This window comes from Gammaproteobacteria bacterium, assembly GCA_009845905.1.
Taxonomy (GTDB): domain Bacteria; phylum Pseudomonadota; class Gammaproteobacteria; order Steroidobacterales; family Foliamicaceae; genus Foliamicus.
In genome coordinates, this window is the sequence record VXYS01000006.1 from 368,623 (window position 1) to 422,541 (window position 53,919).

The 53,919-nt window shown below is 66.0% G+C and carries 54 protein-coding genes (1 of these 54 only partly in view); 32 read left to right on the forward strand and 22 right to left on the reverse strand.

Annotated features, from left to right (window positions below):
• Positions 1-1,285 carry the 5' portion of an NAD-dependent succinate-semialdehyde dehydrogenase gene (locus F4036_07220; protein ID MYK37526.1) on the reverse strand. It extends 185 nt beyond the left edge of the window, so the window shows 1,285 of its 1,470 coding nt (coding positions 1-1,285); it begins with the start codon at positions 1,283-1,285; its stop codon lies beyond the left edge, outside the window.
• On the opposite strand from F4036_07220, the gene F4036_07225 reads away from it, so the two are divergent.
• Positions 1,284-2,528 carry a sulfite oxidase gene (locus F4036_07225; GenBank protein ID MYK37527.1) on the forward strand — a complete coding sequence of 415 codons (1,245 nt, stop codon included), beginning with the start codon at positions 1,284-1,286 and terminating at the stop codon, positions 2,526-2,528. The two genes, F4036_07220 and F4036_07225, sit on opposite strands and share 2 nt — an antisense overlap.
• A gap of 5 nt (positions 2,529-2,533) precedes the next feature.
• The gene (locus tag F4036_07230; GenBank protein ID MYK37528.1) at positions 2,534-2,896 is read left to right on the forward strand and encodes a hypothetical protein; all 363 of its coding nucleotides are present in this window, start codon (positions 2,534-2,536) and stop codon (positions 2,894-2,896) included.
• Here F4036_07230 and F4036_07235 read toward each other — a convergent pair.
• Complete coding sequence (locus tag F4036_07235) at positions 2,893-4,383, reverse strand: AMP-binding protein (protein ID MYK37529.1); 1,491 nt, start codon at positions 4,381-4,383, stop codon at positions 2,893-2,895. The two genes, F4036_07230 and F4036_07235, sit on opposite strands and share 4 nt — an antisense overlap.
• 103 nt (positions 4,384-4,486) lie before the next feature.
• On the opposite strand from F4036_07235, the gene F4036_07240 reads away from it, so the two are divergent.
• The 3 genes from F4036_07240 (at position 4,487) to F4036_07250 (ending at position 6,245) form a co-directional block, all read left to right on the forward strand.
• Positions 4,487-4,744, forward strand: a complete 258-nt coding sequence (locus F4036_07240) for a hypothetical protein (GenBank protein MYK37530.1) — start codon at positions 4,487-4,489, stop codon at positions 4,742-4,744.
• Positions 4,745-4,812: 68 nt separating this feature from the next.
• The gene (locus F4036_07245; protein MYK37531.1) at positions 4,813-5,337 is read left to right on the forward strand and encodes a cytochrome c; all 525 of its coding nucleotides are present in this window, start codon (positions 4,813-4,815) and stop codon (positions 5,335-5,337) included.
• A 158-nt stretch (positions 5,338-5,495) separates the two neighbouring features.
• Positions 5,496-6,245 carry a cytochrome c gene (locus F4036_07250; GenBank protein MYK37532.1) on the forward strand — a complete coding sequence of 250 codons (750 nt, stop codon included), beginning with the start codon at positions 5,496-5,498 and terminating at the stop codon, positions 6,243-6,245.
• Between the two features lie 32 nt (positions 6,246-6,277).
• On the opposite strand, the gene F4036_07255 is transcribed toward F4036_07250, so the two are convergent.
• From F4036_07255 to F4036_07275, 5 genes are read right to left on the reverse strand one after another with little or no spacing between them, the layout of a single operon-like run.
• Positions 6,278-6,844 (reverse strand): peroxidase-related enzyme, encoded by a 567-nt coding sequence (locus tag F4036_07255; protein MYK37533.1) that lies wholly within the window; start codon positions 6,842-6,844, stop codon positions 6,278-6,280.
• Positions 6,845-6,849: 5 nt separating this feature from the next.
• Complete coding sequence (locus F4036_07260) at positions 6,850-7,191, reverse strand: hypothetical protein (protein ID MYK37534.1); 342 nt, start codon at positions 7,189-7,191, stop codon at positions 6,850-6,852.
• Positions 7,192-7,196: 5 nt separating this feature from the next.
• Positions 7,197-8,291, reverse strand: coding sequence for a class I SAM-dependent methyltransferase (locus F4036_07265; protein MYK37535.1), 1,095 nt, complete (start codon positions 8,289-8,291; stop codon positions 7,197-7,199).
• Between the two features lie 19 nt (positions 8,292-8,310).
• Positions 8,311-9,111 (reverse strand): SDR family oxidoreductase, encoded by an 801-nt coding sequence (locus tag F4036_07270; protein ID MYK37536.1) that lies wholly within the window; start codon positions 9,109-9,111, stop codon positions 8,311-8,313.
• A complete protein-coding gene (locus F4036_07275; protein MYK37537.1) occupies positions 9,099-9,827 on the reverse strand; it encodes an SDR family oxidoreductase in 729 nt (242 codons plus the stop codon). The genes F4036_07270 and F4036_07275 overlap by 13 nt, the downstream gene beginning before the upstream one ends.
• 99 nt (positions 9,828-9,926) lie before the next feature.
• Between F4036_07275 and F4036_07280 the strand changes: the two genes are divergently transcribed.
• The 3 genes from F4036_07280 to F4036_07290 all read left to right on the forward strand — a co-directional run bounded on the left by F4036_07280 (position 9,927) and on the right by F4036_07290 (position 12,914).
• Positions 9,927-11,195: an SUMF1/EgtB/PvdO family nonheme iron enzyme gene (locus F4036_07280; protein ID MYK37538.1), complete on the forward strand. Its 1,269-nt coding sequence runs from the start codon at positions 9,927-9,929 to the stop codon at positions 11,193-11,195.
• Positions 11,196-11,326: 131 nt separating this feature from the next.
• Complete coding sequence (locus F4036_07285; GenBank protein ID MYK37539.1) at positions 11,327-11,800, forward strand: Hsp20/alpha crystallin family protein; 474 nt, start codon at positions 11,327-11,329, stop codon at positions 11,798-11,800.
• Positions 11,801-11,930: 130 nt separating this feature from the next.
• Positions 11,931-12,914, forward strand: coding sequence for a zinc-dependent alcohol dehydrogenase family protein (locus F4036_07290; protein MYK37540.1), 984 nt, complete (start codon positions 11,931-11,933; stop codon positions 12,912-12,914).
• Positions 12,915-12,925: 11 nt separating this feature from the next.
• Here F4036_07290 and F4036_07295 read toward each other — a convergent pair whose 3' ends face one another.
• Genes F4036_07295 through F4036_07305 form a run of 3 tightly spaced genes read right to left on the reverse strand, consistent with a single transcriptional unit; the run spans position 12,926 to position 15,161 of the window.
• Positions 12,926-13,786 carry a polysaccharide deacetylase family protein gene (locus tag F4036_07295; protein MYK37541.1) on the reverse strand — a complete coding sequence of 287 codons (861 nt, stop codon included), beginning with the start codon at positions 13,784-13,786 and terminating at the stop codon, positions 12,926-12,928.
• Positions 13,783-14,571, reverse strand: coding sequence for an enoyl-CoA hydratase/isomerase family protein (locus F4036_07300; GenBank protein MYK37542.1), 789 nt, complete (start codon positions 14,569-14,571; stop codon positions 13,783-13,785). Before F4036_07300 ends, F4036_07295 begins: the two co-directional genes overlap by 4 nt.
• Positions 14,572-14,582: 11 nt before the next feature.
• Positions 14,583-15,161 carry a peptidase S16 gene (locus F4036_07305; protein ID MYK37543.1) on the reverse strand — a complete coding sequence of 193 codons (579 nt, stop codon included), beginning with the start codon at positions 15,159-15,161 and terminating at the stop codon, positions 14,583-14,585.
• Positions 15,162-15,352: 191 nt separating this feature from the next.
• Between F4036_07305 and F4036_07310 the strand changes: the two genes are divergently transcribed.
• From F4036_07310 to mgtE, 6 genes are all read left to right on the forward strand, one after another.
• Positions 15,353-15,907, forward strand: a complete 555-nt coding sequence (locus F4036_07310) for a thioredoxin family protein (protein ID MYK37544.1) — start codon at positions 15,353-15,355, stop codon at positions 15,905-15,907.
• 47 nt (positions 15,908-15,954) lie between these two features.
• Positions 15,955-17,931, forward strand: coding sequence for a transketolase (tkt, locus tag F4036_07315; GenBank protein ID MYK37545.1), 1,977 nt, complete (start codon positions 15,955-15,957; stop codon positions 17,929-17,931).
• A gap of 9 nt (positions 17,932-17,940) precedes the next feature.
• Positions 17,941-18,954: a type I glyceraldehyde-3-phosphate dehydrogenase gene (gap, locus tag F4036_07320; protein MYK37546.1), complete on the forward strand. Its 1,014-nt coding sequence runs from the start codon at positions 17,941-17,943 to the stop codon at positions 18,952-18,954.
• Positions 18,954-20,111 (forward strand): phosphoglycerate kinase, encoded by a 1,158-nt coding sequence (locus F4036_07325; protein MYK37547.1) that lies wholly within the window; start codon positions 18,954-18,956, stop codon positions 20,109-20,111. The genes gap and F4036_07325 overlap by 1 nt, the downstream gene beginning before the upstream one ends.
• A gap of 204 nt (positions 20,112-20,315) precedes the next feature.
• The gene (gene pyk, locus F4036_07330; protein MYK37548.1) at positions 20,316-21,746 is read left to right on the forward strand and encodes a pyruvate kinase; all 1,431 of its coding nucleotides are present in this window, start codon (positions 20,316-20,318) and stop codon (positions 21,744-21,746) included.
• Positions 21,747-21,839: 93 nt separating this feature from the next.
• Positions 21,840-23,189, forward strand: coding sequence for a magnesium transporter (mgtE, locus tag F4036_07335; protein ID MYK37549.1), 1,350 nt, complete (start codon positions 21,840-21,842; stop codon positions 23,187-23,189).
• A 133-nt stretch (positions 23,190-23,322) separates the two neighbouring features.
• Here the strand turns inward: mgtE and raiA are convergent, their stop codons facing one another.
• Complete coding sequence (gene raiA, locus F4036_07340; GenBank protein ID MYK37550.1) at positions 23,323-23,643, reverse strand: ribosome-associated translation inhibitor RaiA; 321 nt, start codon at positions 23,641-23,643, stop codon at positions 23,323-23,325.
• On the opposite strand from raiA, the gene mutT reads away from it, so the two are divergent.
• Positions 23,642-24,109 (forward strand): 8-oxo-dGTP diphosphatase MutT, encoded by a 468-nt coding sequence (mutT, locus tag F4036_07345; GenBank protein ID MYK37551.1) that lies wholly within the window; start codon positions 23,642-23,644, stop codon positions 24,107-24,109. The two genes, raiA and mutT, sit on opposite strands and share 2 nt — an antisense overlap.
• Here the strand turns inward: mutT and zapD are convergent.
• From zapD to F4036_07375, 6 genes are all read right to left on the reverse strand, one after another.
• Positions 24,070-24,906: a cell division protein ZapD gene (gene zapD, locus F4036_07350; protein MYK37552.1), complete on the reverse strand. Its 837-nt coding sequence runs from the start codon at positions 24,904-24,906 to the stop codon at positions 24,070-24,072. The genes mutT and zapD overlap by 40 nt on opposite strands.
• A 21-nt stretch (positions 24,907-24,927) precedes the next feature.
• The gene (locus F4036_07355; protein MYK37553.1) at positions 24,928-25,557 is read right to left on the reverse strand and encodes a dephospho-CoA kinase; all 630 of its coding nucleotides are present in this window, start codon (positions 25,555-25,557) and stop codon (positions 24,928-24,930) included.
• Complete coding sequence (locus tag F4036_07360; GenBank protein MYK37554.1) at positions 25,542-26,282, reverse strand: prepilin peptidase; 741 nt, start codon at positions 26,280-26,282, stop codon at positions 25,542-25,544. Before F4036_07360 ends, F4036_07355 begins: the two co-directional genes overlap by 16 nt.
• Positions 26,283-26,573: 291 nt before the next feature.
• Complete coding sequence (locus F4036_07365) at positions 26,574-27,773, reverse strand: type II secretion system F family protein (GenBank protein MYK37555.1); 1,200 nt, start codon at positions 27,771-27,773, stop codon at positions 26,574-26,576.
• Position 27,774: 1 nt separating this feature from the next.
• Positions 27,775-29,496, reverse strand: a complete 1,722-nt coding sequence (locus tag F4036_07370) for a type IV-A pilus assembly ATPase PilB (GenBank protein MYK37556.1) — start codon at positions 29,494-29,496, stop codon at positions 27,775-27,777.
• 15 nt (positions 29,497-29,511) lie between these two features.
• Positions 29,512-29,994 (reverse strand): pilin, encoded by a 483-nt coding sequence (locus F4036_07375; GenBank protein MYK37557.1) that lies wholly within the window; start codon positions 29,992-29,994, stop codon positions 29,512-29,514.
• Positions 29,995-30,144: 150 nt separating this feature from the next.
• On the opposite strand from F4036_07375, the gene sucC reads away from it, so the two are divergent.
• From sucC to F4036_07390, 3 genes are read left to right on the forward strand one after another with little or no spacing between them, the layout of a single operon-like run.
• A complete protein-coding gene (gene sucC / locus F4036_07380) occupies positions 30,145-31,305 on the forward strand; it encodes an ADP-forming succinate--CoA ligase subunit beta (GenBank protein MYK37558.1) in 1,161 nt (386 codons plus the stop codon).
• Positions 31,302-32,171 (forward strand): succinate--CoA ligase subunit alpha, encoded by an 870-nt coding sequence (gene sucD / locus F4036_07385; protein ID MYK37559.1) that lies wholly within the window; start codon positions 31,302-31,304, stop codon positions 32,169-32,171. Before sucC ends, sucD begins: the two co-directional genes overlap by 4 nt.
• Positions 32,172-32,187: 16 nt before the next feature.
• Complete coding sequence (locus F4036_07390) at positions 32,188-33,816, forward strand: NAD+ synthase (protein ID MYK37560.1); 1,629 nt, start codon at positions 32,188-32,190, stop codon at positions 33,814-33,816.
• Positions 33,817-33,835: 19 nt separating this feature from the next.
• Here F4036_07390 and maf read toward each other — a convergent pair whose 3' ends face one another.
• Positions 33,836-34,399, reverse strand: a complete 564-nt coding sequence (maf, locus tag F4036_07395) for a septum formation protein Maf (protein ID MYK37561.1) — start codon at positions 34,397-34,399, stop codon at positions 33,836-33,838.
• 108 nt (positions 34,400-34,507) lie between these two features.
• On the opposite strand from maf, the gene F4036_07400 reads away from it, so the two are divergent.
• The 6 genes from F4036_07400 to F4036_07425 all read left to right on the forward strand — a co-directional run bounded on the left by F4036_07400 (position 34,508) and on the right by F4036_07425 (position 38,744).
• Positions 34,508-35,023 carry a hypothetical protein gene (locus F4036_07400; GenBank protein MYK37562.1) on the forward strand — a complete coding sequence of 172 codons (516 nt, stop codon included), beginning with the start codon at positions 34,508-34,510 and terminating at the stop codon, positions 35,021-35,023.
• Between the two features lie 39 nt (positions 35,024-35,062).
• Positions 35,063-35,266, forward strand: coding sequence for a 50S ribosomal protein L32 (rpmF, locus tag F4036_07405; GenBank protein MYK37563.1), 204 nt, complete (start codon positions 35,063-35,065; stop codon positions 35,264-35,266).
• Positions 35,267-35,347: 81 nt separating this feature from the next.
• Positions 35,348-36,355, forward strand: coding sequence for a phosphate acyltransferase PlsX (gene plsX, locus F4036_07410; GenBank protein MYK37564.1), 1,008 nt, complete (start codon positions 35,348-35,350; stop codon positions 36,353-36,355).
• 17 nt (positions 36,356-36,372) lie between these two features.
• Positions 36,373-37,341: a ketoacyl-ACP synthase III gene (locus F4036_07415; protein MYK37565.1), complete on the forward strand. Its 969-nt coding sequence runs from the start codon at positions 36,373-36,375 to the stop codon at positions 37,339-37,341.
• Positions 37,341-38,282, forward strand: a complete 942-nt coding sequence (locus F4036_07420; protein ID MYK37566.1) for a L,D-transpeptidase family protein — start codon at positions 37,341-37,343, stop codon at positions 38,280-38,282. Before F4036_07415 ends, F4036_07420 begins: the two co-directional genes overlap by 1 nt.
• Positions 38,283-38,426: 144 nt before the next feature.
• Positions 38,427-38,744, forward strand: a complete 318-nt coding sequence (locus F4036_07425) for a hypothetical protein (GenBank protein MYK37567.1) — start codon at positions 38,427-38,429, stop codon at positions 38,742-38,744.
• A 244-nt stretch (positions 38,745-38,988) separates the two neighbouring features.
• Here F4036_07425 and gspF read toward each other — a convergent pair whose 3' ends face one another.
• The 4 genes from gspF to F4036_07445 are packed head-to-tail and all read right to left on the reverse strand — an operon-like array spanning position 38,989 to position 44,457.
• Complete coding sequence (gspF, locus tag F4036_07430) at positions 38,989-40,197, reverse strand: type II secretion system protein GspF (protein ID MYK37568.1); 1,209 nt, start codon at positions 40,195-40,197, stop codon at positions 38,989-38,991.
• A 12-nt stretch (positions 40,198-40,209) separates the two neighbouring features.
• Entirely contained in the window at positions 40,210-41,676 is a 1,467-nt protein-coding gene (gene gspE / locus F4036_07435) for a type II secretion system protein GspE (GenBank protein MYK37569.1), read from the reverse strand.
• A complete protein-coding gene (locus F4036_07440) occupies positions 41,673-43,622 on the reverse strand; it encodes a type II secretion system protein GspD (GenBank protein ID MYK37570.1) in 1,950 nt (649 codons plus the stop codon). Before F4036_07440 ends, gspE begins: the two co-directional genes overlap by 4 nt.
• A gap of 4 nt (positions 43,623-43,626) precedes the next feature.
• The gene (locus tag F4036_07445) at positions 43,627-44,457 is read right to left on the reverse strand and encodes a hypothetical protein (GenBank protein MYK37571.1); all 831 of its coding nucleotides are present in this window, start codon (positions 44,455-44,457) and stop codon (positions 43,627-43,629) included.
• A gap of 122 nt (positions 44,458-44,579) precedes the next feature.
• Here F4036_07445 and clpS point away from each other — a divergent pair, with 122 nt between their 5' ends.
• The 8 genes from clpS to F4036_07485 all read left to right on the forward strand — a co-directional run bounded on the left by clpS (position 44,580) and on the right by F4036_07485 (position 53,752).
• Positions 44,580-44,912: an ATP-dependent Clp protease adapter ClpS gene (gene clpS / locus F4036_07450; GenBank protein ID MYK37572.1), complete on the forward strand. Its 333-nt coding sequence runs from the start codon at positions 44,580-44,582 to the stop codon at positions 44,910-44,912.
• Positions 44,913-44,940: 28 nt separating this feature from the next.
• Positions 44,941-47,199: an ATP-dependent Clp protease ATP-binding subunit ClpA gene (gene clpA, locus F4036_07455; GenBank protein ID MYK37573.1), complete on the forward strand. Its 2,259-nt coding sequence runs from the start codon at positions 44,941-44,943 to the stop codon at positions 47,197-47,199.
• A gap of 42 nt (positions 47,200-47,241) precedes the next feature.
• Entirely contained in the window at positions 47,242-47,460 is a 219-nt protein-coding gene (gene infA / locus F4036_07460; protein MYK37574.1) for a translation initiation factor IF-1, read from the forward strand.
• Positions 47,457-49,235 carry a DUF885 domain-containing protein gene (locus F4036_07465; protein ID MYK37575.1) on the forward strand — a complete coding sequence of 593 codons (1,779 nt, stop codon included), beginning with the start codon at positions 47,457-47,459 and terminating at the stop codon, positions 49,233-49,235. Before infA ends, F4036_07465 begins: the two co-directional genes overlap by 4 nt.
• 173 nt (positions 49,236-49,408) lie before the next feature.
• Complete coding sequence (gene gcvT, locus F4036_07470; protein MYK37576.1) at positions 49,409-50,527, forward strand: glycine cleavage system aminomethyltransferase GcvT; 1,119 nt, start codon at positions 49,409-49,411, stop codon at positions 50,525-50,527.
• Positions 50,528-50,543: 16 nt separating this feature from the next.
• On the forward strand, positions 50,544-50,930 hold the full coding sequence (gcvH, locus tag F4036_07475; protein ID MYK37577.1) for a glycine cleavage system protein GcvH: 387 nt from the start codon (positions 50,544-50,546) through the stop codon (positions 50,928-50,930).
• A gap of 6 nt (positions 50,931-50,936) precedes the next feature.
• Entirely contained in the window at positions 50,937-52,289 is a 1,353-nt protein-coding gene (locus F4036_07480) for an aminomethyl-transferring glycine dehydrogenase subunit GcvPA (protein MYK37578.1), read from the forward strand.
• Positions 52,286-53,752: a glycine dehydrogenase subunit 2 gene (locus tag F4036_07485; protein MYK37579.1), complete on the forward strand. Its 1,467-nt coding sequence runs from the start codon at positions 52,286-52,288 to the stop codon at positions 53,750-53,752. Before F4036_07480 ends, F4036_07485 begins: the two co-directional genes overlap by 4 nt.
• The last annotated feature ends 167 nt before the right edge of the window (positions 53,753-53,919 follow it).

The following is a 53,919-nucleotide window of genomic DNA, read 5'->3' on the forward strand; positions in this document are numbered from 1 at the left end:
GCCCGATGTCGCGGCTGTATACGTAGGCGCACAAGCCGGCATCGGTGTCGTTGGCCAGCGCGATGGCTTCGGCTTCGTCCTTGAAGCGGGTCAATGCCGCGACCGGGCCGAAGATCTCGTTGCGGAACACCGGCATTTCCGGCGTCACGTCACGAAGGACCGTGTGCGGATAGAAGCACTCGCCGAGATCGGCGCGGTTGCCGCCCATCACGCAGTCCGCGCCCGCCTCGATGGACGCATCGACCAATCCGGTGACTTTCTCGATCGCCGCAGTGTTGATCAGCGGCCCCTGCGTCACGCCTTCGTCCGCCCCGTTGCCCAGCACCAGCTCGCCGGTGGCGGCCACCAGGCGCTCGCTGAACTCGTCGTAGATGCTGTCCTGGACCAGGAAGCGGTTGGCGCATACGCAGGTCTGGCCGCTGTTGCGGTATTTCGATAGCAGGGCGCCGGCAATGGCGTCGTCCAGATCGGCGTCGTCGAACACGATGAAGGGCGCGTTGCCGCCCAGTTCCATGGTCGTGCGCTTGAGCGTGGGAGCACATTGTTCCTCCAGCAGCTTGCCCACCTCGGTGCTGCCGGTGAAGCTGAGCTTGCGCACCAGCGGGTTGCCGGTCAGTTCCGCTCCGATTTCCACTGGGTCGCCCACCACCACGTTGAAGCAACCCGCCGGAAAGCCCGCGCGCTCGGCCAGTTCAGCCATCGCCAGTGCCGACAGCGGCGTGTCTTCGGCCGGCTTGACCACGACGGTGCAGCCGGCGGCCAGCGCCGGCGCGACCTTGCGCGCGATCATCGCGTTGGGAAAGTTCCAGGGCGTGATGGCCGCGACCACGCCTACCGGCTGGCGTATGCAGACGGCGCGTGTATGCGGCGTTGCACCTGAGAACACGTCGCCGTCGGCGCGCTTGGCCTGTTCGGCGAACCACTCGATGAACGAGGCGCCGTACTGGATTTCGCCGCGGGACTCGAACAGCGCCTTGCCCTGCTCGGCGGTCATCAACACCGCGAGGTCCTCGGCCGCCTCGATCGTCAGTTCGTACCAGCGCCGCAGAATGCTTGCGCGTTCCTTGACCGTGGTTCGGCGCCATTCCCCGAAGGCGCGGTAGGCGGCCTCAATGGCGCGCCTCGTGTCGGACGCATTGGCCGTTCGGACATTCGCGATCGTCGCGCCGGTCGCGGGATTGCTTACGGTCAAGACCTCACGTGCTTCGCCGGACTCCCAGGCGCCGTCCACGTAGGACGTGGTTCTGAGCAGGAGCTGATCCTGGAGTGCGGGAACCTGTTGCATGAGCGACCGTATTCTAAAATACGGGGCCACGATGGACTTCACGAAGCGCCGCCAGTTTCTGAAAGGGGCCGGGATGGCCGCCGCCGGCGCGATGGCGGGCAGCGCCCTCCCGCTTGACCGCTGGTCGCGTTACGGCTTCATTTCCACGGCCTCCGCCCAAGGACTGCCATTGGAGGGCAAGGAAGGTCTGACGGTGCTGGGCGACCGCCCCCTGACTGCCGAGACTCCTGCACACCTGCTTGATGATGAGGTCACGCCGGTGGCGCGGCATTTCATCCGCAACAACGGCATCGTGCCGACGGACATGGACCCCGATGCCTGGACGCTCAGGATCGACGGTCTGGTGGAGCGTCCGATGACGCTCGGCATTGAAGAGTTGCGCCAACGGTTCGAGGTCGTGAGCTACCGGCTGGTCATCGAATGCGGCGGCAACGGCCGGGCGGGATTCGAACCGCCCGCGAGGGGCAACCAGTGGACCCATGGCGCGGTGGGGTGCTCCGAATGGACCGGTGTGCGCCTGGCCGATGTCCTGAAGGCCGCGGGCTTGAAGGAAACGGCAATCTACACGGCCCACGAGGGCGCCGACCTGCACCTGTCCGGAACGCCGGGCAAACTGCCGATTTCGCGCGGCGTGCCGCTGAAAAAGGCCATGGATCCCTACAACCTGATCGCGTTCGAAATGAACGGCGGCCCGCTGCATCCGATGAACGGGGCGCCGCTACGCCTCGTGATTCCAGGCTGGCCGGGCTCCTGTTCGCAGAAGTGGCTGACGCGGATCTGGCTGCGCGACGTGGTGCACGACGGGCCCAAGATGACAGGCTCCTCCTACCGTGTTCCGCCCTATCCGGTCGCGCCGGGCGAGTTTGTTCCGGAAGAGGACATGCGGATCATCCACGCGATGCCGGTCAAGTCGCTGATCACGAGACCGCAGAGCGGCCTGTCAATCGATACGCGCGAGCTTGAGGTGGCGGGCCACGCCTGGGCCGGCGACACCGAGGTGGCCCGGGTGGACGTGTCCACCGACTACGGCGCCACCTGGCAGGCGGCCGAACTGGCGCCGCCGCACAATCCGCACGCCTGGCAGCGGTTTTCCGTAAACGTTCGATTTTCGGAGCCGGGTTATTACCAGGTCTGGGCGCGCGCCACCGACGGCAACGGCGTGAGCCAGCCGTTCACGCCGCCCTGGAACCCCAAGGGCTATCTGAACAACTCATTGCACCAGGTTTCGGTGCGCGTCGCCTGACTGCAATGGCGGCGCGTAGTCCGGCGCGGGCCGCGCTCCCGATTGCCGTCATTGCCGCGCACCTGGGGATGATGGCCTGGGCGGACGGCGACTCGGAGACCGACCCGGAAAGCGAACAGGAACAGGCCCTGTTCCGCGGCATGCCGGATGATGACGGCCGGCTGCAGGTATTCGGCTTTTGCGGGTCCTGTCATACCATCGACCTGGTGCTGCAGCAGGGCCTGTCGCGCCCCGTGTGGGAACAGGTGCTGGTGGAAATGGTTCGGGACCACGAAATGGTCCCGCTGCAACCGGACGTCCGCGTGAAGGTGCTCGATTACCTCGAGGAGTACTACGGACCGGACCGCAAGGCCCAGGGCGGGGGTTAGAGGAGGTCGCGCAGGGCGGTCTTGACGACCTTGCCCATTGCGTTTCGAGGCAGGTCCCGCATGACCTTCAGGCGCCTGGGCACCTTGTATCCGGATATCCTCCCGGCGCACCATTCCTTCAGGCCGGCAAGATCAAGGCTTGCTCCATCCTTCAGCGTTACGGCGGCGGCCACGATCTCGCCCCAGGTAGCGTCGGGCAGGCCGATCACTGCGGCCTCCCCAATCGCCTCGTGGTCCAGCAGAACGCCTTCGATCTCCAGCGCCGACAGCTTGTAGCCTCCGGACTTGATGATGTCGATCGACGAGCGCCCCAGGATCCGATAGTAGCCGTCTTCGACGACGGCGACATCGCCGGTTCGGAACCAGCCGTCGTGAAAGCTGGCCCTATTGGCCCGTTCGTCGTCCCAGTAGCCCTGAAAGACGCCGTCGCTCCGGATGCGGATTTCTCCAGGCGTGGCGTCGTTCCGAACGGGCCGATGGTTATCGTCGAAAAGCTGCGCCGTGACCCCCGGGAGCACTTGGCCCACGAATCCGGCGCGCCGCTCGCCGTCGTAGGGATTGGAAATGGTCATACCGGTTTCCGTGGCGCCGTAACGTTCCAAAAGCGCCTGGCCGGTCAGCTGTTTCCATCGTTCAAAAACCCCGACCGGGCAAGCGGCCGAACCGGACACATTCAGCCGCATCCGGCCGAATCCGCGGCACACAGCCTTGCGCTGCAGCGTGGCAAGCGATTCGATGTGTTCGATCAGTTTCACATAAACCGTTGGCACCGCCATGAACACGGAAAAGGCCCCGCTGCCGGCCTGTTCACACAACCGGGCCACATCCAGCTTTGGGGAGGCATGCACGGTGGCGCCGCACCACAGTGCGCAACTCAAGACGTTGATGATGCCGTGCAGGTGATGCAGCGGCAGAAAAAGCGGAATGCTGTCTTCGCGCGTCCATCGCCAGGCATTTATCAGCGTGGTGACCTGCGTGTGAATCGCCTTGTGTGTAATCACCGCGCCTTTTGGCTTGCTGGTAGTGCCGCTGGTGAAAACGATCATCGCGGGCCTTGACCGTTCAACAGCCGGGAGCGGCTGCTGTTGCCGGCCTGGGCCCAACAAGTCATTCACTTCCAGCACTTCGATACCGAGCCGCCTGCATAGGGGGTCGGTGACAATCAGCTGCTGCCGACTCGCAATGACGCGCGTTACGCCTGCCTTTCTGAAGTGATACTCAATCTCCGGCGCCGTCGCGCCGACGTTTAGCGGCACTGCAATCCCCCCGGCTCTCCAGATACCGTGCAGCGCCGTGACATAGTTCCGGCCCGCCGGCATCAGAACTGCAACCCGCTCCCGATCAAGATCGTCCTTCTCACCCAGCAGGCCCCGCGCCAGCGCCTCAATACGCGAGTCGAGCGCCGCGTAGGAATACCGCGCAACTCCCTCGACCAGGGCGATCCCCATATTCCTCTTGTGCAGTGCAGGGAAAGCGGAGCTACTCATTTATCTTTCCTGGAATGCCCGATTTGGAGGGAATCTCGCAATACGCCCCGATACGCGGGAATATTTTTCTGTGCGAAAGTTTCCATTTCGCTATTATTCCCCCATGGCCACCGCCGCCTTCGACACCCTGCAGGCCGCCCGCGACATTGAAGCTTCCGGCCTGGATCGCGTCCAGGCCGAAGCGATCGCCCAGGCGATTCGCCGCCGCGGCGAAGACTTGGCGACAAGAGCGGATCTGGCCGCGCTCGAAGCGCGGCTCGCGGGGAAGTTCATGACAGAGATCGTGAAGGCCAAGAATTCGGTGCTGCTGGCCATTCTCGCTGCTGTCGGGATTCTCGCAGGCATCGGACTGATTGCCTAGCAATCCCGATCCTCCCCCCGGCTGGCCTACAATGTGCGCCTGATGCTGTCCACATTAGGGGAAATGATATGAAGCGGATGTTGTCGTTGGCTGTGGCTCTGGCGCTGTCGGCGGGCGGGTTTGCCTTGGGCGGGGCCCATGCCGACGAGCACCTCACGGGCGTTGCCAAGGAGCGCCATGATCTGATGGAGGGACTGGCCGGTGCGATCGGGCCGATGGCCGACATGGTCCGCGGCGTCCAGCCGTACGACGCCGACAGGATGCGCGAGCTGGCTGCAACGATCGCCAATTCGGGAGGCGATACGCTGACTTCCCTGTTCCCCGAGGGCAGCTACGATCCCGCCGGCGAAGCCCTGCCGGCGATCTGGAAGGACTGGGACCGATTCGTGACGCTGGCCGGCAACCTCGTCGACGCGGCCAACGCGATGGCGGCGGCCGCCGACAATCCTCCGGGGCCTCCGAGCGCCGGGCCGCCCGATCCCGCGGCCGGGGGTGGCGAACCCCAGGCCATGGATGCCGGCATGGCCCTGGTCCAGCTCGGCATGAGTTGCGGCGCCTGCCACGACGACTTCCGCAAGGAGGACGATAGCTGAGCGCGTGTCCGCGCTTTCTCCCGGCTAGGCGCCTGGCCCTGGGCGCCCTGGCCGTTCTCGCCGGCGGCATCGTTGCCGCGCAGGAGTCGGGTGAAGCGGTTTCCCGTGACTATTCGGGGCTGAGCGGCGACGCGAATCGCGGTTTCTACGTCGCACGGGTGGCCGGCTGCGTCACCTGTCACCGGGCCACCGACGAAAGCGGGTCGCTGTTTTCCGGAGGCCTGCAGATCGAGTCCAGGGCGGGCACCTACGTCGTTCCCAACATCACGCCGCACCCCGAGGACGGCATCGGCAGCTGGACTTTCGAGGATTTCGCGCGCTCGCTGACCGAAGGCCTGGATCCCGAAGGCAGGCATTATTTTCCGGTCTATCCCTACCCGTTCTACACGCACATGACGAGCCAGGACATCATGGACCTCTGGGAAGCGGTGAAGTCCGTTCCGCCTGTGGCGGGCCGCGCTCCCGGACACAGGCTCAGGCTGTTCTATCGAATGCGCGGCGCGGTCGGCGCCTGGAAGAACCGGTTTTTCGAGCGCGGTGAACTGGTCCCGGTTGAAGGCAAGTCGGAACAGTGGAGCCGCGGCCGTTACCTGGCCGCGGGCCCGGCGCACTGCGGCGCCTGCCACACGCCGCGCGGGGCCATGGGTGGGCGCGACCTGTCCCGCCGTTACCAGGGGGGCGTGGAGAAGGTCGGCTCAAACGGGCCGGACATCACGACCGCCACGCTCGAGGCGAACGGCTGGAACGAAGGCGACCTGGCATGGTCGCTGCGCAGTGGGATCATGCCGGACGGCGATGCCTTCGGCAGCTCCATGTCGGAACTGGTGCAACACGGAACGCGCTATATGAGCAACGCCGATCTCGCGGCGATCGCAAACTACTTCTTCGACCAGCCGCCGCCCGAGTAATTTCCCTGGGTGGGACGCCCTCTCTCCCAGGGTCAGTCGACAGCGCCGATCGTGCGTGCGAACAGCGTGTAGGGCCGCGGCTCGTCGCGCATGGCGGCGTGCCGCTCCTTCTGAGTGTCGCGGATGGACGGGTTGGACTCGACTCCGCAACCCTCGACGATGCGGTTCATGAAATTGAAGATCGCGCAGACCGAGATCGCGTGATACAGCGCCTCTTCGCTCCAGCCGGCGTCGAGGACCCGTTGCGCGTCGGCGTCGGTCAGCCGCGCAGGGGCCTCGGTGAGCTTGCGGACGTAATCGAGCACCGGCAGCATCTTCGGCTCCACTCCGGCGTCGGAAGGGTCGGCAAGCACGTTCTCGAGCAAGTCCGCGTCGATGCCGTGCAGCTCCGCGATGATGCTGTGGGCGCCATGGCAGTAGCTGCAAGCGTTGACCCCGGACACGTAGGCAGCGATGAATTCGCGCTCGCCCACGGTGAACGGCGACGGTCCGCGCAGCAGGTCGTCGGTGTATTCGCAAAGCGACTTCACGCCCAGCGGGAAGCGGCGGAATACATCGGCAAGGTCGGCCTTTTCGGGCAGCGAGGGCAGGCGAGCCACGGTTCCTACTCCGTGCCCGGTCCCGCCGGAGCGGACGCCGCCCCTTCCGTAAGCGACTTGAGGTCGCGCAGGATGTCGTGGGTGAAGCGCTCGCGCCGCGCCCTAAGGGCCTTCGCCCGCTCCGCGTCGGGCCGGTACCCATCCAGGGCGGCAGCGGTCACTATGCCCTGGCGGGCGAGCAGGTCCTCCAGCGCATACATGCGGTCCATGCTCATCCAGAGCTGGGCGCTCAGTTCCAGGATCATGTTCATCATCGCATCCTGCACCGGGTCGTTGAAATAGACCGGGTAGTCGCCGACCAGCGGCGCACCGCCTTCCGGCGTCTGCCCTGAGGGGCCTTTGCTCACCGGACCTAGCCGGGCAGGGTCGCGTACCAGACCTGGGTCGTGCCCAGGTGCTTGCCGGGCGCCGCCTCGGCGAAGCCGAATTCCTTCAGCAGTCCGTCGAAATCCGTATAGCAGAAGTCGTCGCCGTACGCTTCGCCGTTGTGACGCGAGTCGAAATGGCGGTGGTAAAGCTGGGCCGGCGTCATGCCGCTGGCCATCATGAAGTCGTAGACCGCGAACATCCCGCCCGGACGCAGCACCCGGTTCACTTCGGCCAGGGTCTCGCGAATGATCCGCATAGGAATCTCGTGGAACAGGATGAAGGAGAAGACCATGTCGAAGCTGTCGTCGTCATAGCCGGTGTTCTCGACCAGCCGCTGGGCAAAGCACACGTCGATGCCCAGCTCCACGGCGCGGTGGTGGGCGCAGCGCAGCATCGGCTCGGAGTGGTCGATGCCGGTTACGTCCGCCTGCGGAAATCTCTGCTTCAAGGCGGTGGTGCTTTGCCCGACCGAGCAGGCCAGGTCGAGAATCCGCTCGACGCGGCCGTCCGCCGGCAGCGGCAGATGATTGTTCACCAGCGAGGCGTGCAACTGGTCCTTGTCGTTGTCGCCGACGAAGAATACTTTTGTCCCGTAGTGGTAGCGGAATCCCGCCAGCGGATCCTTGTGGTATCCGTCGGGCTGCAGGTGAAAGTGCACGTTGGCATATTCCGGCTGCTCGAAGTCCGGATTCAGCTCCAGTTGGGCCGGTCCGCGGCCCTCGGCGGCCTCAAGCCGGTCGAGGTGAATGTCGCGGCGCGCATCCAGCGAGCTTACGATGCGCCGCCACTTCATTTCCTGCTGCGAGCGCATCAGGCGGTCGCGCACCCGGGCGACCGGCATGTCGCCGGCGATCTCACGCACTTTTTCGAGGCGTTCTTCGGGCGGTTCGGAGGTGTCCTCAAGGTGCCCCGTGCGGGTCGCGAGTTGCTGGTCGAATTGCATGCCGTCCAGCACGAAGGACCGCAGGCTTTCCACGAAATCCAGGTAACTTTCGTCCTCGCGGCTGGCAAGTTCCGGCAGGATGGTAGCGTTTTGCCGCTTCAGCGCCTGGCTTGTATCTACTTGCATCAAAGGCATGGTTCCTCTCCCCGGGGCGCTATTGAGCCGCCATTCCCCCGTCTATGGACAGCTCGGCTCCCGTAATGTGGCGGGAATCGTCGCTGGACAGGTAGCAGACCAGATCGCCGACATCGCGCGGATGCCCGATCTTGTGCATCGGCACGGTGGCTTCCATCTTGGGACGCAACTCCTCCACGCGTCCCTTCAGCACGCGTTCCACGCTTTCCGTCCAGACGAGACCCGGATGCACCGAGTTTACCCGTATCCCGGTGCCCAGGGCGGCAGCCTCGGCGGCAACGACCTTGGTCAGGGCGGTCAGCGCGCCCTTGGCCGAAGTGTAGGCGGTGCCGTGCGGGAAGCCGCGCAGTCCCGCCCGCGACGACATGACGATGATGCTTCCCCCAGGCGCCATCAGCGGCAGGCCGTCGCGCAGGCCGATGAACTGGCCTTCCACGTTGACCTTGTAAAGAAAATCCAGGTCCTCGGGCGTAACGTCCTCCAGCGGCCCCAGCTTTGCGTCGCCGGCATTGCTGAACAGCACGTCCATTGCGCCCCAGACCTCGCGCACCCGGTCATACAGTCGCGTCCAGTCCGCTTCCAGAGTCACGTCCTGTCGTATGAATTCGATCTCGGCTTCGGGCGCCACCTCCCGGACCATGCGCAGGGTCTCGGCCGCTCCCTCCTCGTTGCGGCCGGTAAAGATCAGACGCGCGCCTTCCTCGGCCATGTGCATGGCGCAGCCGCGCCCGATTCCGGAAGTGGCGCCGGTAATCAGCACCCGCTTGCCGGCCAGCCGGCCGGGTTCGCCGTGCCCGGCCGTGTCGTTCAGGAAATCCATAGGCCTCCGTCCAGCATGACGGCCGAGCCGTGCGTATAGGTGGCGCCGTCGCCCGCCAGCTGCACGACCAGGGCCGCGACTTCCCCGACGCTGATCCCGCCGTCAAGCAACGGGTTTCCGCCGTTCGGCAGGTCCGGGCCGCCTTCGTAGTGCCCGGTCAACACGGTGTGTATGTGAATGCCGTCGCCCGCCTCGGCGCAGGCCAGCGCCGCGGACTTGCTGAGCGACCGGATGCCGCCGGCGCTGGCGGCATAGGCGGCGGTGCCCGCCAGCGCGCGGTCCGCGAAGACCGAACTCATGTTGATGATCGCGCCCTTGCGTCCCGCCGCCCGCAAGCGCACCACGGCCGTCTGCGTTCCGAAAAAGGCGGCGGTCAGGTTGCTTTGCAGCGCCTGACTGAACTGCTCGAGCGAAGTCTCGGCCAGGGCGCCGGCATGGTGCGCGTAACAACCGTTCACCAAAACGTCGGGCAGCCGCGACTCCGATTCCAGGCGGTCGTAAAGTTCCGGCCAGGCGCGCGGGTCGGCGCGATTGTGCGCCACCAGGTGCGCCCCGGTTCCCGCCAGTGCCGATTCGGCGGCGTCCCTTGAGCCGGGATCGTGGGCGACCAGAACGGCCTCGGCGCCACAATCCATTGCACGGCGCGCCACGGCGGAAGACACTACCGGCCCCGCGCCGCTGACGAGCATGATCTTGTTGGCGAGCCGCTCGGACATTGCCGGCCGATTCTACAGGACGCCCGTTCCCCACTCCTCCGCGTGCGACGCCGGCTAAAAGGTGAAATAATCGGGTTCCCCGGTATCCGAACAGCATCCATGAAACAGTCGGCAGGATTTGTCACATTCGTGTTCCTGGCCGTGCTCTGCCTGGCGCCGTGCGCACCGGGTCAGGAACAGGAGGAGGTGCTGACCAACGCGGACATCATCGCGCTCACCGAAGCTGGAGTTCCTGCCGAGGTGATCCTGATCAAGATCGAATCCACCCGCTCGGACTTCGATACCACCGTGGAGCAACTCATCATGCTCTCCAGGGCCGGAGTGGATGCAAGCGTCGTGGCGGCCATGACAAGAAAGAGCACAACTGAAGCGCCGACGGCGGCTGCGGAGCCGAAACCGGCGTCGCAACCGCAGCCGGTAACGGAGCCATCCGCTTCAGCGGAAGCGGCAGGGCAGCCATCGACCGATCCGCCTCCGGCGCCCGGGCCCGCAACCCCGGTCGCGGCGGAACCGCGGCCGCAGCGCACAGCTTCGGCGCAGCCGCGGGGCGAAGCGCGTCCGTCCGTATTGCCCTCCGTCTCGGCGGCGCCTTTCCAGCCGGGAAGCACGTTCGCCGACGTGCTGACTTCGGGGGATTCGGGGCCGGAGATGGTAGTCATACCGGCCGGGCGCTTCCGCATGGGTTGCGTTACCCGCAGCGGCTGTTTCCCGGATGAACGCCCGGTGCACCGGGTCTTCTTTGACGACCCCATTGCCGTTTCGCGCTACGCGGTCACGTTTGAGGATTATGACCGTTTCTCCGGTTCGAACCGTCCGGCAGACGAAGGCTGGGGACGGGAGCGCCGACCGGTAATCAACGTAAGCTGGGATGACGCGGTTCGGTACGCGCAATGGCTGTCGCGGGAAACCGGCGAAAACTATCGGCTCCTGAGCGAGGCGGAATGGGAATATGCCGCACGCGCCGGCTCGGAAGGGAAATACCATTTCGGCAACGACAGCACCCAGTTGTGCCGGTACGCGAATCACGCGGACGCGGAAACGGACTACGAATGGCGCAACAGCTTCTGTTCCGACGGCGTAGGCAGGAAAACAGCCGTCGTGGGGAGCTATTTGCCCAACGGGTTCGGCCTTTATGACATGCACGGCAACGTCTGGGAATGGGTTCAGGATTGCTGGAACGATCACTATCGGCGCGCACCCAGGGACGGCGCCGCCCGGCTGGAGGGCGACTGCTCGATGCGCGTGCTGCGGGGCGGCGCATTCGCCTATGAACCCGAGTCCCTTCGCGCTGCTTTTCGGACGCCCTTGTCCAGCCGGGGGCGCAGCAACGACATCGGATTTCGCGTTGCCCGCACGCTGACGCCCTGACGCGCCGCGGCCGGTCCGCAAGGACCGCGAAACGGGCTTGAAATCCCGGCCTGAAATCCCCATTTCCAGAGCAGAAGAGGCTCCCGCAATGAAGGGAGCGAACAAGTAAGAGCCAAAAGAGGAGCAGAGCAATGAGAAGCCTTGTTGTAAGAACCCGTCCGCGGACTTTTGTCACGCCGTGGACCCTCGATTCCATGCACCGGCAACTGGAGAACTGGATGGACCGGGCATTCAGCGTTTCGAACGGCGAAAGCCTGGAGCGGGGCCTGACGCTCACGCCGAGAATGGACATCGCGGAAACAGAAAAGGGCTACGAACTGAGCGCGGACCTGCCCGGACTGCGGGACAAGGACGTGGACATTTCCGTATCCAACGATGTCCTGACGATCACCGGCGAGCGCAGTTACGAGCAGGAGAGTGACGGGCGCAGCGTTTACCTGAGCGAACGCGGTTTCGGCGCCTTCAAGCGTTCCTTCAGCCTGCCGGACGACGTGGACCAGGACCAGATCCAGGCCCGCCTGAAGAACGGAGTGCTGGCGATCTTGCTGCCGAAAACCGAAGAGGTCGAGCCGCCGTCACGCCAGATCAAGGTCAATACGAGCTGACCCTACCCCCAAACCCTGCCGGCCCGCCTGAGCCCTCCCAGCAAGGCGGTCGGCAGGTACTCAAACCCTGCCGGCCCGCCTGAGCCCTCCCGGCAAGGCGGTCGGCAGGTTCTCATGCCACAATCGCGCCATGCGCGCGATGATTCTCAGCAGTCCGCGCGGCGGCCTGCGTTCCGAAACACTGGACCTGCCGGCGCCTGCCGCAGGCGAGGTACGGGGCCGCGTTCTGGCCTGCGGCGTTTGCCGCACCGACCTGCACCTCGTCGACGGCGAACTGCCCGACACAAGCTTCCCGATCGTCCCGGGACACGAGGCGGTGGCGATAGCCGAAGAAGTGGGAAGCAGTGTCGAACGTGTCCGGCCCGGGCAGCGTTTCGGCGTGCCGTGGTTGGGCTGGACATGCGGTGAGTGCCGCTATTGCCGCGAAGGCCGGGAAAACCTTTGCGGGAGCGCGCAGTTCACCGGTTTTCACCGCCACGGCGGCTATGCGGAGGGCATCCTCGCCGATGCACGCTACTGCGTACCGATCCCGGAGAGTTACTCCGACGAACATGCCGCTCCGTTGCTGTGCGCCGGCCTGATCGGCTATCGCAGCTGGAAGCTGGCCGGGACGGCCGACCGCCTCGGAATTTACGGGTTCGGTGCGGCGGCCCACATCGTCGCGCAGGTGGCGCTGGCGCGGAACCAGGAAGTCTATGCCTTTGTCCGTCCCGGAGACCGGCAGGGCGAAGCGTTCGCCCGCGAACTCGGCGCGGTGTGGGCCGGACCTTCGGACCGGCATCCGCCCCGGAAACTCGACGCGGCGCTGATCTTCGCGCCGGTGGGCGGCCTGGTTCCCGCGGCCCTCTCGGCGGTTCGCAAGGGCGGAACCGTAGTGTGCGGCGGAATCCACATGAGCGAGATTCCGGCATTTCCCTACGAACTGCTGTGGGGCGAGCGCGTGTTGCGTTCGGTAGCCAACCTGACCCGCGCCGACGCCGACGAGTTCATGTCGCTGGCCGCGGCGATGCCGATCAGCACGAGCGTGAGGAACTATCCCCTCGCGGAAGCCAACGCGGCCCTGGCGGACCTTCGCGGCGGCCGCCTGAACGGCGCCGCGGTCCTCATCCCCTAGTGCAGTAACGCTCAGCCGGGCGGCGGGTGGGCGTCCCTCCAGGCCTCGGCGATCTGCAATCGGGTGGCAGCCCATACGCCGGGCCGCGTGACGGCCCGCGCAAGGAAGGAATCGAAGGCCGCGGCCCGTCCGGGGCGCCCGGCAATGCGAGCATGGATCCCCACCGACATCATCCTGGGTTCGCTGCGGCTCTCCTTCAGAAGCAGGTCGAGGCTGTCGTTCAGGTAATCGAGCCAGGCCCGCGCCGTGTAGGCAGGCGCATTCCACATCTTCATGTCGTTGGTGTCCAGCGCATAGGGCAACACAAGCAATGGCTGTGGTCCGTCAACGTCCCACCAGGGCAGGTCGTCGCTGAAATCGTCCATGTGATAGCCGTAGCCCTCCTCGGCGAGAAGCCGCCGCGTGTTTTCCGTAAACAGGTAGCGCGACAGCCAGCCCTGCGGACGGCGACCGACGGAGGACTCGATGCTGTCGGCGGCCTTGCGGATGAATTCGCGCTCCTCGGCTTCCTCCATGCGGTGCTGGAAGGCCCAGCGAAACCCGTGCGCGCAGACCTCGTGATGGCTTTGCGCCAGTTTCTCTGCGAGCCGCGGTGCGCGCTCGAGCGCCAGCGCCGCGGCCGCCACCGTGCATGGGACGCCGTAGCGGTCCATGATGTCGAGCAGGCGGGGCGCTCCCGCCCGCACGCCGTAGCGGTAGTTGCTCTCGTTGGGCAGATTGCGGCTTGAGCCGCGCAGTGCAATGCCGAGCTCATCCACTGGGTCCGGGCGCGGATCGCCGTCCCTGGGGCTGGCCTCGGCGCCCTCCTCGATGTTGAGCACGACCGAAAGTGCAAGGCCGGCGCCGCCCGGCCAGCGAAAGCCCGTATTCATGTCCTGCGCGACTCCTTCTTGCCGGAGAAACTCCGCCGCACGGCTTCCCAGTGCGCGGGATCGGTCCAGGCGTTGGCCATGTGCTGCTCTTCGGCCTCGGACAGAGCCTCCTGCATGCTTCTGCGCATCACGACCGCCAGTGCTTTCTGTCCGCGCAGCACCGCGCGGCTGCGCTCCGTCATCGCGGCGCTCCAGGCCTGCCCCAATTCGTCCACGCCCTGTCCTTCGTCGCACACTTCGTCCAGGAGACCCGCCTGAAGCGCTTCGCCGGCGCCCAGCCGCTTCGCCTTGAGCAACAGCATCATGCCTCTCGCGCTGCCGCAGCGTGCCAGGACGTCCGCGGCCCCGCCCCATGCGGTCATGAGGTTGAGCCGCGCCTGCAGAAAGCCCAGTCGCGCATGCCTGGCGGCCAGACACCAGTCGCAGGCCAGAGCCAGTTCGGCGCCGCCTCCCAGCGCGTCACCGTTCAGCGCCGCGGCCACCGGCACCGGAAAATAGCGCACCGCATCCAGCGCCCGGCGCCCGATACGGGAGATTTCGCGGGCGTCCTCCAGCGACCGCATCGAGTCGAGTTCGTGCAGATCGCCCCCGGCGCAAAACGACTTGTCGCCGGCGCCGGTCACGATTACGCACTTGAGCGTCGCGTCCCGTGCGTAGCTTTCGAGCGTTTCTCGTAATTGCTCCAGCAGCGCGAAGCTCAGTGCGTTGTGCTGCCGCGGGCGATTGAGCGTCAGGCGCAGCAGGCCACCCTCGCATTCTTGCACCAGAAGCATTTCGGTTGACACGATTCGGTGTGCTAGCGGCTCAGTCGCACCAGGGGGCGGAGATACCGCAGGCGCTCCAGCGGGTCCTCAAGCTCCAGGCAATGCTGCTTGTGCTCCAGGCCGATGGGCAGAATCTCGGCAAGCCGCAGACTGACCCAGCTGGCGTCGTCGAATCGGGTTTCGATGCCCTGGTACAGGCGGTCCAGCTTCTGAATCAGGTGCTGCAGCGCGGAACTCATGGAAACGAACTCCGGCGGCAGGGGAACCCGGGGTTCCGGCGGGAGTTCCTCGATGTCGCCGACCCGCAATCCATCTGGCTGCCGGGCCGTCGCGTGGAGCTGGAACCTGAGCGAGCCGATGGCCAGTATACCCAGCAGGCCGCCGTCGCTCTGGAACCAGTCGGCAATGATTGCAAGCGTTCCTATCCTGCAAAGCTGCGTCTCCGAAGACGACTTGCCGTTTTCCTCGATCCGGATTACGCCAAACGGTTCGTCGTCGCGCATACACCTTCCGACCATGTCCACGTAACGGGGCTCGAACACCCGCAAGGGCAGCGGGCCTTCCGGAAAAAGGACCGTGGGCAGGGGAAACAGCGGGGTGCCGGTGCGCATGCGCCAATAATATGCCGACCGGCTCCGGAAACACCCGTTCGGCGTTTATCGGAAACGGCCTGCGTGATAAACTTCCGGCCTTTCGTGGAAGCTTCCGGCGGCCAGTTCAAACCGCCTTGACTCAGGTCCTGATCCGTCACCGCTTTGCCATCCAGCTTTTCCCTCTCCCGGCCGCTACGAAGGAGCATTTCATGCTGATGGGTCCGCCTCCCTGCGATTTCGGCGTCCCCGCGCCGCGTTTTAACCTGCCGGACCCGTCCGGGCGCGAGTTCAGTCTCGAGGACTGCGCCGGCGAGAACGGCACGCTGGTGATGTTCATCTGCAATCATTGCCCGTACGTGCAGGCCATCCTCGGCAAACTGTCGCGCGACACCGCCGAGTTGCGCGAGCATGGCATCGGCAGCGTCGCGATCATGCCCAATGACGTGGTTCGCTATCCGGCGGATTCTCCGCCGCGAATGGCCGCCCTTGCCGAGCAGGCCGGCTTCGATTTTCCGTATCTCTATGACGAATCGCAGGAAGTGGCGAGCAGCTACGGTGCGGTATGCACGCCGGACTTCTTCGGCTACAACGCCGATCTTGAACTGCAGTACCGCGGGCGGCTGGATTCCAGCACGTCGCGCGCCGGTCCCCCGGACGCGCCGCGCGAACTGTTCGATGCCATGGTCCAAATCGCAAGGACGGGACAGGGCCCGCGCAGCCAGAATTCCAGCCAGGGCTGCTCCATCAAGTGGCGCGGCCAGTGACACCCGGCGCGCGCCGGGAGCGCGCAAACGCCCTGCGCGCACTGGCCATGGACGCCGTGCAGCGCGCCAACTCCGGCCATCCCGGCATGCCCATGGGCATGGCGGACATTGCGGAGTTGCTGTACTCGGACTACCTGAAGGTGGCGCCGAGGCAGCCTCACTGGGTGGACCGCGACCGGCTGGTACTGTCCAACGGGCACGGTTCCATGCTTTTGTACGGCGCCGCGCACCTGGCCGGCTACGCCCTGGACATCGACCAGCTCAAGGCCTTCCGACAGCTTGGCTCGCACACGGCCGGCCACCCGGAACTCAACGTCGAGATCGGCATCGAGACCACGACGGGGCCACTGGGTCAGGGTCTGGCCAACGCGGTGGGAATGGCGCTTGCCGAACGGTTGCTGGCATCCGAATTCAACCGCCCGGAGCATGAAATCGTCGACCACAGGACCTGGGTTCTGCTGGGCGACGGCTGCCTGATGGAAGGCATCTCGCACGAGGCCTGTTCGCTGGCGGGCGTGCTGGGCCTGGGCAAGCTGATCTGCATATACGACGACAACGGCATTTCGATCGACGGGGAAGTGAACGGGTGGTTCCGCGACGATACGCCCGGCAGGTTCGAGGCCTACGGCTGGCACGTGGTTCGCGATGTCGACGGCCATGATCCGGAGGCACTGCGCGGGGCGCTGGACCAAGCGTGTGCGGACGCGAACCGGCCCAGCCTGGTGTGCGCCCGGACCGTTATCGGTTTCGGGGCGCCCAACAAGCAGGGCACGGCGGATACGCATGGCGCACCTCTGGGGGAGGCCGAGATCGAGGCCGCGCGCAAGGAGCTGAACTGGCCGCATGCGCCGTTCGAGGTGCCGGAAGACATCCGCCGCGGCTGGAACATTAGCGATCGCGGCGAGCGGCGGGTGGTTGGCTGGAACGAGAAATTTGCCGCCTATCGCGCGGCTTTTCCGGCGGAGGCCGCGGAGTTCGAGCGGCGCATGGACGGCCGCCTGCCGGACGACTGGCAGGCGTCGGCGGCACGGGCGATCGGGAACATCGCGGCGGAGCACAAGACCCAGGCCACGCGCAAGGCGTCGCTGGGGGCCCTGGAGGCGTTCGCGCCGATGCTGCCGGAAATGGTGGGCGGTTCGGCGGACCTGACCGGGTCCAACTGCACGCGCCATTCCGGGTCCGTGGACATCACGGCCGAAGGCGGCGGCAACTACGTCTACTTCGGCGTTCGCGAGTTCGCGATGGGCGCCATGCTCAACGGCCTGGCGCTGCACGGAGGCTTCATACCGTACGGCGGCACCTTTCTTACGTTTTCCGATTACCAGCGCAACGCCATCCGCATGGCCGCGCTGATGCGCCAGCCCTGCATATTCGTTTTCACGCACGATTCGATCGGCCTGGGCGAAGACGGTCCTACGCACCAGCCGATCGAGCACCTGGAATCGCTGCGCATCATTCCCAACATGCGCGTATGGCGGCCGTGCGACTCGGTAGAGACGGCGGTGGCCTGGCGCGCGGCGATCGAGCGCCGCGACGGCCCAACGAGCCTGGTGCTTACGCGCCAGGGGCTGCCGGCCCAGAAGCGCAGCGACGAGCAGCTGGCCCAGGTGGCCCGCGGCGGTTACGTGCTGCAGCGGGAAGCGGCGGCCGCGCCCGACGTGCTGCTGGTCGCGACCGGCTCGGAAGTGCAGCTGGCGATGGCCGCGGCAGCCGAACTTCAGGGCGAGGGCATTGCCGCTCGGGTGGTTTCCATGCCTTGCGTCTACGTGTTCATGCAGCAGGACCCCGGCTACCGCGAGTCGGTGCTGCCGGAAGCCGTGAGGGCGCGGGTGGCGGTCGAAGCGGGCGTTCCCCGAGGCTGGCCCGGCATTACCGGCCCCAACGGACGCGTGCTGGGAATTAGCCGCTACGGCGCATCGGCGCCGGGCGGCGAGTTGTTCGAACATTATGGATTCACCGCGGAAGCGGTGGCGGCATTGGCCCGCGAGTCCGTCGCCGAAGTGCGCGGACTTGCTTCAAGATGAGGTAGGGAAGTGGCGGCAAGAATTGCAATCAACGGGTATGGACGAATCGGGCGCTGCATCCTCCGCGCGCTTTACGAAGAAGGGAAGCGAGGCGCGATGCAGGTCGTCGCCATCAATGACCTGGGCGATACCCATACCAATGCGCACCTGACGCGCTACGACACCGCTCACGGGCGTTTCGGCCCGGGGGTCGCGATGGAGGGCGACGACATGCTGGTGGACGGAGATCGCATCCGGGTGCTGGCGGAGCGCGATCCGGCGCAGTTGCCCTGGGCGGAGCTCGGCGTGGACGTGGTGCTGGAATGCACCGGACTGTTCCGCTCGCGAGACAAGGCCGGAATGCATCTGAGCGCCGGGGCCGGACGGGTGGTGATTTCCGCTCCCGCGGGCAGGGATGTGGACGCCACGGTGGTTTACGGCGTCAACCACCAGGTGCTGCGCTCGAGCCACACGATCGTTTCCAACGCTTCCTGCACCACCAACTGCCTTGCGCCCATGGCCAAGGTGCTGCACGCGGCGGTGGGCATCGAGCAGGGCATCATGAACACCATTCACAGCTACACCAACGACCAGGTCCTGACCGACGTCTATCACAAGGACCTGCGGCGCGCCCGGTCGGCCACCCAGTCGATGATTCCGACCAAGACCGGGGCCGCGGCCGCCGTGGGGCTGGTGCTGCCGGAACTGGACGGCCGGCTGGACGGCTTTTCGGTACGCGTTCCCACGATCAACGTGTCCCTGGTCGATCTCACGTTCCGCGCCTCGCGGGCAACCACGGTGGACGAAATCGACGCCGCCATGAAGGCCGCCGCCGACGGCGAGTTGAGCGGCGTGCTGGCCTTCAGCGACGAGCCCCTGGTTTCCACCGATTTCAACCACTGCCCCTATTCGTCGGTCTACGACGCCGGCATGACCAAGGTGCTGGGCGATGACCTGGTCAAGGTGTGCTCCTGGTACGACAACGAATGGGGATTCGCCAACCGCATGCTGGACACCACGCTGGCCCTGCTCGAAGCACCCTGATGACCGTTCCCGCGCTGAGTTCCGCCGTCGTCACCGGACGGCGGGTCATGATTCGCGCGGATCTGAACGTCCCGATCGAAAAGGGCCGGGTTGCCAACGATCAGCGCATCCGGGCGGCGCTGCCGGCAATTCGCCATTGCCTGGATCGCGGCGCGGCGGTAATCGTGCTATCGCACCTGGGACGCCCGCCGCAAGGGACGTTCGATGCCCGGTATTCGCTGGCCCCCGTCGCTGAGGCGCTGAGCCGGGCCCTGGGCGTGCCCGTGCCGCTCCAGCACGACTGGCTGGACGGCGTGGACGTTTCCGGCGGACAGGCGGTCCTGTGCGAGAACGTGCGCTTCAACGCCGGGGAGAAGGACAACTCCGCGGAACTCGGAAAGCGCATGGCGGCGCTGTGCGACCTGTTCGTGATGGATGCCTTCGGCAGCGCCCACAGGGCCCAGGCCAGCGTTCATGCGGTCGCGCGGGCAGCGCCGGAAGCCTGCGCGGGGCCGCTTCTGCTGGCCGAACTGAAGGCCTTGCAGGCGGCGTTTTCGGATCCTCCCCGGCCGCTGACGGCAATCGCCGGCGGCGCCAAGATCTCCGGCAAGCTCGGTGTGCTGCGGTCGCTTGCCTCGCAGGCCGACGTGCTGATCCCGGGCGGCGGAATCGCCAATACCCTGCTGGGCGCGACCGGCGTGGAGCTGGGGGCGTCGCTTGCCGAGCCGGAAATGTTTGCCGAGGCGCGGCAGGTGCTGTCGGGCCGCGCCGAGGTGCTGTTGCCGGTGGACGCCGTGCTGGCGCTTTCGCCGGAATCGCCCCGGCGCGCCCGCATCGCACCGGTCGAAGATGTAAGGCCGGGCGAAATGATCCTGGACATCGGGCCGCGAACGGCGGAGATTTTTGCAAAGGCGATTGCCGGCGCCGGCGCCATCGTCTGGAACGGCCCGCTGGGGCTGTTCGAGGTCGAGGCGTTTGCCGGCGGCACCCGCACGGTGGCGGAAGCGGTGGCCGCCAGTCCCGCTTTCCGCGTTGCCGGGGGAGGCGACACCTTGCGCGCCCTGGACGAGTTCGGGTTGGCTTCGGAACTCGATCATCTGTGCACGGGCGGCGGCGCGATGCTGGCCTGGCTCGAGGGGCGCGAACTGCCCGGCGTATCCGTTCTCGAAACGCGCTAACGCCCTTTCTTCGCGCTCCTCGTTCGTTCTTCCTCGCCCTTCGGTCGTCCCCCTCCTCGTTGGAGACGCCATCCTGGCTCGATTCTCGCTGTCCCTGCTCCAACGCTCCCACGAGGAGGGGGACGACCGAAGGGCTTTAGCTGGCGCGGTAAGGGGGCGAAGAACGGGTGATGAAGCATGTCACGCCTGTATGATGCTGCGTTGATGCGGCGCACGAAAATCATCGCGACCCTGGGTCCCGCGACCGACCGCCCGGAAGTCCTTCGCGGCGTTCTGGAAAACGGCGCCGACGCCCTGCGGCTCAATTTTTCGCACGGCGACTGGGATGTCCGCTACCGGCGCATTGCCGAGGCGCGCGCGGCCGCCGAGGAACTGGGCCGTTGCGTGGCCCTGCTGGGCGACCTTCAGGGCCCGAAGATCCGCATCGCCAGATTCGCAGACGGTCCGGTGCGACTGGAAGACGGCGCCGAGTTCTTTTTCGATCCGGCGCTGGATCCCGACGCAGGCGACGTACATGGCGTCGGGCTGAATTTCACCACGCTCGGCGAGGACGTCGTCCCCGGTGACACGCTGTTGCTGGACGACGGCAATGTGGAACTCAGGGTCGAGGAGACCCGCGGATCCAGAGTGCACTGCAGCGTGGTCCACGGCGGCGTGGTTTCGGATCACAAGGGCGTGAACAAGCGGGGCGGGGGGCTGCTGGCGGTGCCCGCGCTCACCGAGGAAGACCGGCGGGACCTGAAGCTTGCGGCCGAAGCCGAACTCGACTGGATCGCCGTTTCCTTCGTCCGCGACGGTGCCGATATCGAGACCGCGCGCCGGCTGATCAGGGAAGCGGGAGGTTCCGCCCACATCGTCGCCAAGATCGAGCGGTCGGAGGCTCTGGACAACCTCGACGAAATCGTGGATGCCGCCGACGCCGTGATGGTGGCGCGCGGTGACCTGGGGATAGAGACCGGTTACGAGGGCCTGATCGGCCAGCAGAAGTCGATTATCCGCCGCGCGCGGCACCGCCACCGGGTCGTGATAACCGCCACGCAGATGATGGAGTCGATGATCGACCGGCCGATGCCGACCCGGGCGGAAGTTTCCGACGTTTCCAATGCGGTCATGGACGGCACCGACGCCGTGATGCTGTCGGCGGAAAGCGCGGTGGGCGAGTACGCGGCCGAGGCCGTTGCCGCCATGGCCTCCATCTGCGAGGGCGCCGAAGCCTGGATGCCGGGCCGCATGGAAACCAGCCCGGTCACCGAAGGCGCATTCGAACGAGTGGACGAGGGTATAGCCAAGGCCGCGATGTACGCCGCCAACCACATGGACGTTCGGGCGATTGCGGCGCTGACCGAATCCGGCGCGACGGCGCTGTGGATGTCGCGCATCCGCTCCGATATCCCCATTTTCGCGTTGACCCGCCATTCCGGCACGCAGCGAAGGGTCACGCTCTATCGCGGAGTGGTCCCGGTGGCCTTCGACGTGACCGAGACCCAGCCGGACAAGCTCTTTCGCGCCGTATTCGAGCGGCTGCGGGAAGCGGGCGGGCTTGAGGCCCGCGACCTGGTGATCATCACGAAGGGCGCGATTACCGGCGTCTCCGGCCACACCGATTCGATGACCGTGCTTCCCATAGAAGACTGATTTTCCTGCCGCGTTGCGTCGATTTGCCGCCGAACGCCGCATCGGGAAGTCCGGTAGAATGTCGCCCGTCATGAACGAGACAGGCGATCAGAGATGCTTGAGCATGCGCGCGACTCCTCTCCGCGCGAAGCCTTGCGCGCCCTGCTGGCGGCGGACACCGAGCCGCGCCTGCGCCGTCTCGTACACGCGCTGAGTCCGCGCGAAGCCGCAATACTCATCGAGTCGCTGCCCCCGGGTCGGCGCGAACTCGCCTGGGAACTGGTCGACGAGGAGGACGAGGGTGAAATCCTGGTCGAGCTTAACGACGAGGTGCGCGCCCAGATCATGGAAGGCATGGAGTCCGCCGCGCTGGTGGATGCCGCCGAGGGATTGCCGCTGGACGATCTTGCGGACCTCGTCGCCGACCTTCCCGACGACATCACCGAGCGCATCATCCGGTCGCTTGACGAAGACGAGCGGGAACTTCTGCAATCGGTCCTTGTTTTCCCGCCGGATTCGGCCGGCGGCCTCATGGCGCCGGAAGTCGTCTCGGTTCGCCCGGACATGACCCTGGAAGGAGTGCTGGGCTACCTTCGCTCGCACCCCGAACTTCCCGAAGACCTGTATTGCGTGTATGTGGTTGACCGAAGGAACCGCTACCGGGGCGTATTGCAGGTGCGCGACCTTCTCGGTGGCGCGGCGGATGCCAGGGTCAGCCAGTTCATGGATACCGAGGCGCGTCCCATCCATTGCAATACCAGCGCGTCGGACGTCATTCAGCAGTTCCAGAACATCGACAGTTCAGTGGCCGCGGTCGTGGGCGACGACGGCAGGCTGGTGGGACAGATCACCGCCGATGACGTCGTGGACGCCCTGCAGGAACAGACCGATCACGAGATCCTGGGTTCCGTCGGCCTGGACGAGGACGACGACATGTTTGCTCCGGTGGCGGTCAGCACCGGCCGCCGCACGCTCTGGCTCGGTCTCAACCTGGTGACCGCCCTGGTCGCGGCCGGCGTGGTGGCCTGGTTCAAGCCGGCCGTGGAGCGCGTGGCGTTGCTCGCGGTCCTGCTGCCGGTCGTTGCCAGCATGGGCGGCATCGCCGGGAGCCAGACGCTCACGCTCATGGTGCGCGGCCTGTCGCAGGGGCGGGTTCAGAATTCCAACCTGCGCTGGCTGCTCTGGAAGGAGATCGCGGTCGGTTTGCTGAACGGTCTGGGCTGGGCGCTGGTGGTTGCGCTGGTCACCCTGGGTGTGTTCAGCAACCTGGAGGTGGCGCTCATCGCCGGCGCGGCGATCGCGATCAACCTGCTGGCGGCGGCGGCGTCTGGCGTGCTGGTGCCGCTGATTCTGCGGCGCATCAACATCGACCCGGCGCTGGCGGGCGGGGTCGTGCTGACGACGATTACCGACGTGGTCGGGTTCGCCGCCTTCCTCGGCCTCGCGACCATGCTCCTCCTCTAGCGCCTGGTGCGCTGGCTGAAGCCCTTCCGTCGTCTCCCTCCTCGTGGGAGCGTTGGAGCAGGGACAGCGAGAATCGAGCCAGGATGGCGTCTCGCACGAGGAGGGAGACGACGGAAGGGCGAGGAATCGACGGTCAGTTCAGGCCGTGGTGCGGCGCTTCCCGGGCGCGATGGTCGGCGAGTTTCTCCTTGTGGCGCCGAACCTGCCGGTCCAGCTTGTCGACCAGTTCATCCAGGGCCGCCCTGAGGTCGTGGCGGACCGCGTCGGCGTGCAAGCGGCCCTGGCTGAGATGGACGGTCGCTTCGGCCTTGTAGTGCGATTTCTCCGCCGACAATACGCAGTGAATCTGCGTGACCCGGCTGAAATGCCGCTTGATGCGTTTGAACTTGTTGCTGGCGTACTTTCTGGTGCGCGGTGTGATCTCCAGATGATGGCCACTCAAGTTAAGCTGCATGCCGTTTCTCCATGTACTCGTAGCGGAATGTGTTCCTTCCATTATGCACACTAGGATCACGGTAGCCGCCGGCGTCCTTCGGCGGGAAGACGGCCGCGTGCTCGTTGCGCGCCGCCCGCGGGGCAAGCACATGGCGGGCGCCTGGGAATTTCCCGGCGGCAAGGTCAGGCAGGGTGAAACGCCGCGCCGGACGCTGGACCGCGAACTCCGCGAGGAACTCGGGATTTCCGTTCGCCGCTCGACCGAGCTCATGAACTACGAACAGCAGTATCCGGACCGCCTGGTCGAGCTTCATTTCTTCGCGGTGGAGGACTACGACGGCAGTCCCGGCGGCCGGGAAGGGCAGGAAATCTGCTGGGAATTTCCCGAAAACCTCGGTGGCATGGGATTCCTGCCGGCGGACCGCCCGCTGGTCGAATTGCTGATTCAGCAGACCGCCAGCCTGAAGGGAAAATCCGCCCGGTAAGGCTCCGAAGCATCCTTGCCGGAGGGTGTCTTGAAGAATCGGACGTGAATCTTGCTGCTTTCGGAAGCGCCGCTGACCTGCGGAAAGCAGGGTGCTTCGGCCGGCATCGCCACTCGAACCATCCACAGTTCATGGCCGCGGGTAATGGAAGCCGTGAACCCGCCGCGGCTGGCCGAGCAATCGCGGTACTCGCCGCGCTGGCGCAGCAGCGCCAGGAACCTGCGGTTTGCGTCCATCAGCGGCTGAAAGGCTTCGGTCCAGCGTTGGATGTCCTCCTGCCGCCGGTCCGGTCCTGAGCTCAGCCACCACTGGTACATCGGCAGGTCCACGGCCATTGCCGCATCCGTCACGGAGTCGCGTTGGCGCAACGCGCTGATCAGGGGATCGAATCGCAGCGTCCTGACTTCATTGGCTTTCAGTTGCGTCAGCTCGTTGCGGAACTCTTCCAGTTCCGCGAGAGTCGCCTGCAATCCTTCCTGATGAATGTCTTCGTGGGCGCGCAGGATTTCGTAGTTGCGTTGCAGGTAGTAGATTTGCTGCAGGAGTTGGGCGCGCAAGTCTTCGCGAAAAACCAGATCCAGCGCACTCAATACGGCATGCGCCGCGAACCGGTTCCGTTCCCGGCCGCGATAGCCGCGAGCTTGCTTCAGTTGCTGGTCGAGGACCTCCAGGCGCAGCAGCAGCCGGGTGGCGTCGCGCAAGGGGAACTCGTACAGGATGCCCGTAGAGGAGTGCGGACCGAAGGAGTCGTTCATTCGAGGTGCGGCAGCGCCATCGTCGGCAATGTTATCGCGCAAACGCTTTCCGGCGCCACGGCGCTAGTGTTCGCTCAAGACCTTCGCCTGCCGGACATAAACGGCGTGGACTTCGTCAACTTTCCCGATAAGCCGGCGGCGCGATCCGTCGTTGAGTATGACGTCGTCGGCCATGGCGCGGCGCTGCCGCCGGCTTACCTGCGAGGCAAGAATGGCCATCGCCTGGCCTCGGGTGACGCCGTCCCGCTCCCGCAGCCGTCCGATTTGCAGTTTCCTCGGCGCGTCGATAACCAGCACCCGGTCGATTCCGTCGGTGAAGCCGGTTTCGACGAGCAGCGGAACGACCATCACGAGGTAGCTTCCCGCGGTCCTGCCGGCGCGCTCCCAGGCGGCCTTGCGGATGCGCGGGTGCAGGATGGCCTCGAGACGTTTTCGCGCTTCAGGGTTGGAAAAGACATGCTCTCGAAGCCTGGCGCGATCCAGCGTTCCGTCGCCGCGGATCAGGCCCGCGCCGAATTGACGGCCGATTTCCGCAAGGGCAGGCATGCCGGCTTCGGTCTGTTCGCGTGAAATGACGTCGGTATCGACGACCGCCGCCCCCAGCGAGGCCAGCCGATCCGCGACCAGGCCCTTGCCGCTGGCGATTCCGCCCGTGAGCCCCACGGTAAATCGCGTGTTCATGGTCCGGTCCATCCCGGCAGCAGGGCCACGTTGGGTCCCAGGAACAGCGCGAACACGCCGCCGGCCGCCAGGAACGGGCCGAAGGGAATAGGTTGAGACAGGGAAGCACGTCCCAGGGCAATCAGGAGAAGCCCGCTCAATGCGCCGGCAACGGCCGCCGGCACCATCACCAGCGGCAGACCGTTGAATCCAAGCCACGCCCCCATTGCGGCGAGCAGTTTACAGTCGCCGAGGCCCAGCCCGTCCCTCTTCCGCAGTATTCGCCAGGCGCGATTGAAGAGCCAGAGGAACGCGTAGCCTGCGATGGCGCCTGCGATCGCCTGCCCGGGGCCGGGAAAGGGCAGCAGGGCCGGCACAGACCCGCCGCCCGATTTCGGCGCCAGGCTGTAGGCGAGTCCAACCCACAGAAGGCCCAGAGTCAGGCGGTCCGGCAGCAGGCCGTGCTCGAAATCGATGAGCGCCAGCGCCACCAGCGCCGCACAGAACACGAGTGCCGCGATCGCCTCCGGGGAGGCTCCGAACGCATACCATGCGGTCAGGGCGAGCAGTGCGCAAAGCAGTTCGCTGAGCGGATACCGCCAGTGGATACGCTTGCCGCAATTCGCGCAGCGGCCGCGTTGCAGGAGAAACCCGACCAGCGGAATGTTGCTCCGCCAGCCTATGTGGGTCCGGCATCCAGGACAGAAGGATCCCGGTTTGTCCAGCGCCAGGCCGCGTGGCAGCCGGTAAACCAGCATGCCTGCGAAACTGCCCAGGGCCAGCCCAAGCAAGACTGCCACGAGCGCCGTCCATGCCGGGGCCGTTAGCCCAAGCTGAAAATTCCAGTACAAATTCCCGTTCCGATCTTCCGGCGATCACGCCCGCCTCGAATTATCGCCCCAGCGCTAACTGAAGGCCGCATCCGCATCCTTCCTTCCGGAACCTTGCGAGGCCAGGACGGCCGAGCAGAGCCCACAGGGATGTGCTTGCCGGCGTGTTCCGGAAGGAAGGGTGCGGATGCGGCCGCGGGGCTATCGTTCCCGGCGCGTTCAAATGACCGAGCCCATCCGGAAAATCGGCAAATACATGGCCAGCACAAGCCCCCCGATCAGTATGCCGAGTATCGCCATGAGCAGCGGTTCCAGCAGCGCGCCCAGGCGGTCGGCGGACGACTGCAGTTCCTCCTCGTAGCGCTCCGCCAGGTGCAGGCACATTTCGCTCAGTCGCCCGGTTTCCTCCCCCACGCCCAGCATCCGGACAAGCGCGGGCGGCAGCGCGTGGACATAGGCCATTGAGCGCGTGAGGCTCTGCCCCGTCTCCACGTCGTCCCGGGCCTGCCGAATGGCCGATTCGTATACCCGGCTCCCGCAGGCGCCCGCGGCTCCGTCCAGCGCCTCGATCGCCGGCAGGCCCGCGTCGAGAAGGGTCGCCAGCGTGCGCATGAATCGCGCCAGGGCCGCGCGGGCAAAAAGTCCGCCCAGCATCGGCAGGCGCAGCTTGAGTCGGTCCTCCAGCATGCGCAGCCCGGGCAGGCGCTTGCGCAGCCATGCTTGCAACAGGACGGCCGAGACTGCCGTGACCAGCCAGGCGAGCCCGTCTTCGCGCAGGCGTTCGGACAGGGTGACGACGAGACGGGTGAGCGGCGGAAGTCCGGCTCCATATCCGGCGAACATGCGCTCGAATTCCGGTACGACGTAGATCAGCATCAGTCCGACCACGACAACGGCGATTCCCAACACGGCCGCGGGATAGCTCAGCGCGGAAGACATCTTCTTGCGTATCCGCTCGCGCCTCTCCAGCCAGGTGGCCAGGTTGGCCAGCAGATCCGGGAGGCGTCCCGAGCGCTCGCCCGCCGCCACCAGGCTGACGTGGAGCCCGCCGAAGTGCTTCGGGTGGCGCCTCAGGGCGTCGCTAAGCGGGTTGCCCGCCGCGACCTCTCGCGAGAGCGTCTCCAGCAATTCCTGGATGCGGACCTGGTGCTGGCTCTCGGCGGTGATATCGAGCGCCTCGACAACCGGGAGGCCGGCCCTGAGGACGGTGGCGAGTTCGCGCACCATGAACGCGATATCCGCCGGCTTGATTGCGCGGCGCTGACTGCGGCTTGGCCGCATGGCGCTTACCCTGATGGGCGTAACGCCGTCACGTTGCAGTTCCGCGCGAACGTTCGCCGCGCTGATGTCGCGCCGCGAACCCTTGAGCAACCGCCCGTCGCGCGCCCGCCCTTGCCAGGAATAGCTGCTTTTGGACATTTCAATCCAGGCCTGTTGCGGATGTGGTCACGCGGTTGATTTCCTCCAGGCTGGTAATGCCGTCACGGACCTTCCGCAGTCCGGAATCGCGCAGCGTGGAGACGTTCTCGCTGCGGGCCTGGGATTCGATCGCGGCAATCGGAGCGCCGTCCAGTATCAGGCGCCGCAGCGCCGGCGAAATAGGCATGACCTGGAACACCCCCACGCGGCCACGGTAACCGTCGGCGCAGTGACGGCAGGCGCCGTGGCCGGCGGCGCGATAGAGACGTGTACCGGCGGGCAGGATGTCCTCGCCGACCCCCAGCCCGCGGAGTGCTTCTTCGTCCGGCGAATCGTGCTGGCGGCATTCGGGGCACAGCCGCCGGGCGAGGCGCTGCGCGACGATCAGGTGGACCGAGGCGGCCGCGTAGGGCGGAACCTCAAGGTCGCGCAGGCGGGTCAGCGAGGCGGGAGCGTCCTCCGTGTGTAGCGTGGAAAGCACGAGATGGCCGGTCTGGGCGGCGCGCACGGCGATTGCGGAGGTTTCCGCGTCGCGTATCTCGCCCACCATGATCACGTCCGGGTCCTGCCGCAAAAATGCCCGCAGCGCACTGGCGAAGGTCAGCCCGGCGGCGCGGTTCACATTGACCTGGTTGACGCCGGCAAGCTGGATTTCGCAGGGATCCTCGACCGCGCTGATGTTGCGTTCCTGTACGTTGAGGCGCTCCAGGGCCGCGTACAGCGTCACGGTTTTGCCGCTGCCGGTGGGTCCGGTGACCAGGATCATTCCCTGGGGGCGATCCAGCGCTGCAAGGAAGTGAGCCTGCTGGCGCGGGGTCATGCCCAGTTCATCCAACGCCGGGAGCGACGCGCCCGAATCCAGGATCCGCACCACGGCCTTTTCTCCGTAGAGGGTGGGCAGGGTATTCATGCGCAGGTCGACCTTGCGCCGGTTCGGCAGGCGTAGCCGGATTCTTCCGTCCTGCGGTGCGCGCCTTTCGGCGATGTCCAGTCGGGCCAGGACCTTGAGCCGCGCGCAGACCTTGGCCGCCAGCCCGGCCGGCGGCCGGGCCGCGATCCTGAGCAGGCCGTCGATGCGCAGGCGTACGCGGTATTCGTCCTCGTACGGCTCGAAGTGGATGTCCGATGCGCCCTGGCGTATGGCGTTCAGCAGGATGCCGTTGACGAAGCGCACGACCGGCGCTTCGTCGACGGAGGCCACGATGGCCGGGTCTTCCTCATGCGGCGTTTCGGCCTCGAACTCCATGGGCGGCAATTCGTCCGTCAACAAATCGCCCTCCGCCGGACCCGCGTCCGCCGACCGCAACCGCGCCGCCAGTTTTCGATGCTCCACGACGACGGCGCAGGGCTTGAGGCCCGTGCGCCGGCGCACTTCATCGAGCACCGTGATCTGCGCGGGATCCGCCAGGCCGAGGACCAGCCTGTCCCCATCCGCCGCCAGGGCGGCCAGACCATGCGAGGCCAGGAAATCGTGATCGATTTCGCCGGCCGGCGCCGTCATCCCGGCCAGGCGGTCGAGGTCGAGCACGGGCAGGCCGAACTCGCGCGCGATCGCTCCGGTCAGCCGCGCCGCATCGACTTCGTCGCGTTCGGCCAGCCAGGCAACGAGGCCCGCGTCCGAGACGCTCAGCTCGCGTTCCGCCAAGGCCAGCGTGTCGCGCCCCACTATGCCCAACGCCATCAGGCGCTTGCCGAGCGGGCTCGTGAGCGCGCCGTGTTCCATCACGGTACTCAGGGATCAGGAGCGGCAGGTTTGAGGCAGGTAGGAGTTCTCCAGGTCGGTAGCGGCTTCCTCCGCCCCGAGCGCTTCCCCTTCGGGCGCGGGGGCGTTGCCGCACCTCCACAGCAGCGTGGCGCCATCGTCCGCCACATACGGCGTCAGGTAGAGCACCTTGTCCCTGATGATGCGATTGGCTTCATTGCCGAAGGTGACGACCACTTCGCTGTCGACGATGTCCACGGAGGCGACATAACGTCCCTGCGTATCCGCCGCATCCGCGCTCAAACCGGCTTCTTCCCGGTTTTCCGGCCCGCTGCCGCTCCCCACATAGGTCTCGGTGACGGCATTGCGAGTCTGCACGGACAGCGCCAGGCCTTCCTGGACCTGAGCGCGTATCGTGTAGTCCTGGTAGGCGGGAATCGCCAGGGCCGCCAGAATGCCGATGATGGCGATGACGATCAGCAACTCCACCAGGGTAAATCCTTGTGACCTGTGTTGCATGGCATCCAATCCTTATGCGCGAAAGGCCGCCAGAATAAGGCAGGCCCAGGGGGCGCGCAAGCGCGAATTCGCCCGCGTTTGAGCGCAATTTCCGGCGCCGATCCGGCGCTTCGCTTGCGCGACTTTGCGCTATTGATTCAGAATGCCCGCGTGAATCTGCACGAATACCAGGCAAAGGCTCTGCTGAGCCGCTACGGCGTGCCGGTCGCCTCCGGGAGGGCGGTGTCCTCCGGGGAGGATGCCGCGGCGGCGGCAGGCGATCTCGGCGGCGAAAGGTGGGTCGTCAAGGCCCAGGTGCACGCCGGAGGGCGGGGCAAGGGCGGCGGCGTCAAACTCTGCGATTCACCGGAGGCCGTGCGCGAATCCGCGGAACGGTTGCTCGGCAGGCGGCTTGTGACCCCGCAAACCGGCCCGGAGGGGCTTCCGGTTGAGAAGGTCTATGTTGAGCAGGCCAGTTCGATCGACCGCGAGCTCTACCTGAGCCTGCTGATCGACCGGGCCGATGAATGCGCCTGTTTTGTGGGGTCCGCCGCCGGGGGCATGGACATAGAAGAAGTCGCCCGCGTGACGCCGGAGAAAATCGCACGGGTAAAGGTGCGGGCGGCCACTGGAATCATGCCCTACGCGGGCCGGCGCCTGGCCAGGGTGTTTGGACTTGAGGACGCGGCAGCCCGGGAGATGCATGATCTGGCCGGCGCCCTGTATCGCCTGTTCGACGAATGCGACGCAAGCCTCATTGAGATCAATCCCCTGGTGGTTACCGGGGAGGGGAGGCTGCTGGCCCTGGATGCCAAGATCGCGGTGGAGGGCAACGCGCTGTTCCGGCAGCCGAACCTGGCCGGCCTGAGGGATCCGGGACAGGAAGACGAGTTGGAGCGGCGCGCTCAGGAAGTGGGCCTGAGCTATGTTTCCCTGGACGGTTCGATCGCCTGCATGGTCAACGGCGCGGGGCTGGCGATGGCGACAATGGACCTGATCAAGCTGCAGGGGGGCGAGCCGGCCAATTTCCTGGATGTGGGAGGAGCCGCCGATTCGGCCCGGGTTGCGGCCGGCTTCCGGTTGATTCTCTCGAATCCCAGGGTCCGCGCCATCCTTGTGAACATCTTCGGCGGCATCGTGCGCTGCGACGTAATCGCGGAGGGTATTCTGCAGGCCGTGCGCGAGGCCAGCGTGGACGTTCCGGTTATCGCCCGCCTGGAGGGTACGAATGCCGAGCGCGCGCGCGCCATGCTTGACGAGAGCGAACTGACGGTAACGGCTGCGTCGGATCTGGCGGATGCGGCCCGCATCGCCGTCGAGATGGCGGCGTGAGCATCCTGGTCGATTCATCCACCCGGGCGATCTGCCAGGGTCTGACCGGCCGCCAGGGCCGCTTCCACGCCGAGCAATGCCTGGAATACGGCACGCGCATCCTGGCCGGCGTGACCCCGGGGCGGGGCGGCCAGGAATGTCTGGGACTGCCGGTTTTCGACACGGCCGAGGAGGCCGTGCAGGCGACCGGCGCCGACACCAGCCTGGTGTTCGTCCCCGCGCCTGCCGCCGCCGACGCGATCATGGCCGCCGCCGACGCCGGCATCCGCCTGATCGTCTGCATTACCGAGGGGGTTCCGGTCCTCGACATGGTGCGCGTCAAGGCGGCGCTGAAGTCCTTTGATTGCCGCCTGCTCGGGCCCAACTGTCCGGGCGTGATCACGCCGGGACAATGCAAGCTGGGCATCATGCCCGGCTTTATCCACGAGCCGGGCCGCATCGGCATCATTTCGCGCTCGGGAACGCTCACCTACGAAGTGGTGCATCAGACCACCGCGCACGGTCTGGGGCAGACGAGTTGCGTCGGCATCGGCGGCGACCCCGTGCGCGGATTGAATTTCATTGACTGCCTGGAGATGTTCGAGCGGGACCCGGAGACGGAGGGCATCGTCATGGTGGGCGAGATCGGCGGTACCGACGAGGAAAAGGCCGCCGAATACATCTCAAGCGAGGTGTCCAAACCGGTCGTGGCCTATATCGCCGGCGTGACCGCGCCTCCCGGGAAACGGATGGGCCATGCGGGTGCGATCGTCGCCGGGGGGCAGGGCACGGCGGAAGCCAAGTACGACGCGCTTCAGGCCGCGGGCGTCGCCGTGACCCGTTCCCCCGCGGAGATCGGCGCAACCATGGCGAAGGCGCTTTCCTAGCCGCACCGTCCGCGCCATGAAGATCGCCCTGGCGCAACTCAATCTCCTGGTGGGAGACGTGCCCGGAAACGTGGCGCGCATTCTGGACGCGATCGACGAGGCGCGGTCGGCCGGAGCCGGACTGGTTGCGTTTTCGGAACTGGCCCTGTGCGGCTATCCGCCGGAAGACCTGCTGTTTCATGCGGGCCTGCGCGAGGATCTCGCCGCCGGCATCCGCCAGGTACGGGACGCTTCGCGCGGCATAGCGGTCGTGATCGGCTACCCGCACCGTGAGGACGGCCGGTGGTTCAACGCCGCCGCTCTCTTCGCCGAAGGCCGCCGGCTTCACCTGCACCGTAAGAACGTGCTGCCCAACTATCGCGTATTCGACGAGCGGCGCTACTTTGCGCCGGGCACTGAAGCCGACTGCGTGAATCTGGACGGGCTGCGGCTGGGTCTTGCGGTTTGCGAAGACGTATGGGAACCCGAAGTGCCCCGGCGCCTGGCGGACGGCGGCGCCCAGTTGATCGTCGTGACGAACGGCTCCCCGTACGAGCTGGGCAAGCAGCCTGAGCGCGAGAAGCTGCTGGCGCGGCGCGCCTCGGAGACCGGCTTGCCCTTCGCCTATGTCAACCAGGTGGGGGGGCAGGATGAGCTGGTTTTCGACGGCGCCTCCTGCGTGATCGACGGCTCGGGCCGGACCTGCGTTCGCGCCGAAGCCTTTACGGAAGGCTTGTGGTACTGCCGGCTGGACGTGCCCGACGGCGAACCCGCGCGGCCCCGTCGCGGAGACCTGGCCGCGTTCATGCCGGAAGACGAGGAGGTCTACCGCGCCCTCGTTGCCGGGATTCGCGACTACGTGCGAAAGAGCGGCTTCGAGAACGTCGTCCTGGGACTTTCGGGCGGGATCGACTCGGCGCTCACGCTTGCCCTGGCCGTGGACGCCCTTGGCGCGGACCGCGTGCTTGCGGTGATGATGCCGTATCGCTATACGCAACCATTGAGCCTCGAGGAGGCTGAAAGTCAGGCGAGAGCCCTTGGCGCGCAATACGAGGTGCTGCCCATTTCGGGAATGGTCGAGGCGATGCGCGGCACGCTCGCGGAATTGTTTGCGGGTCTTCCCGAAGACGTGACCGAGGAAAACATCCAGTCGCGCTGCCGCGGCATGCTGCTGATGGCCATATCGAACAAGCAGGGCCGCCTGGTGCTGGCCACCGGCAACAAGAGCGAGTACGCGGTCGGTTACGCGACGCTGTACGGCGACATGGCGGGCGGTTTCGCTCCGCTGAAGGACTGTACCAAGACCCGCGTATATCGCCTGGCGCGCTACCGGAACACGCTGTCGCCGGCGATACCGCAGCGCGTCATCGACCGCCCGCCCACCGCGGAACTTCGCCCGGGGCAGCTCGACAGCGACTCGCTTCCCCCGTACGAGGTGCTGGACGAAGTGCTGGACGCGCTGATGCTGGAAGACCTTTCGGTGAAGCACATCGCCGAGCGGGGGTTCGAGCCGGGCGTCGTGCGCCAGGTACTCGACCGCGTGCGCCTAAGCGAATACAAGCGCCGGCAGGCGCCGCCGGGCGTGCGCGTGACCCGGCGCGCCTTCGGCCGCGACTGGCGCTATCCGATCGTTTCCGGCTACCGCCCCTCCCGGGCCGACGATTAGCGCGTAGTGCCGACACGCCCTAGTCGAGGGGCAGGACCGAGGCCAGCCAGATCAGGGGCAGGCCGACGATGGCGGTGGGGTCCGTCGTCTCGAGCGCCTCGAGCAGCAGCGGTCCCGCGCCCTCGGCGCGAAACGCCGCCGTGCAGTCGTAGGGTTCATCCAGGGCCAGATAGCGCTCAACCAGCGCCTGGTCCAGCGGCCGGAACCGCGCCACCGTCAGGTCGGTATGGGCGTGAGCGTTGCCCGCTGGGTCCAGGACGCAAACGGCGGTGTGGAAACTGAGCGCCCCGCGGGAGAGTGACATCAGCATCGCTCGCGCCTGCTCCGCAGTGGGCTGTTTTCCCACGGCGCGGCCGTCCAACTCGGCCAGCTGGTCCGCGCCGATGATCCACGCGCCGGCATGGCGCGGCGCGACCTCGCGGGCCTTTGCCTCGGCCAGCCGCGCCGCCTGGTCGGGCGGGTTTTCGCCGGCGAGCGGACTTTCGTCGATGCCGGAGGGATCGGTCACGAAATCGCCGACCAGCCGTGAAAGCAACTGGCGCTTGTACGGTGATTGCGTCGCCAGTACCAGCTTTGAAGACATGGAATCAGGGCTAACCCGCTGAATTGACAGCGTAAAGACAGCTTCCTATGATAGCGGTGTCCGCTTCCTTCGTCATTTCCGGAAGTTCCGGGACACGACACTTGGGGCATCAGCGTGATTCAGCGTAACGTCATTGCATTTCGAAAGTTGCGTGAGTGGGCCGGCCGCCGCCATAGTGTGGAAACCACGTTTGCCGTAGGAGACTCCGCGCGTCTGGCCGACCTGTGCCCGGGCAGCGGGCTGGCGGAGCGGCTGCACGCGAGCTGGTCTTTCGAATCGGGACTCGAGGGCTTTCCGCAGGTGCGCGTGCGAGCCGCCGGCGCCCTGGAGCTCAAATGCCAGCGCTGTCTGGCGCCGGTTCGGCTGCCCGTCGAGGTGGACTGCAAGCTCACCATCGTGGCCGGCGAAAACGAGATTCGGGAGGTCGCTTCGCCCTACGACACCGTGGTGGCCGGCCCGGGAGGGCTGGCGCTGGGTACAATATTGGAGGATGAGATATTGACCAGCTTGCCCCTGGCGCCCGTACACGATGGTTGCACGGTCTCGGGGGTGGCGGAAACCCACTCATCGCCGGATGCAAGCCGGCCGCTGGCCGGCCTGGGAGCCCTGCTTCGGCAAGAGTAGATTTAACCGCACTTTGGGCCTGTTCCAAGGGGTATGACAATGGCAGTTCAACAAAACCGCAAATCGCGCTCACGCCGGGACATGCGCCGGTCGCATCACGCGCTGGGCCGCCCGACGCTTTCCATGGATCCCGAGACCGGCGAGTTGCACCGCCGCCATCACATTGCGCCCGACGGCTTCTACCGGGGGCGCGAGATCATTCCGCCGCCGCCGGAGGCGGACGAGGAGGAGATGGAAGGCTGACCCCGGGCGTCCGCGCCGGGCTGCGGCGATCGTGATTCACAAGGCAGCGGTCGTTCGACCTGCGCCTGCCGGACGTTTGCCATGAGCAAGCTCGTAACGATAGCGGTGGACGCCATGAGCGGCGACCTGGGTCCGGCCGTGGCGGTGCGGGGCAGCCTGGAAATGCTCCGCAACCGCGAGGAACTGCGTTTGATTCTGGTGGGCGATGCGGATACCGTGCGGCGAAACCTGGGCCGGCTGGGCAAGGAGTCGCGGCGCGTGGAGATACATCATGCCGAGCAGGTGGTGTCGATGGAAGACACGCCTTCCGAGGCCCTGCGGCGCAAGAAACGTTCCTCGATGCGCGTGGCCCTGGAACTGGCCCGTTCCGGCGAGGCGCAGGCCTGTGTGAGCGCCGGCAATACCGGGGCCCTGATGGCGATCGGACGGCTGATCCTCAGGATGCTTCCCGGGATCGACCGGCCGGCCATCCTGGCCGCCCTGCCGACCCTCAAGGGCGCCTGCTACATGCTGGATCTCGGCGCCAACCCCGTGTGCACGCCTACCCACCTGCTGCAGTTCGCGGTGATGGGCTCGGTGATCGCCTCGATCAACAATGTCGAGAACCCCGCGATCCGATTGCTGAACAATGGCGAAGAAGACATCAAGGGCATAGAGACGGTGCAGGCCGCCGGCGCCCTGCTCGGAGACAGCCACCTCAACTATCACGGTTTCGTGGAACCGAACGACGTATTCAGGCACCGTGCCGACGTGGTGGTGTGTGACGGCTTTACCGGAAATATCGCGCTCAAGACCATGGAGGGTTCGGCGCAGTTCGTATACGCGCAGATGAAGTCGTATTTCCAGACCGGATGGCTCAGCCGCGCCTACGGGCTGGCGTGCTGGCCCTTTCTCTACACCATCCAGAAAAGGCTGGATCCGAACCGGCACAACGGGGCCGCCCTGGTAGGGCTGAACGGTATCGTGATCAAGAGCCATGGCGCCAGCAACGAGGTCGGCTGGCAGCAGGCCATACAACTGGCCATGCGCGAGGTGGCGAAAGGTTTGAATGAGCGGATCCAGGGCGTATGGAGCAACCTGGCGGCATAGCGGGCCCGGTTGCCGGCCTGAGACATTCTCGAATCGCGGGTACCGGAATGTACCTGCCGGAACGGGTGCTCACCAATCAGGACCTTGAGCGGATGGTCGATACGACCGACGAATGGATACGCACGCGCACCGGAATGGAACGGCGGCACATGGCCGCCGACGAACAGGCCAGTTCAGATCTCGCCGTGCCGGCGGCCCGGGCCGCGCTCGAAGCCGCCGATTGCTCCCCGGACGAGATCGACCTGGTGGTGGTGGGCACGACCACGCCGGACCTGGTTTTTCCCAACGTCGGCTGCCTGGTGCAGAAGGCCCTGGATATCCCGCCCTGCGCCGCTTTCAGTTGCGAGGCGGCCTGCACCGGCTGGCTTTACGGCATGAGCGTCGCGGACGGCATGATTCGCCTGGGTCGGGCCAACAAGGCCCTGGTCGTGGGTGTGGAAGTGCTTTCCCGCATTACCGACTGGAGCGACCGCTCGACCTGCGTTCTTTTCGGTGACGGGGCGGGCGCCGTGGTGCTGGAGCCGTCCGAAGAACCGGGAATGATGAGCTTCATTCTGGGCGCGGACGGCAACTACGTGGATATTCTGCGCAGCCGGGCCGGCGTTTCCCGCAATCCTGCGGAACTGGGCGACGGTGGCCTTGCGGTGCGCATGAAGGGCAACGAGGTATTCAAGATCGCCGTGCGCACGATGGGGCGCACCGTGGATCAACTGCTGGAGCAGCACGGCCTGGATCGCGACGGAATCGACTGGCTGATCCCCCATCAGGCCAACCTGCGCATCATCCAGGCTATCGGCAAACGCCTGGGCCTGCCGGATGAGCGCGTGGTTCTGACGGTTCAGGACCACGGCAATACCGGTGCGGCCTCCATCCCGCTGGCTCTGGATGTGGCGGTAAGGGATGGACGAATCAGGCGCGGGCAGCGCATAATGATGGTGTCGTTCGGTGGAGGATTGACCTGGGCCGCAGGCCTGATGCAGTTCTGATGCGAATCACGTCTTTCGGGCTCACTGTCCTGCTTGCCGGGACTTTCGCCGTCCTTCCCGTCGGGGCGGAGACTTTTCTGCTGCCGTCGCCGACCGCGACCGTCGTGGGCGAATCGCACTGGATCACCGCCGACCGTCGCGAGTCGCTGCTGGATGCGGCACGGCGCAACGGCCTGGGTTTCTTCGACATGAAGCAGGCCAACCCCGACGTGGATATGTGGGTGCCCAGGGACGGTGCGCGGGTGCTGCTGCCGACTTCCTTCATTCTGCCGAATGCGCGGCGCCGCGGCGTGGTCGTTAACATCGCCGAGTACCGCCTGTATTTCTACCATGAGCGTGACGGGCAGGACATGGTGGCGACCTTCCCGATCAGTATCGGGCGCATGGACTGGCAGACCCCGCTGGGGGACTGGAGAGTCACGCGCAAGCGGACCCGCCCCACCTGGCGTCCGCCCAAGTCCATAATCGCCGAGTACGCCGCCGATGGCGAAGTTCTGCCGCCGGTCGTTCCACCCGGGCCGGACAATCCCCTCGGCGACTACGCGATCAATCTTTCCGCGCCGGGTTACCTGATCCACGGGACCAACAAGCCGCGCGGGGTCGGCATGCAGGTGACGCACGGCTGCCTGCGGATGCTCCCCGAAGACATCGAGTGGCTGTTTCCGCAGGTTCCCACCGGACTGCCGGTGACCATCGTCAATCAACCGGTCAAGATTGGCTGGCGTGACGGCCGGCTGTACCTCGAGGCGCATCCCGCGCTGGAGGACCGCGGGGCGGAAGAGATCGACAGTCTGATCGAGCGGATCAGCGCTTCTGCGCAAGCGGCGCGGGTCGCTCTGGACGTCCAGTCGATGCGCCGGGTACTGATCGAGCGCCGCGGCGTTCCAACGCCGATATCGCTTTCCCGGGAGCAGGTTCAGGCCGCAGCCGTCGGGCGCTGATAACGGCTTTCACCCGGGCGTCCCGACCGGGGCTTTTCAGCCTCGGAAACGCCCCGATCTCTTGCAATTTCCGGCGGGCTGGGCGAATATACGCGGGTGCGCTGGTACAGGCGCGCTTTACATGCCGAGAACCCGAGGACCTTCATGAAAAAGACCAGACTTGTTGTTGCTCTGCTCGGAGCACCGGCGGTCGCGGTAGCCATGTCCGGCTGCTGCACCGCGGGCATGGACGAAATGGCCGCCAAGATCGATTCCAGCGCTGCTGCTATGGGCAGCAGACTGTCTGCCCTTGAGGGCAGGATCGGCGATCTGGAAGCGGCCCAGCGTCAGACTGCTGCCGAAGTGGAGCGGGCGAGCGTGACTGCCGAACGTGCGGCTGAGGCGGCTGCGGAGGCGAGTGCCTCGGCGGACGCGACCAGCGAACGCATGGACCGCATGTTCGAGCAAAGCCAGCAGAAATAATCTTACCGACGTAAGGCGGCCGCGATAGCAGATCACGGCCGCCTTACTCTTTTCGGCGCCGGTTGAACAGCCCGTCCGGGCCTTCCGGGACCTTCAGTTAATCCGCGCATTTCACAATCCGCGGTCAGTAACTCCTCTCTTCCAACTCCACGAGCGAGGGCATGTCCCTCGCAGCGTCGCGCCTTCGCCGGAGGACGGGGCGTCCTCTCTCCCAGGACAGGCATGGGACGTCCTTCCGCCCAGGCTACTGGCCGATGAGGCGGTTCATTTCGAAGATCGGCATCAGTATGGACAGCACGATCAGCAGCACGAATCCCCCCACCAGCATGATCAGTACCGGTTGCAGCAGCGAGGTCAGGGTGTTGATGCGCGCCGACAGTTCCCGTTCCTGGGTTTCCGCCGCGCGGCCAAGCAGTTGATGCAATTCGCCGCTGGCCTCGCCGCTGGCGATAAGCTGGATGCAAAGCGGCGGAAACAGCCCGTTGCGGTCCAGCGCCTCGGCGGCCGATTTGCCTTCGCTGACTTCCCGGGCCGCGTCCATCGCGGCCCGGCGCATGGGCAGATTGGTCAGCATGCGCGCAGCCACCCGCAAGGACTCCCAGACGGAGACGCCGGCATCGGTTAGCGTGGAAAGCGACTGCATCAGGCGGGCCGAATTCAGTTCGCGGGAAAGTGCGCCGAACAGCGGAGTGCGCAGGAGCAGCCGGTGCAACTTCAGGCGCGCCGCGGGAAGGCGCAGCGCGCGGGCGAGAAGACCGCAGCCCGCGGCGGCCGCCAACAGCGCCAGCCAGCCCCAGGCGCGGGCAAAATCGCTTACTGTGATCAGTACGCGCGTCAGACGCGGCAGTTCCACGCCGCTGTCGACGAATACCGGGGTAACCTGCGGCACGACATAGACCAGCATCAGGCTCACGATCGCCAGGCTGAAGACGGTGAGCACCATCGGGTAGGCCAGGGCCGCCCGTACCTGCTGGCGCAGCGCCTGGCGTTTCTCGAAGTGCTCGGCCAGCCGCTCCAGCACTTCCTCCAGGCGGCCGATCCGTTCGCCGGCGCCGACCGTGGCGACGAGCAATTCCGGGAACGCGCGACGCGATGCGTCAAGGGCCTCGGCGAAGCTGTAGCCTTCCTGCACGCGGGCCCGCACGCCCACGAGGACTTCGCTGTGACGAGAGCGCTGGGCGGCCAGCGCGTTGAGGGCCGCGTCCAGCGGCAGTCCGCCGCGCAGCAGCGTGGCAAGCTGGCGGGTCAGCTGCGCCAGGGCCTCGCTGCCGAGTGCGCGCCGTTTACCGAGCCGGAAGCGACTGGCGATACCGGGCCTCGCCGGCCGCACCTGGAGCGGCCGCAAGCCCTGCTCGCGCAACAGGCCGCGCACATGGCGCGGGTTGTCTCCTTCGACGGTGCCGCGCCTGCGTCGGCCGGCCTCGTCCAGCGCGGCGAAACTCCATTGGGCCACCGGGGACCCGCCCTAATCCTCGCTGGTAACGCGCATTACCTCTTCCAGCGAGGTAATGCCCTTGCGCACCTTGTCCAGTCCATTCGATCGAAGCGCCGGCGTGCTCCTCCGGACTTCCTCCTCCAGTTGCTGTTCCGGCGCTCCGTCGTGTATGAGTTTGCGCAAACGGTCGTCGACGCGGACCAGCTCATAAATTCCGGTGCGGCCCCGGTACCCGCCGCCATCCGCTGAGGCGACCGTCCCGGGGCGGTAGAGCGTCGGCGCCTCGCGAGAACTCGTTCCCAGCAGCCCGCACTCGTATTCTCCCGGCGAATACGCCTCGTACGTTTCCGGATCGAGCCGGCGCACCAGTCGCTGCGCCAGGATGCCCTGCAGGCTGGAGGAAATCAGAAAGGGCTCCAGCCCCATGTCGCGCAGCCGGGTCACCGCTCCCACCGCAGTGTTGGTGTGCAGGGTGGAGAAAACCAGGTGCCCCGTAAGGCTGGCGCGTACGGCGATTTCCGCCGTCTCCAGGTCACGGATCTCGCCCACCATGACGACGTCGGGATCCTGGCGCAGGATCGCGCGCAGACCGCGGGCGAAGGTCAGGCCCACACGGGTATTGACCTGAGTCTGGCCGACGCCGTCCAGGTAGTACTCGACCGGGTCTTCCACCGTCATGATGTTGCGCGTGCTGTCGTTGATCCGGTCCAGCGCCGCGTACAGCGTCGTGGTTTTGCCCGACCCCGTGGGGCCGGTGACCAGCACGATTCCGTGCGGGCGCTGAATGATCTGCTCCATGTGCTCCAGAGTCCCCGCATCCATGCCCAGCGATTCAAGGTCCAGTCTGCCGGATTGCTTGTCCAGCAGCCGCAGCACCACGCGCTCGCCGTGTATCCCCGGCAGCGTGGAAACCCGCACGTCCACTGCGCGGCCTGCGATTCGCAGGGAAATGCGGCCGTCCTGCGGCAGGCGTTTCTCGGCGATGTCCAGGTCCGCCATGACCTTTGCGCGGGAGATCACCAGCGGGCTCAGACCCCGGCGGAGCTTGAGCGTTTCGCGGAGGACGCCGTCAATGCGGAAGCGCACGTTCAGGTTGAATTCCCCCGGTTCCAGGTGCACGTCGGAGGCGCTGGTCCGGATCGCGGACGCCAGCACCGCGTTCAGCAGCCGGATGATCGGGGCGTCGTTCTCGCTGTCGAGCAGGTCGGAAGGAGCCGGAAGCTCCCGCGCCAGCGCGCCCAGTTCGGTGTCCTCGTCGAGGTCCTCGGCAATCGACAGCGCGCTGTCGGCGCCGCTTTCGTAACGCGCCCTCAGGCGGCGGTCGAATTCTTCCGCGTCAATCAGTTTCGGCCGCAACGGCCGGCGCACGACGCGGCCGGCCTCGGCCAGCCCGGCCAGTCCCGCACCGGCCCGGACCAGCGCGATCAGTTCACCATCCGGTCCCGGCGCAAGCAGCACCCCATGGCGCTGCGCGAAGCTGAAGGGCAGGGCGTTCAATCGGAATCGGTGCTTTCGGCCTCTTTGGTGCCGGCCTTGTCTTCGTCCTCGTCGCCGATATTGAAGGCATTCTCAAGCTCGGGCATTGGCGTACTCCCGCCCGAGAAGGACTGTGCGAGTTGCTGTCGGCGCAGGTAGTCGTACTTGACGTTGGTGGCCGCGTCCGCCTGGGCCGAGTCGCGCAGGATGGTTGGACGGATGAACAGCATCAGGTTGGTCTTCTCGCGGGTCTGGCCGCTGGCGCGGAACAGCGCGCCGATCAGCGGCAGGTTGCCCAGCACGGGCACGGACTGGCGGCTCTCCCGGATCTTGTCCTGGATCAGGCCTCCCAGCACCAGCGTTCCGCCGTCTTCGACGATTACCGCCGTCGTCAATTCGCGGGTATTGGTTACCAGGTCCACGGCGCCCGCCACCGACGGCGCCAGTTCGGACAGCGTCTGGTCGATCTCCAGCCGCACCGCGTCGCCCTGGTTGATTCTCGGCGTGATCGTGAGCGTGAGGCCGATGTCATTGCGGCCCACAGTCGTAAACGGCCGGATCTGTCCGTCCGCGCTGCTGGGGTTGATGCCCGAACTGGCGTAACTGCCGGTGATGAAGGGCACGTTCTGGCCTACGTTGATCGTGGCTTCCTGGTTGTCCAGCGTGACTACCATCGGGGTTCCCAGGATATTGGACCCGGCCGTATTCTCCACGGCGCTGATCAGGGCCGCGAAGCTCAGACCATCGTCGCGCACGCGCCCGACCGCGAAGCCGGCGCCCGGCCCCAGCGCTTCCGCCGCCACCGCCCGGCCCTGGTCGGTACCGGAAAGGGACCCTGCCACCAGTTCGCGCAGACTGGTCCCCGAGGCCGGGAAATCGGTGCTGCCCAGCACGCGCTGGGGGTCGTAGGCCGCCCAGTTGACGCCGAGCTGGTTGGCCCGATCTGCGCTGACCTCGGCGATCAGGACCTCGACCAGCACCTGCGCGCGCCGGATATCGAGCTGGTCCACCACGGCCACGATGTGCCGCATGGTCGTCGGCGGAGCGTCGATGATCAGTGCGTTGGTCGCCTCGTCGGCCGAGACCAGTATCCTTTCGCCCTCGCCGGCCCGGTCGGCAAACTGCGTCGAGAGTTTTTCGGAAAGACTCGCCGCATCGGCGTAGTTCAGATACCTGACCCGCGTGTTTCCGCCCTCCAGCGAAGGCGTATCCAGGTGCGCGACCAGGGCCCTGAGTTCCAGGCGCCGATTCTGCTCGCCGCCCAGCAGCACGCTGTTGGTGCGGTCATCCGCTACCGCCAGGTTGAAGGCTGTGTCCGCTCCCACCGCCATTTCGTTCAGAACGCGAACGATGTCCCGCGCGCTGGCGTGTTCCAGCGGGATGACTTCAACGGGCTGGTCGTTCTTCTGATCGATGCGCCCGATTACCCGAGCCACCTTGTTCACGTTGGAGCCGCGGTCGGAAAGGATCAGTACGTTGGTCGGCGGGTGGGCCGCCACGTGCGCGCCGGGCGACATCATCGGGCGGACGATCGGCACCAGGCCCTGAGCGTCCACGTTGGTCACGGGCAGTACGAGGGTGCGAAGTTCGTCGTTCGCCGACGACTCCGGGCCGGCGCCGGCGAGGATCCGCATCGTACGGTCCGGAGAAAGACGGATGACCGGCCCCGAGGGCACGGCGACGATCCCGTGAGCGCTCAGCATCGAAAGGAAGGCCTGGTAGTAAGCCTCGGGGGACAAGGGCTGCGATCCGAAAAGATTGACCTTCCGGTCCGCGCCAACAAGGGGGTCGATCACGAAGTTCCTGCCGGTGGCTTCGGCAACGGCCTCCACCACCTCCTGCAGGTCCGTGTTCCGGTAGTTCAGACGGACCGTGTCCTGCTGCGCCGACATCGCGCCGGCGAGCATCAGGACGGTCGCCGCCGGCCACCGCCGGACAGGTTTCTTTCGAATAGGACTCATCTGCATACCCTCACATGGCCAGCAGGCCGAAGTTTCCGCTTCCCACGGTTATTTCCAGCTGTTCCCCGTCGCGCAGTACCGTGAGCATCATATCGTTACCGCCACTCATTTCCCGCCGGGCCTGCGCCAGATTGTCCGGGCCGAATGAAATGCCGTTGACCGCGACCAGGAGGTCGCCCGAGATCAGCCCCAGGCTGTCGAACCATGCCCTGCGCGAGCGGGGTGAAAGCCGGTAGCCTTCCATTCCGCCGTCGGCATTCATGACCGGCTCCATGTTGATCAGTTGCGAGAGCGTCTCCCGCGGGAGCGTCAGCCGATCGTCGCCGAAGCCGCCCGTGCCGGACAGCGCCGGCCTCCCGCTGGACGACGCGTTCCCGCTCACGGTCAGGCCCGCATCGCTGAGCGGAAGCCGGAGCACATCGGCGCCGCGCCGAAGCAGCACTTCGTGCGGCCGAACTTCCTGCAAACGGATGCCGGTAGCCACGGTGTCGCCCAGGAAATAGGTCTCCGAAATCCCGCCGGTCTCGATGATGGCGTGCGCCAGCTCCCGGTTTGCGGTGGCCACCACGCCGGTGAGGCGAAAATTGCCGTTACGAATGACGGACGGCGCCTGTTCTGCATTGCCGCGCTGAGCGGGCAGGCCGAAGAGGCTGCTGCCGGGCGCGCCCTGGCCGGTCTCCCGGGCCGAAGCTGCGGGCCGGGCGCCTGTTGCAGGCGGCGGTTCGAATTGCGCCATGCCCCAGGCGGTCAACGCGATTTCCACCAGCAGCCACGCCGCCACGCCCATCAGGGCCAGTGCCGGCAAGCGCCACAGCAGTCTGCCGCTATTCTCGAAACTCATGCCAAATATCCACGCTTGCGACGCATTGTTGCAGGGAGATTGTGATAACTTTAGGGCATTATTCCAGATGCCCTGAAGGCATCATTCCGGATGCCGTAGAGGCATCATCCCGCATGCCGGAAATGAACAAGCCAACCAAAAAAGATCGCCTGCCCGATTTCGGCAGCTCCCCGGACACCGAGGTCGCGCCGCCGGAAGTCGATCGCCCATCTCTGTATCGCGTCGTGCTGCTTAACGATGACTATACGCCGATGGAGTTTGTCGTGCAGATGTTACAGAAATTGTTCGGTTACGGACGCGAAAAGGCGACCCGGATCATGCTGGAAGTGCATATGAAGGGACGTGGCGTATGCGGTGTGTTTTCTTTCGAGATCGCCGAGACCCGCGCCGCCCAGGTGCTGGACTACGCGCGCCGCCACGAGCACCCGCTTGCATGCGTGGTCGAGAAAGCCTAGTGTTCGCCCGACGCGATACATAAAGAAAATGCTGAGCCGCGAACTCGAAATCTGCCTGTCCAACGCGCTGGTGCGCGCCCGGGAGAGCCGCCATGAATTCCTGACGGCGGAGCATCTGCTGCTGGCCCTGACCAGCAGTCCGGTCGTGACGGAGATTCTGGCTGCCTGCGAAGCCGACGTGGACGATCTGGCCCGGGCGCTGGAGGAGCATCTCGAGGAGACCATGCCGACTCTGGGCGTGGAAGCGGACCGGCAGACCCGGCCCACGCGCGCGTTCGACCGGATACTCAAGCGCGCCATGGCCCACGTGCAGAACAGCGGCGTCAAGGAAGTCAGCTCCGCCAATGTCCTGGTGGCGCTGTTCGCCGAGAACCAGACATTCGCGGTAAGCGAGCTGAATCGGCAGGGCGTCACGCGCCTGGATGTCGTGAACTACATTTCCCACGGCATTTCGCGGGCCAAACCCTCTCCTGCGGGGGAGCCGGCCGAAGACGATGCCGATGCACGCGGCAAACGCGCGCTGGAGACCTACGCCGCCAACCTCAACGAACGCGCCCGCAACGGCCGGATCGACCCCCTGGTAGGGCGCGCCGGCGAAGTCGAGCGCGCCATGCAGGTGCTCGGCCGCAGGCGCAAGAACAACCCGCTGTTCGTGGGCGACGCCGGCGTTGGCAAGACCGCGCTGGCCGAGGGGCTGGCGCTGATGATGGTCAGCGACGACGTCCCGCCTTCGCTGGACGGATGCACGCTGTATGCGCTGGACATGGGCGCGCTGCTGGCCGGAACGCGCTACCGGGGCGATTTCGAAAAGCGCCTGAAGGCGCTGGTCAACGAACTCGCCGAGGAGGAAGGCGCCATCCTGTTCATCGACGAGATCCATACGGTGATTGGCGCCGGCGCCGCTTCCGGGGGAATGCTGGACGCCTCGAACATCATCAAACCGGTGCTGGCCAACGGCGATCTGCGCTGCATCGGCTCGACGACCTACAAGGAGTACCGCGGCGTATTCGAGCGCGACCGGGCGCTGGCCAGGCGTTTTCAGAAGATCGACGTGCCGGAGCCCACCGTCGAAGAGACCTACGAAATCCTTTGCGGTCTCAAGAGCCGCTTCGAGGACCACCACAAGACCAGCTACAACGACGATGCCCTGCGCGCCGCCGCCGAGCTCTCGGCCCGCCATATCGGCGACCGCTGCCTGCCGGACAAGGCCATCGACGTGGTCGACGAGGCGGGAGCGCGGCTGAAACTCAACGCCACGGAAGACGAGGAGCTGATCGTGGACGTGGGACAGGTGGAGGCGGTGGTGGCGCAGATGGCCGGCATACCGCCCCGTACCGTCTCGGCCTCCGACCGCGAGTTGCTGGAGCAGCTGGAAAGCAATCTGAAGCGCGTGATCTTCGGCCAGGACCCGGCCATCAACGCGCTGTCCTCCGCTATCCGCATGGCCCGGTCCGGTTTGCGCGAAGCCGAAAAGCCGGTCGGCAGCTTCCTGTTTTCCGGCCCCACCGGCGTCGGCAAGACCGAGGTGACGCGCCAGCTTGCCTACTGCCTGGGCCTGGAACTGCTGCGTTTCGACATGTCGGAGTACATGGAGCGCCATACGGCGTCGCGGCTGATCGGGGCGCCGCCGGGCTACGTGGGCTTCGATCAGGGAGGGCAGCTCACCGAAGCCGTCACCCGCCATCCTCATTCGGTACTGCTTCTGGACGAGATCGAGAAGGCGCATCCGGACGTGTTCAACCTGCTGCTGCAGGTCATGGACCACGGCACGCTGACCGACAACAATGGCCGCAAGGCCGATTTCAATCACGTGATCGTGGTCATGACCACCAACGCCGGCGCCCGCGAGGCGGCTCGCGGCTCGATGGGCTTTACGCCGCAGGACCATTCCAGCGACTCGATGTCGGCGATTGAAAGGATGTTCTCGCCTGAGTTCCGCAACCGCCTCGACGGCGTCATTCAGTTTGCCGCGCTGGAGCACGATTCGGTGCTGCGAGTGGTCGAGAAGCTGGTGCTGGAACTCGAGGCGCAATTGCAGGGGAAGAACGTGACCCTGGTGCTGGAGGACGAGGCCCGGGAGTGGATTGCCAGGCGCGGTTATGACCGTAAAATGGGCGCCCGACCCATGGCGCGAGTAATCCAGGAGCACATCAAGAAGCCGCTGGCCGAGCGGATGCTGTTCGGCGACCTGCAGCAGGGCGGGCGCCTGCTGGTGCAACTCGATGAGTCGGGCGAGGGGCTGGCGCTGGAAGTGGATGAGCGTCAGATGGCCGAGGAGGACCAGTGAGGTCTGCGCGGCGATACGGCGCCCCGGCGGAGTAGCGGCTCAATGGCGAAGCAGGAACCGATACAGTTGCAGGGCGTGGTCACGGAGACTCTGCCCAACACGACTTTCCGCGTCACGCTCGATAACGGCCACATGGTGATGGCGCATATTTCCGGCAAGATGCGCAAACACTACATCCGCATCCTCACCGGCGATCGGGTCACGGTGGAATTGACACCCTACGATTTGAGCAAAGGGCGCATCGTCTACAGAGAGAGATGAGCCGCGGGGTAAGCGCTGCGGGCTGGGTTCTGGCAGTCCTGTTGACGGCGGGAGTCGCCCCCGCCGGCGCTCAGCCGGTGACGGCGGAACAGCAACTGGATGAATTGCTCGCCGAAGAGTGGGCGGCCCGGTTGCGCGAGAACCCCCTGCTGGCCACCTCCATGGGCGTCAGCGACTACAACGACCGGCTCCCCGGTGTTTCCGTTGACGATATCGAGCGCCGCAAGCGCAAATCGGTGGCATATGCGGATCGGCTGAATCGGATTGATGTCGACCTGCTTCCCGTGGAACGCAGGATGGATCGGGAACTTTTCGAGTGGATGCTGCGCACCCGCATCGAATCGGCTTCGTTTTACCCCGAGCGGATTCCGTTCATCGCCGACAGCGGCTTTCACTCGGGATTATTGCGCGCGACGGACGGTGTCAGTTTTCGCAAGCTCGGCGATTACGATGATTACCTGCAGCGTTTGCGGGCAATCCCGCGGTACGTGGATCAGAATATCGAGAACATGCGCGCTGGCATTGCCGACGGATTCGTCGCGCCACGCGTGGTGCTGGAAAGCGTGCTGCCTACGGTAACCGCGCCGGCTGGACAGACTGTCGCGCAGAGCGCCTTCTTCGCGCCACTCAGGCGCCTGCCGGATGCGATAGCCGATGCGGACCGCGCCCGGCTGGAGGCCGAAGCCCGCGAGGTCATTGGCCGGCAGGCGCTGCCGGCGCTGGGACGGCTGGCGGAATTTCTGGACACGGAGTACCGGCTGCACGTCCGCGACAGTATCGGCGCTTCGGAGTTGCCCGGCGGGGCGGAATACTACCGACAGCGGATACGCGCCATGACCACGCTCGACCTTTCACCAGATGAAATCCACGAAATCGGATTGTCCGAGGTGGCGCGTATCCGCTCGGAAATGCTTGCCATTGTCGAGGAACTTCAATTCGAGGGCGGCATCGATGCGTTCGTTACGTTTCTGCGCACCGATCCGCGCTTCTATGCCGAGACCGCGGAACAGTTGATCGGCCACGCGTCGCGGATCGCCAAGAAGGTGGACGGCATTCTGCCGGGCTGGTTCAACCTCTTGCCGCGCACGCCGTACGGCATCATGCCCATGCCCGCGGAAATGGCGCCGACCGGAACCACCGCCCGCTACTGGTCCGCACCCCGCGGCGGCAATCGCGGCGGTTATTACTGGTTGAATACCTACGCGCTCGACCAGCGACCTCTCTACGAGCTGCCCGCGCTGACCGTCCACGAGGCGGTTCCGGGCCATCACCTGCAGATTGCGCTGGCGCGCGAACTGGAGGATGTCCCGGAATTTCGCCGGACGCTGGGATTCACTGCCTTTGTGGAAGGTTGGGCGCTGTACACCGAGTGGCTGGGCATCGAAATGGGCGTTTACACCACGCCCTATGAGCATTTCGGCCGCTTGAGCTACGAAATGTGGCGGGCCTGCCGGCTGGTCATCGATAGCGGCATTCACGCCAAGGGCTGGACGCGCGACCGGGCGGTCGCCTTCCTGGCGGACAACACCTCGCTCAGCCTGACCAACGTCGAAAACGAAATCAACCGCTATATCGCCTGGCCGGGCCAGGCCCTGGGCTACAAGCTCGGCGAGCTGAAGATCAAGGAATTGCGCCGGCGGGCCGAAGACGCTCTGGGATCGGAATTTGACGTGCGGGCGTTTCACGACGCCGTGCTGGCCAACGGCGCCCTGCCGCTGCCGATCCTGGAAAGGCAGATCGACCGCTTCATCGCCCGCTCGCTCAATGCCCGCTGAAGCCCTGCGTCCTGGCGGTGCATCGATCCCGCCCTGCTTGTGCCCCCTTCTTCCCGGAGACGCCATCCTGGCTCGATTCTCGCTGTCCTTGCTCCAACGCTCCTGGAAGAAGGGGGCACAAGCAGGGCTACGGCAGTGCCAATCGCAACCGAAATTCCGGAAGCTGGTGAAGTATGCCGGCTAAAGCCACGCCGCTGCGGGACCGGCATCGGGCCTGCGGCGGGCGCCTGGTCGATTTCGCCGGCTGGGAGCTGCCGCTGCACTACGGCTCGCAGGTGGCCGAACATCATGCCGTGCGCCGGGCCGCCGGTGTTTTCGATGTTTCCCATCTGGCCCTGACGATGGTGTCCGGGCGCGGCGCCAAGCCTTATCTGCGCCGCCTGCTGGCCAACGATGTCGATCGCCTGGGAGAGCGGATTGCGGGCCTCTACACCTGTCTCCTGGATGAATCCGGTTGCGTGATCGACGACCTGATTGCCTACCGCCTGACCGATGAGCGCTACCGCGTGGTCAGCAATGCCGCGACCGGGGATTCCGTGCGCGCGCAGATGAAAAAAATCGCGCGCGCGTTTCCCGTAACGCTCGCACCCGAGGAGGACCGGGTCACCCTGGCGGTCCAGGGTCCGCAGGCCATGGAAACAGGCGCCGCGGCGGCCGCGACAGTGCTTGGTGGCGAGTTCGCGACCGAACTGGCCGCGCTGAAGCCGTTCAACGCGATGGAATCGCGCGGCTTCCTCGCTGCGCGCACCGGCTATACGGGCGAGGACGGGTTTGAAATCTATCTGCACGCGGCGACGGGACAAGCGTTGTGGCAGGCGCTGCTCGACGCCGAAGTTGCGCCGTGCGGACTGGGAGCGCGCGACACCTTGCGGCTGGAGGCGGGCCTGTGCCTGTACGGTCAGGACATGGACGACTCGGTTACGCCGCTGCACTGCGGTCTGAAGTGGACCGTGGCGATGGATCCGCCGCAGCGGGACTTCGTGGGCAGGCGCGCGCTGGAGCAATTGGCGGGCAGCGAAGATCTGCCCGCATTCAAGGGCCTGGTACTGAAGAAAAGGGGTATGCTTCGCGCCGGTCAAACGGTGCGGACTCCGCACGGCCCGGGCATCGTGACTAGCGGCGGTTATTCGCCTACCATGGGCGCCTCAATCGGCCTGGCCCGCGTTCCGCGCGGTGCGTATGCCGATTGCGAGGTGGAAATCCGCGGCGCGGGAGCACCATGCGCCGTTGTGAAACCGCCATTCGTGCGCCGCGGCCGCATTCTGGTTGACGCGCAAGACGACAGTGAATAATGAAGAGGAAACAGCAGTGTCAGAAATACCGACCGACCTCAAGTACACCAGCGAACACGAGTGGGTGCGCAGGGAAGACAGCGGGACGCTGGTAGTGGGTCTGACCGACTACGCCCAGGAACAGCTCGGCGATCTGGTCTATGTCGACACGCCGGAGGTTGGAGCGTCATTCGCGGCCGGCGACGTCTGCGCGGTGGTGGAATCGGTCAAGGCGGCCAGCGACATCTATTCGCCCACGGGCGGCGAAGTCGTGGCGGTCAATGAATCGCTCCAGGATTCACCGGAACAGATTTCGAACGATCCTTACGGCGACGGCTGGCTGTTCGAAATGGCGCCGGAAGACGAGGCCGAATGGGAGGAATTGCTGGCCCCGGACCAGTACGAAGAACTGCTGGATTCCTGACCCGAAATGCCGTTCGTTCCGCACACGTCCTCGCAGGTCCGGGACATGCTGCGGCGCCTGGGCGCCCGATCGGTTGCCGAACTCTACGACGAGATCCCGGATACGCTGCTGCGGAACGAACCTCCAGGCATTCCTTCGGGCCTGGACGAAGCGGGGATCGGCCGGATCGCCAGACAGAGAGCCGGCAGCAATACGCCCCTGCTTTGCTTCGCGGGAGGCGGCGCCTACGAACACCACATACCCGCGGCAATCTGGGACATTGCATCGCGGGGTGAGTTCTACAGCAATTACACGCCCTACCAGGCCGAGGCCGCGCAGGGCTCGCTGCAGCTCACCTACGAATACCAGACCATGATCGCCGGGCTGACCGGCATGGATGTCGCCAATGCGTCGTTGTACGACGGCGCCACCGCCTTTGCCGAGGCCTGCCTCATGGCGGTGCGCTGCAACCGCAAGTCGGACGCTCGCAAGATCGCCGTGGCGCGCTCGTTGCATCCGGCCTGGCGGGCGGTCGCGCGGACGCTGTTGGACGGCCAGGGAATCGAACTCGTGGAAGCCCCGCTGGACGATTCCGGCCGCGCCGATTTCAACTACGTGTATGAGAACATCGGCGGGGGATTCGCCGCGATCGCGGTGGCCGCGCCGAATTACCTTGGCGGAATGCCCGACCTCGAGGCCTGGCGCGCGCTCGCGGACAGGGAGGGCGCGCTGTTGGTCGTGGGGATCAATCCCGTTTCGCTGGGCCTGTTGCGGCCGCCGGGCGAGTTCGGCGCCGATATCGTGTGCGGCGAAGGCCAGCCGCTGGGCATTCCCATGTCCGGAGGCGGTCCCTTCCTGGGTCTGCTGGCCTGCAAGGCCCAGTACATTCGCCAGATGCCGGGGAGACTGGCGGGGCGGACGGTGGACGCGGCCGGCGACACCGCTTACGTATTGACGCTGCAGGCGCGCGAGCAGCATATCCGCCGCAGCCGGGCGACTTCGAACATCTGCACCAATCAGGGGCTGATGGTGGTTGCCGCTACCTTGTACATGGCTTTGCTCGGCGGCGAAGGGATGCGCCGGGTCGCGTCGGCCTGTCATGCGCGGACGGCGCAACTGGTCGAGGCGCTGACCGCCATCGGGGGCGTGCGGCGCGCCTTTGACGCTCCCTTTTTCCACGAAGACGTTCTTCAACTGGACCGCCCGGTAGCCCCTGTTCTCGGCGCCCTGGCGGAGCAGGGCATCCTGGGCGGCATCGATATCTCTTCCGAGTACCCGGAACTGGGCGACGCTCTGCTGGTTTGCGCAACCGAGATGCGCACGGAAGACGACATTTCGCGCTACGCCCGAGCGCTGCGCGAAATCTACCGCCTGACATGACGCGCAGGCTGATATTCGATGTGTCGCGTCCCGGCCGGCGCGCCCGGGCGCAGGCGCCTGCCGCGGAGAGCGCCCCTGCGGCGGGTCTGCCGGCGAAATTGATCCGGGACCGGAAAGCTCCCCTTCCCGCAGTCTCGGAACTGGATGTCGTACGCCACTACACGCGCCTTTCGCAGTTGAATTTCTCGATCGACACCAACAGTTACCCGCTGGGTTCCTGCACGATGAAATACAACCCGCGGGCCTGCCACCGTCTGGCTTCGCTGCCCGGATTTCTCGACGTGCACCCGGCCGCTCCGGACGCGTCCGTACAGGGCCTGCTGGAGTGTCTCCACGAACTGCAGGACATGCTGGCCGCGGTGACCGGCATGGAGGCCATCACGCTGGCGCCGATGGCCGGCGCCCAGGGGGAGTTCGCCGGCGTGGCGATGTTCAAGGCCTACCATCATGCCCGCGGAGACCACGCGCGCGACGAGATCATCGTGCCAGACGCCGCGCACGGCACCAATCCGGCCACGGCCGCCATGTGCGGACTCAAGGTTCGGGAAATCGCCACCGGCCGGGACGGGGATATCGAACTGGCGGCGCTGGACGAGGCCCTGGGCCCGCGCACGGCCGGGATCATGCTCACCAACCCATCGACTCTGGGGGTGTTCGAGCGCCACATCCTGGAGATTTCAAGACGGGTTCACGCCGCCGGCGGCCTGCTGTATTACGACGGCGCCAACCTCAACGCCCTGCTGGGCCGCGTGCTGCCGGGCGACATGGGCTTCGACGCGGTGCATCTGAACCTGCACAAGACCTTCTCCACGCCGCATGGCGGCGGCGGTCCGGGCGCCGGGGCCGTGGGCGTGGCAAGCAGTCTCAAGCCCTTTCTCCCGGTGCCCTACGTTGAAGAGGCCGAAGGGGCCTACCGGTGGCGCACCGACAGCCCGGACAGCATCGGACGGCTGGCGGCCAACGGCGGCAATATCGGCGTGCTGCTGCGCGCCTGGGTGTACCTGAGGATGCTGGGGCGCGAGGGATTGCAGCGGGTGGCCGACCACGCGGTGCTCAACGCCAACTACCTGGCGTTCCGGCTCGCGGAAGAGGGCTTCGATCTGGCCTATCCCGAACGGCGCGCCGGGCACGAGTTCGTGATCAGCCTGAAGCGCCTGCGCGATGAAACCGGCGTCACCGCCGCCGACTTCGCCAAGGCCATGCTGGACGAAGGCTTTCATGCGCCCACCGTGTACTTCCCGCTGCTGGTTCCCGAGTGCCTGCTCATCGAGCCGACCGAAACCGAGTCCCCCGAAGCGCTGGATGCGCTGATTGAAGCCATGGTGCGTATCCGCGACGCGGCCCTGAGCGATCCCGAGGCGGTTCGCTCCGCACCGCATCGCATGCCGGTCCGGCGTCCCGACGAGGTGCTTGCCGCCCGCAAGCCGGACCTGGCCCACGCCCCGGTGCTGCGCCGGGATTGATGCGCGTAACCGGCCGACATGAAACGGGCCTACGTATCGACCCAAAGGGGTCAGATTCACCTGCGGTATATCGAATCGCGCCTGAAGCCTGCCGGCACGCCCCTCGTTTGCCTTCACCCGCTTCCCTAAAGCGGCGCTTTCTTCGAGACGATCGTGCCGCTATTGAA

Coding starts and splice junctions, on each gene's coding strand:
- F4036_07270 (MYK37536.1), bottom strand. CDS start 9,111: ATGGATTTCCTGAACGACACGGCCGGGCACGGCGAACCCGGCCGGCTG.
- F4036_07310 (MYK37544.1), top strand. CDS start 15,353: ATGCTGATGGGTCCGCCTCCCTGCGATTTCGGCGTCCCCGCGCCGCGT.
- tkt (MYK37545.1), top strand. CDS start 15,955: ATGGACGCCGTGCAGCGCGCCAACTCCGGCCATCCCGGCATGCCCATG.
- F4036_07235 (MYK37529.1), bottom strand. CDS start 4,383: ATGAGTAGCTCCGCTTTCCCTGCACTGCACAAGAGGAATATGGGGATC.
- F4036_07465 (MYK37575.1), top strand. CDS start 47,457: ATGAGCCGCGGGGTAAGCGCTGCGGGCTGGGTTCTGGCAGTCCTGTTG.
- raiA (MYK37550.1), bottom strand. CDS start 23,643: ATGCAGCTTAACTTGAGTGGCCATCATCTGGAGATCACACCGCGCACC.
- F4036_07365 (MYK37555.1), bottom strand. CDS start 27,773: ATGTCCAAAAGCAGCTATTCCTGGCAAGGGCGGGCGCGCGACGGGCGG.
- mgtE (MYK37549.1), top strand. CDS start 21,840: ATGCTTGAGCATGCGCGCGACTCCTCTCCGCGCGAAGCCTTGCGCGCC.
- plsX (MYK37564.1), top strand. CDS start 35,348: ATGAGCAAGCTCGTAACGATAGCGGTGGACGCCATGAGCGGCGACCTG.
- infA (MYK37574.1), top strand. CDS start 47,242: ATGGCGAAGCAGGAACCGATACAGTTGCAGGGCGTGGTCACGGAGACT.
- F4036_07325 (MYK37547.1), top strand. CDS start 18,954: ATGACCGTTCCCGCGCTGAGTTCCGCCGTCGTCACCGGACGGCGGGTC.
- F4036_07225 (MYK37527.1), top strand. CDS start 1,284: ATGAGCGACCGTATTCTAAAATACGGGGCCACGATGGACTTCACGAAG.
- F4036_07390 (MYK37560.1), top strand. CDS start 32,188: ATGAAGATCGCCCTGGCGCAACTCAATCTCCTGGTGGGAGACGTGCCC.
- F4036_07420 (MYK37566.1), top strand. CDS start 37,341: ATGCGAATCACGTCTTTCGGGCTCACTGTCCTGCTTGCCGGGACTTTC.
- F4036_07360 (MYK37554.1), bottom strand. CDS start 26,282: ATGCTGGTTTACCGGCTGCCACGCGGCCTGGCGCTGGACAAACCGGGA.
- F4036_07285 (MYK37539.1), top strand. CDS start 11,327: ATGAGAAGCCTTGTTGTAAGAACCCGTCCGCGGACTTTTGTCACGCCG.
- F4036_07295 (MYK37541.1), bottom strand. CDS start 13,786: ATGAATACGGGCTTTCGCTGGCCGGGCGGCGCCGGCCTTGCACTTTCG.
- F4036_07355 (MYK37553.1), bottom strand. CDS start 25,557: ATGGACCGGACCATGAACACGCGATTTACCGTGGGGCTCACGGGCGGA.
- F4036_07375 (MYK37557.1), bottom strand. CDS start 29,994: ATGCAACACAGGTCACAAGGATTTACCCTGGTGGAGTTGCTGATCGTC.
- rpmF (MYK37563.1), top strand. CDS start 35,063: ATGGCAGTTCAACAAAACCGCAAATCGCGCTCACGCCGGGACATGCGC.
- F4036_07290 (MYK37540.1), top strand. CDS start 11,931: ATGCGCGCGATGATTCTCAGCAGTCCGCGCGGCGGCCTGCGTTCCGAA.
- F4036_07280 (MYK37538.1), top strand. CDS start 9,927: ATGAAACAGTCGGCAGGATTTGTCACATTCGTGTTCCTGGCCGTGCTC.
- F4036_07240 (MYK37530.1), top strand. CDS start 4,487: ATGGCCACCGCCGCCTTCGACACCCTGCAGGCCGCCCGCGACATTGAA.
- F4036_07440 (MYK37570.1), bottom strand. CDS start 43,622: ATGCAGATGAGTCCTATTCGAAAGAAACCTGTCCGGCGGTGGCCGGCG.
- mutT (MYK37551.1), top strand. CDS start 23,642: ATGCCGTTTCTCCATGTACTCGTAGCGGAATGTGTTCCTTCCATTATG.
- clpA (MYK37573.1), top strand. CDS start 44,941: ATGCTGAGCCGCGAACTCGAAATCTGCCTGTCCAACGCGCTGGTGCGC.
- F4036_07485 (MYK37579.1), top strand. CDS start 52,286: ATGACGCGCAGGCTGATATTCGATGTGTCGCGTCCCGGCCGGCGCGCC.
- pyk (MYK37548.1), top strand. CDS start 20,316: ATGCGGCGCACGAAAATCATCGCGACCCTGGGTCCCGCGACCGACCGC.
- gcvT (MYK37576.1), top strand. CDS start 49,409: ATGCCGGCTAAAGCCACGCCGCTGCGGGACCGGCATCGGGCCTGCGGC.
- F4036_07230 (MYK37528.1), top strand. CDS start 2,534: ATGGCGGCGCGTAGTCCGGCGCGGGCCGCGCTCCCGATTGCCGTCATT.
- clpS (MYK37572.1), top strand. CDS start 44,580: ATGAACAAGCCAACCAAAAAAGATCGCCTGCCCGATTTCGGCAGCTCC.
- maf (MYK37561.1), bottom strand. CDS start 34,399: ATGTCTTCAAAGCTGGTACTGGCGACGCAATCACCGTACAAGCGCCAG.
- F4036_07245 (MYK37531.1), top strand. CDS start 4,813: ATGAAGCGGATGTTGTCGTTGGCTGTGGCTCTGGCGCTGTCGGCGGGC.
- F4036_07425 (MYK37567.1), top strand. CDS start 38,427: ATGAAAAAGACCAGACTTGTTGTTGCTCTGCTCGGAGCACCGGCGGTC.
- F4036_07275 (MYK37537.1), bottom strand. CDS start 9,827: ATGTCCGAGCGGCTCGCCAACAAGATCATGCTCGTCAGCGGCGCGGGG.
- F4036_07480 (MYK37578.1), top strand. CDS start 50,937: ATGCCGTTCGTTCCGCACACGTCCTCGCAGGTCCGGGACATGCTGCGG.
- F4036_07265 (MYK37535.1), bottom strand. CDS start 8,291: ATGCCTTTGATGCAAGTAGATACAAGCCAGGCGCTGAAGCGGCAAAAC.
- F4036_07305 (MYK37543.1), bottom strand. CDS start 15,161: ATGCGCACCGGCACCCCGCTGTTTCCCCTGCCCACGGTCCTTTTTCCG.
- F4036_07370 (MYK37556.1), bottom strand. CDS start 29,496: ATGGAACACGGCGCGCTCACGAGCCCGCTCGGCAAGCGCCTGATGGCG.
- F4036_07445 (MYK37571.1), bottom strand. CDS start 44,457: ATGAGTTTCGAGAATAGCGGCAGACTGCTGTGGCGCTTGCCGGCACTG.